General features: G+C 70.3%; 39 protein-coding genes and 2 pseudogenes (1 of these 41 running past the window's edge). 28 read left to right on the forward strand and 13 right to left on the reverse strand.

Going from position 1 to position 57,671, the window contains the following annotated elements; genetic code table 11:
- Positions 1–238: 238 nt before the first annotated feature.
- Together AB0B76_RS51690 and AB0B76_RS51695 are read right to left on the reverse strand one after the other, a co-directional pair.
- Complete coding sequence (locus tag AB0B76_RS51690) at positions 239–3,283, reverse strand: RICIN domain-containing protein (protein ID WP_360391442.1); 3,045 nt, start codon at positions 3,281–3,283, stop codon at positions 239–241.
- Between the two features lie 184 nt (positions 3,284–3,467).
- Positions 3,468–4,691: an expansin EXLX1 family cellulose-binding protein gene (locus AB0B76_RS51695; RefSeq protein ID WP_360391445.1), complete on the reverse strand. Its 1,224-nt coding sequence runs from the start codon at positions 4,689–4,691 to the stop codon at positions 3,468–3,470.
- 221 nt (positions 4,692–4,912) lie between these two features.
- Here AB0B76_RS51695 and AB0B76_RS51700 point away from each other — a divergent pair, with 221 nt between their 5' ends.
- The 3 genes from AB0B76_RS51700 (at position 4,913) to AB0B76_RS51710 (ending at position 9,308) form a co-directional block, all read left to right on the forward strand.
- Positions 4,913–6,301: a GAF domain-containing sensor histidine kinase gene (locus AB0B76_RS51700; RefSeq protein WP_360391448.1), complete on the forward strand. Its 1,389-nt coding sequence runs from the start codon at positions 4,913–4,915 to the stop codon at positions 6,299–6,301.
- Between the two features lie 339 nt (positions 6,302–6,640).
- Positions 6,641–7,306, forward strand: coding sequence for a response regulator transcription factor (locus AB0B76_RS51705; protein WP_360391451.1), 666 nt, complete (start codon positions 6,641–6,643; stop codon positions 7,304–7,306).
- A gap of 388 nt (positions 7,307–7,694) precedes the next feature.
- Complete coding sequence (locus tag AB0B76_RS51710) at positions 7,695–9,308, forward strand: copper resistance protein CopC (protein ID WP_360391454.1); 1,614 nt, start codon at positions 7,695–7,697, stop codon at positions 9,306–9,308.
- Here the strand turns inward: AB0B76_RS51710 and AB0B76_RS51715 are convergent.
- Positions 9,244–11,484 (reverse strand): S8 family serine peptidase, encoded by a 2,241-nt coding sequence (locus AB0B76_RS51715; RefSeq protein ID WP_360391456.1) that lies wholly within the window; start codon positions 11,482–11,484, stop codon positions 9,244–9,246. The genes AB0B76_RS51710 and AB0B76_RS51715 overlap by 65 nt on opposite strands.
- 256 nt (positions 11,485–11,740) lie before the next feature.
- Here AB0B76_RS51715 and AB0B76_RS51720 point away from each other — a divergent pair, with 256 nt between their 5' ends.
- The 11 genes and pseudogenes from AB0B76_RS51720 to AB0B76_RS51770 all read left to right on the forward strand — a co-directional run bounded on the left by AB0B76_RS51720 (position 11,741) and on the right by AB0B76_RS51770 (position 27,101).
- On the forward strand, positions 11,741–17,104 hold the full coding sequence (locus AB0B76_RS51720; protein WP_360391459.1) for a hypothetical protein: 5,364 nt from the start codon (positions 11,741–11,743) through the stop codon (positions 17,102–17,104).
- A gap of 28 nt (positions 17,105–17,132) precedes the next feature.
- Entirely contained in the window at positions 17,133–18,446 is a 1,314-nt protein-coding gene (locus AB0B76_RS51725) for a multicopper oxidase domain-containing protein (protein WP_360391461.1), read from the forward strand.
- Positions 18,447–18,492: 46 nt separating this feature from the next.
- The gene (locus AB0B76_RS51730) at positions 18,493–20,505 is read left to right on the forward strand and encodes a multicopper oxidase domain-containing protein (protein ID WP_360391464.1); all 2,013 of its coding nucleotides are present in this window, start codon (positions 18,493–18,495) and stop codon (positions 20,503–20,505) included.
- Positions 20,506–20,534: 29 nt separating this feature from the next.
- Complete coding sequence (locus tag AB0B76_RS51735) at positions 20,535–21,512, forward strand: multicopper oxidase domain-containing protein (RefSeq protein ID WP_360391467.1); 978 nt, start codon at positions 20,535–20,537, stop codon at positions 21,510–21,512.
- A 13-nt stretch (positions 21,513–21,525) separates the two neighbouring features.
- On the forward strand, positions 21,526–22,071 hold the full coding sequence (locus tag AB0B76_RS51740) for a hypothetical protein (RefSeq protein ID WP_360391470.1): 546 nt from the start codon (positions 21,526–21,528) through the stop codon (positions 22,069–22,071).
- Between the two features lie 775 nt (positions 22,072–22,846).
- Positions 22,847–23,118 (forward strand): annotated as a pseudogene (locus AB0B76_RS51745) (transposase); the annotation flags it as partial.
- A gap of 377 nt (positions 23,119–23,495) precedes the next feature.
- Positions 23,496–24,158 carry an adenylate kinase gene (locus tag AB0B76_RS51750; RefSeq protein WP_360391473.1) on the forward strand — a complete coding sequence of 221 codons (663 nt, stop codon included), beginning with the start codon at positions 23,496–23,498 and terminating at the stop codon, positions 24,156–24,158.
- 55 nt (positions 24,159–24,213) lie between these two features.
- The gene (locus AB0B76_RS51755; RefSeq protein WP_360391475.1) at positions 24,214–24,444 is read left to right on the forward strand and encodes a hypothetical protein; all 231 of its coding nucleotides are present in this window, start codon (positions 24,214–24,216) and stop codon (positions 24,442–24,444) included.
- Between the two features lie 241 nt (positions 24,445–24,685).
- Complete coding sequence (locus AB0B76_RS51760; RefSeq protein ID WP_360391478.1) at positions 24,686–25,243, forward strand: hypothetical protein; 558 nt, start codon at positions 24,686–24,688, stop codon at positions 25,241–25,243.
- A gap of 1 nt (position 25,244) precedes the next feature.
- Entirely contained in the window at positions 25,245–26,684 is a 1,440-nt protein-coding gene (locus tag AB0B76_RS51765) for an NAD(P)/FAD-dependent oxidoreductase (protein WP_360391481.1), read from the forward strand.
- 117 nt (positions 26,685–26,801) lie between these two features.
- A complete protein-coding gene (locus AB0B76_RS51770; protein ID WP_360391484.1) occupies positions 26,802–27,101 on the forward strand; it encodes a hypothetical protein in 300 nt (99 codons plus the stop codon).
- A gap of 454 nt (positions 27,102–27,555) precedes the next feature.
- On the opposite strand, the gene AB0B76_RS51775 is transcribed toward AB0B76_RS51770, so the two are convergent.
- Positions 27,556–28,152, reverse strand: a complete 597-nt coding sequence (locus AB0B76_RS51775; RefSeq protein WP_360391488.1) for a TetR/AcrR family transcriptional regulator — start codon at positions 28,150–28,152, stop codon at positions 27,556–27,558.
- Between the two features lie 197 nt (positions 28,153–28,349).
- Positions 28,350–31,265, reverse strand: coding sequence for an AAA family ATPase (locus tag AB0B76_RS51780; RefSeq protein ID WP_360391491.1), 2,916 nt, complete (start codon positions 31,263–31,265; stop codon positions 28,350–28,352).
- Positions 31,266–31,498: 233 nt separating this feature from the next.
- Between AB0B76_RS51780 and AB0B76_RS51785 the strand changes: the two genes are divergently transcribed.
- The 3 genes from AB0B76_RS51785 to AB0B76_RS51795 all read left to right on the forward strand — a co-directional run bounded on the left by AB0B76_RS51785 (position 31,499) and on the right by AB0B76_RS51795 (position 34,812).
- Positions 31,499–32,104 carry a hypothetical protein gene (locus AB0B76_RS51785; protein ID WP_360391493.1) on the forward strand — a complete coding sequence of 202 codons (606 nt, stop codon included), beginning with the start codon at positions 31,499–31,501 and terminating at the stop codon, positions 32,102–32,104.
- A gap of 275 nt (positions 32,105–32,379) precedes the next feature.
- Positions 32,380–33,153, forward strand: coding sequence for a polysaccharide deacetylase family protein (locus tag AB0B76_RS51790; RefSeq protein ID WP_360391551.1), 774 nt, complete (start codon positions 32,380–32,382; stop codon positions 33,151–33,153).
- 522 nt (positions 33,154–33,675) lie between these two features.
- Entirely contained in the window at positions 33,676–34,812 is a 1,137-nt protein-coding gene (locus tag AB0B76_RS51795) for an alpha/beta hydrolase-fold protein (RefSeq protein WP_360391495.1), read from the forward strand.
- 259 nt (positions 34,813–35,071) lie between these two features.
- On the opposite strand, the pseudogene AB0B76_RS51800 reads toward AB0B76_RS51795, so the two are convergent.
- A pseudogene (locus tag AB0B76_RS51800) lies at positions 35,072–35,239 on the reverse strand (hypothetical protein); the annotation flags it as partial.
- Here AB0B76_RS51800 and AB0B76_RS51805 point away from each other — a divergent pair.
- The 4 genes from AB0B76_RS51805 (at position 35,184) to AB0B76_RS51820 (ending at position 36,862) form a co-directional block, all read left to right on the forward strand.
- Positions 35,184–35,327, forward strand: a complete 144-nt coding sequence (locus AB0B76_RS51805) for a hypothetical protein (protein ID WP_360391556.1) — start codon at positions 35,184–35,186, stop codon at positions 35,325–35,327. The pseudogene AB0B76_RS51800 and the gene AB0B76_RS51805 overlap by 56 nt on opposite strands.
- A gap of 388 nt (positions 35,328–35,715) precedes the next feature.
- Positions 35,716–36,057, forward strand: a complete 342-nt coding sequence (locus AB0B76_RS51810; RefSeq protein WP_360391497.1) for a hypothetical protein — start codon at positions 35,716–35,718, stop codon at positions 36,055–36,057.
- Positions 36,054–36,560 (forward strand): hypothetical protein, encoded by a 507-nt coding sequence (locus AB0B76_RS51815; protein WP_360391500.1) that lies wholly within the window; start codon positions 36,054–36,056, stop codon positions 36,558–36,560. Before AB0B76_RS51810 ends, AB0B76_RS51815 begins: the two co-directional genes overlap by 4 nt.
- Positions 36,561–36,574: 14 nt before the next feature.
- Positions 36,575–36,862 carry a hypothetical protein gene (locus AB0B76_RS51820; protein ID WP_360391503.1) on the forward strand — a complete coding sequence of 96 codons (288 nt, stop codon included), beginning with the start codon at positions 36,575–36,577 and terminating at the stop codon, positions 36,860–36,862.
- Between the two features lie 10 nt (positions 36,863–36,872).
- On the opposite strand, the gene AB0B76_RS51825 is transcribed toward AB0B76_RS51820, so the two are convergent.
- Together AB0B76_RS51825 and AB0B76_RS51830 are read right to left on the reverse strand one after the other, a co-directional pair.
- Complete coding sequence (locus AB0B76_RS51825; protein ID WP_360391505.1) at positions 36,873–39,464, reverse strand: CHAT domain-containing protein; 2,592 nt, start codon at positions 39,462–39,464, stop codon at positions 36,873–36,875.
- Between the two features lie 445 nt (positions 39,465–39,909).
- On the reverse strand, positions 39,910–42,342 hold the full coding sequence (locus AB0B76_RS51830; protein WP_360391508.1) for a X2-like carbohydrate binding domain-containing protein: 2,433 nt from the start codon (positions 42,340–42,342) through the stop codon (positions 39,910–39,912).
- Between the two features lie 142 nt (positions 42,343–42,484).
- Between AB0B76_RS51830 and AB0B76_RS51835 the strand changes: the two genes are divergently transcribed.
- A complete protein-coding gene (locus AB0B76_RS51835) occupies positions 42,485–42,847 on the forward strand; it encodes a DeoR family transcriptional regulator (RefSeq protein WP_360391510.1) in 363 nt (120 codons plus the stop codon).
- Here the strand turns inward: AB0B76_RS51835 and AB0B76_RS51840 are convergent.
- The 4 genes from AB0B76_RS51840 to AB0B76_RS51855 are packed head-to-tail and all read right to left on the reverse strand — an operon-like array spanning position 42,844 to position 49,571.
- Complete coding sequence (locus tag AB0B76_RS51840) at positions 42,844–44,133, reverse strand: transposase (protein WP_360391513.1); 1,290 nt, start codon at positions 44,131–44,133, stop codon at positions 42,844–42,846. The genes AB0B76_RS51835 and AB0B76_RS51840 overlap by 4 nt on opposite strands.
- Positions 44,130–46,514, reverse strand: coding sequence for a glycoside hydrolase N-terminal domain-containing protein (locus AB0B76_RS51845; RefSeq protein ID WP_360391516.1), 2,385 nt, complete (start codon positions 46,512–46,514; stop codon positions 44,130–44,132). Before AB0B76_RS51845 ends, AB0B76_RS51840 begins: the two co-directional genes overlap by 4 nt.
- Positions 46,511–47,476, reverse strand: coding sequence for an acetylxylan esterase (locus tag AB0B76_RS51850; protein WP_360391519.1), 966 nt, complete (start codon positions 47,474–47,476; stop codon positions 46,511–46,513). The genes AB0B76_RS51845 and AB0B76_RS51850 overlap by 4 nt, the downstream gene beginning before the upstream one ends.
- Positions 47,477–47,486: 10 nt before the next feature.
- Positions 47,487–49,571, reverse strand: coding sequence for an alpha-galactosidase (locus AB0B76_RS51855; protein WP_360391521.1), 2,085 nt, complete (start codon positions 49,569–49,571; stop codon positions 47,487–47,489).
- Positions 49,572–49,696: 125 nt separating this feature from the next.
- On the opposite strand from AB0B76_RS51855, the gene AB0B76_RS51860 reads away from it, so the two are divergent.
- Genes AB0B76_RS51860 through AB0B76_RS51885 form a run of 6 tightly spaced genes read left to right on the forward strand, consistent with a single transcriptional unit; the run spans position 49,697 to position 57,176 of the window.
- Complete coding sequence (locus tag AB0B76_RS51860; protein WP_360391523.1) at positions 49,697–50,863, forward strand: ROK family transcriptional regulator; 1,167 nt, start codon at positions 49,697–49,699, stop codon at positions 50,861–50,863.
- A 15-nt stretch (positions 50,864–50,878) separates the two neighbouring features.
- On the forward strand, positions 50,879–51,817 hold the full coding sequence (locus tag AB0B76_RS51865; protein ID WP_360391524.1) for an ABC transporter permease subunit: 939 nt from the start codon (positions 50,879–50,881) through the stop codon (positions 51,815–51,817).
- A complete protein-coding gene (locus AB0B76_RS51870; RefSeq protein ID WP_360391526.1) occupies positions 51,814–52,701 on the forward strand; it encodes a carbohydrate ABC transporter permease in 888 nt (295 codons plus the stop codon). Before AB0B76_RS51865 ends, AB0B76_RS51870 begins: the two co-directional genes overlap by 4 nt.
- A 34-nt stretch (positions 52,702–52,735) precedes the next feature.
- Positions 52,736–54,400 (forward strand): ABC transporter substrate-binding protein, encoded by a 1,665-nt coding sequence (locus AB0B76_RS51875; RefSeq protein ID WP_360391529.1) that lies wholly within the window; start codon positions 52,736–52,738, stop codon positions 54,398–54,400.
- Positions 54,397–55,500, forward strand: a complete 1,104-nt coding sequence (locus tag AB0B76_RS51880) for a mandelate racemase/muconate lactonizing enzyme family protein (RefSeq protein ID WP_360391531.1) — start codon at positions 54,397–54,399, stop codon at positions 55,498–55,500. The genes AB0B76_RS51875 and AB0B76_RS51880 overlap by 4 nt, the downstream gene beginning before the upstream one ends.
- Positions 55,497–57,176: a right-handed parallel beta-helix repeat-containing protein gene (locus AB0B76_RS51885; RefSeq protein ID WP_360391533.1), complete on the forward strand. Its 1,680-nt coding sequence runs from the start codon at positions 55,497–55,499 to the stop codon at positions 57,174–57,176. The genes AB0B76_RS51880 and AB0B76_RS51885 overlap by 4 nt, the downstream gene beginning before the upstream one ends.
- Before the next feature lie 314 nt (positions 57,177–57,490).
- Here the strand turns inward: AB0B76_RS51885 and AB0B76_RS51890 are convergent, their stop codons facing one another.
- Positions 57,491–57,671, reverse strand: the end of a protein-coding gene (locus AB0B76_RS51890) for a LysR family transcriptional regulator (RefSeq protein ID WP_360391536.1). It continues 725 nt past the right edge of the window; the window shows 181 of its 906 coding nt (coding positions 726–906); its start codon lies beyond the right edge, outside the window; it ends in the stop codon at positions 57,491–57,493.

Consider the following 57,671-nt stretch of genomic DNA (forward strand, 5'->3'; position numbering starts at 1 on the left):
CTCGCGCCGGGTTCGTACGTCTTCGCCGTGCAGTACGGCCATGCCGTGGGCGGCCGGGATCCGAGCCGGGACACCTACCACGCAACTGCCACCGCAGGCGGCAACCGGGCCGAGGTGGACGGCCACTTCTGAAGTCGATCAACGTGCTACGGAAACGCGCGGCGGGTGTTCCCTGTGGGAACACCCGCCGCTTTGTCGCCCGGGTGCGGCGCTCAGCCGCCGCGTGTGGCGTGCCGGATCAGGCGGGCACCAGCTGCCATTGCTGGTTGGCGCCGCTGTTGGCGGTGTACTGCACGACCTTGGCGTTCTCACTGGTGTCCCAGTTGAAATCGTCGGCCGCCAGCCCGCTGTCGTGGCTGACGATGGTGAAGTAGCCGTCGCTGGTGGGTCGCAGGTACCACTGTTGGTTGGTGCCGCTGTTGGCGGTCCATTGTTGCAGTTGCAGCCCGAGGGTGGTGCTCCCGCCGTTGACGTCGAGCACCTTGCCGGTAGCGACGTAGCTGAGCGTGTACGCGCCGCCGGGGGTGGCGTTGATGGTCCAAGCGCCGCCACCTGCTTGCTGGACGACCAACGCGCCGTCCGCGGGCGACCCGCTGGCCACGGCGAGTGCCTTGCCGCTGTTGCGGTTGACGATGCGGTAGTTCGTGCCCGCTACCGGTCCGGTCGCGATCTCGAATCGGTCGATGGTGCCCCAGTTGTGCGTCGCTGCGGCCCGTTGGGTGCCGGTGACGCGCACGCGGATCGTGTGTGTGCCGGAGGTGAGCCGGGGGCTGGTCCACACCGCGACGTCGCCGGTGCGCGCCGTCGAGTACTCGTCGATCAGTGTCTCGGCGCCGCCGTCCACCGAGACGCCGATGATGCCGTGGCTCGGCGCGGTTATGCCGTGCAGCGTGACGCCGGTACCGACGAAGCTCAGCGTAGCCGTGTTGCCCGCGACGTCACTGTAGGAGTTGGTGCCAGCGTAGGGGCCGGACTCGCCGGAGGCGTGACCCCAACTGCCGGCGTACGCCACGCTCGTGCCGGCGTCGTCGATGTTGGTTGACGAGGCTGAGCCGAGGGTGAAGTACTCGATCGTGTCGGTGAACGTCGTGGCGCCGCCCTTGGTGGTCGACAGGACCAGGTACACCCGCGTGCCGCTGGACGGGGTGGTGAACGTGACCGGTGTGGTGACCCGTGAACCGAGCGGGATGTTCAGCGTGGGGTTGCCGGACGCGATGACGGCGCCGGTGGGGCTGTCGAGCCGGGCGGTCCAGTTGAGGCCGACGCCGGTGCCGCTGAGGTCGTCGTTGAAGACGGTGATGTTGCGGGTGACGCTGGTGTTGAAGGCGTAGTTGTCGACGGCCTGCGGCAGCGGGAAGGCGCCGCCGGCGTCCGAGACACCGGAGGCCGACCAGTACGGCAGGTCGATCGCGGCGACCGGGTTGAATGCGGCCTGGATGCGCTGGATCTGCGGGTTGCTCCAGGGATCGGTCAGGTTGTCCGCGCCGTAGACGGGGTGGCCACCCTCTTCCGGGGTGAAGTCGGTGGTCCGCACGCCGGGCACGAAGCCGGCCCAGCCCGACAGCAGGGTATAGGGGCGCAGGTCGCTGGCGTCCTTGCCGCGCTTGGCCGCCGTCGCGGTGGCGAACCACTCGAAGCCCTGCGTGGTGTTGGACTTGTTCCAGATGTACTCGCCCTCACCGTCGGGCCGGCCGGCCAAGGAGGTGCGCGCCTCGCCGTACTTGCCGAGGCCGTCAATGTAGTGCGAGAAGACGGCGAAGTTGCCGTTGAGCATGTTGGGGTACGGGTTGGTGTTCCAGGCGGTGTCGATGCTGATCGGCCGGGTGCCGTCGTTGCCGTTCATCGCGGCGTACAGGTCCATCCCAAACTGCTCGGAGTCGAGGGTGCTGATGTCTGTCTCGTTGCTCTGGCTCCAGCGGATGATCGCGGGGTGGTTGCGGTCACGCAGGGTCAGGGCCCGGGCGTGGTTGACCATGTTGTCGTGCCCGGCGACGAAGTCCTGGCAGCTGCAGGTGCCGCGGATGGCGGTCTCGTCGATGATCATCAGGCCCATCTCGTCGGCCACGTCGAGCATGTACGGGCTGGCCGGCTCCTGGTGGATGCGCACCACGTTGTAGTTGAGCCGCTGGTAGTTGTCCACCGCCTGCGGCCAGCCGCCGTCACCCGCCGACGGCGGCAGGAAGCCGGGCAGCGTGTCGTATGCGTCGCCCTTGCCGCCGTTGTCGACCCGGTCGTAATCCGCACCCTGCAGGCTGTCACCGCGGAAGTTCACGCGGACGCCGTTGAGGTTGTAGTACTCGCCGTTCTGGGTGGTCTCCCGGAACCCGAACCGGTACGTGGCGTCGCTAGCGCCGCCGTTGTCGGTCGACGCGTGCACCGCCAGACGGTGCAACTGGGCGCGATATCCGGACCGGTATGGCACGTTCGGCCACCAGTACGAGGCGGATCCGAGGTTCCACGCGATCGGACCGACGGTGACCTTGGTGGTCGAGTGGGCGGCCACGGTGACCGTCCGGCTGGGCAGCGCCGGGTAGCTGAACGAAGCGCCGGTATCGGAGCCGAGCGACCCGCTCAGCGTCACGGTCCGGCTGTTGGCCGAGGTGTTCGTCACGGTCACGTCATAGGTGAGATTCTGGTTCGCCACCGACGTGCGCACGAACGTGTCGCTGACATACACGGCCGGATACACACGCAGGAACGCCGAACGGTAGATGCCCTGCGGGATCGCCTCGGACCAGTCGGCGGCGTCGGGAACGAGTACCCGATTGTTCGACGGGTTTTTCAACGCGTACCGGCCCTTCACGGTCACGCTGATCGTGTGGGTCGTGCCGGGGGCGGCGAAGGCGCTGATATCGAAGTTCTGTGGCGTGAACGAGGTGGTCTGCGTGGCGACCACATTGCCGTCCACCGAGAGTGTCGCCTGGTGGTTCACCGCGCCGAACTCGATCCACGCCGACTGGGCCTGACCCGTGTCGGGCACCGTGATGGTGCGTGAATACGTCGCCTCGTTCACGTCGGTGAAGCCCTGCTTGTACCAGCCGCCTCCCGGCACCGTGATCGACGTCGTCGCCCGGCCGGCCGGGGTGAAGCTCCACGTGCCGCTCAGGTCGACGGAGCTGATCGCCCCGTTTCCCGCGGTGACACCGTTGATGTCCGTGCTCGTCGATGCCGCGGCAGGCCGCAGTGCGACGGCGGAGCCGGCGACGGCCAGGGTGGCCGCCGCGGCGGCCAGTGCAGCGCGGGTCGCGCGTCGATGCCGCGGCGGCGGCAGAGATTCATGCATTGCGGTTCCTTTCCGCGTGGGCCGCGGCGCGGCGGTGCGCCGGCGGCCAGGGGTGTGAGCGCTAACAATTGCGATCTGCGCAATCCATGGGCAAGGCGGTTCGGGTCAGCCGGCACGGCGGGCCGGGCTTGATGGCCTCGGCTTGATCGAGGTGCGATCAGACCGGACGAGCACGAACTGCTTTTCAGTGCTGGGCGAATTGGACCCGCGTCGGCTGCGCGACGCCCGCTGACAGCGCAATCCCGTTGATGGTCAGCTGTTCCCCGTAGATATCGGTGATCCTGATCGCGCCGCCACATCCGTCGCCGTGGGGGGAGAGGAAGTAGTTGTAGTTGGCGCGGGTCAGTTGGCGCCAGCCGTTGCCGCTGCGGATCTCGAGCAGCGCTACCGGATTGCGGTGGTTGACCACCTGGATCCCGCACCACCATTGCGTGGACCCGACCTTGTACCGGATCGAGATCGGATCGGAGGTGGCGGGGCTCAACAACTTCCACGTGATCGGTATCTCGCCGAGCTTGGGGTCGGCGAGTTTGGCGAACGCCTGTGGGGCCAGGTCGATCTGCCCGGGTGCGCAGGGGAGCGGGCACAGGTTGGTGATCCGGATCGTGATCGAGGCTCCGTTGGCCGCGCGCACCTGCACGTACGCCCCGCACGCCTTGGACGACTCGTAGTCGGTCTCGTTCATCGCCCCGATCATGAGGTCACCGGCCGGGCCGAACAGGCATGCGCCGTCGCCGTCCGCGGCATCGTAGAAGGTGGCTTTTCCGTGGTACGTGACGTTGGGCCGGATCCGTCCCGCCAGCATCGTCGCGCCCGGCTTCGGCGACCCGGCGCCCGTGGCCGACGGCCGTGCCGCCGCGGTGGTGGCGCTCGGGGGCGCCGCCCCGCTCGGGGACTCCGACCTGGGCGAAGCGCTCACCTGGACGCCCGCGACGGGCGTGGCCGCGGCATGCCCGTCGCGGGACGGCTCACCGCAGCCGGCAACCGCCGCCAGGACAGCCGCCGACACGGCGCTCACGAACGCGAAGCGCCATCGGCGGCGCGGATGCAGAGGCGGCATGTCGGTACTCTCCTTGCCGATGCCAGTCGACCCGATGATCCTCAGTGGTCCGGAAGACCGGAAAAGGTTGCTCGCCACACCGAGAAATCTCGGCGCCGGTCGCCGGCCAGCCGCGGTCGCTGCCGGCGCTGCGCTCGTCGGCGGGGCCGGCGCGGTGGTCGCCGGCCGGCGAATCGCGCCCGGTACGCCTCGGCGATCTCGGCCTCCGAGAGCCAGACCTTTGTCGGTCCACTGCACCACGGAAGCGCCGTCGGCGGTGGACGCGCCGTAGACGTCGGCGACCTTGCATTGGGCGCACCAGCCGCAGACCCCGGCGACACCGTCGCACGTCGCCAGGCGTGCCTGCATGACGGGGCCTCCGCTCCGCATGGCCGCCGGCCTGGTGTCGCGGATGGACCTATTGGGCTACGCCCCAGGCGGCAGTTCGTGACGCTGGCTCAGCTGGCCATTGGGGTATTATGTTCATTTAAACCGGATATCAACCATCTGTGCAGGTGCCTTCGGGTCGTGCCATCGCCTTTGGAACCGCAGTCGTGGGCTTCGGCGTACTCACGTTCATGGTCATCCTCATGACCGCCGCAACCGACCGCTGGGCGATCACGGCGACCGTCACAGCCGTCGCCGGCTTGCTCATCATCAACGCGTTCGTCGTCGTATACCTGAAGCGGGCCATCGTCTGGCCCGTCCGGCGGGCTACCGGCGTGGTTGGCCAGCTCGCGCACAGCGAGCCGGGCAGCCGACTCAGGGCGGAGGTTGGCGAGGCCGGCAAGCCCCCCCGCCCGCGCAGGATGATGGGTGGCTCGGTCCGGCACAACGTCGAGGAACTCGTGCGGTTCGGCAAGGCGCAGGCCGCGCTGCGGCGCATCGCCACCTGCGTCGCTCGCGGCGCGGCACCGGCTGAGGTCCTGGACGCCGTCGCCACGGAACTGGGCTGGCTCATCCGCACCGACGGCGCGCACATCGTCCGCTACGAGCACGACGGCACGGCGACCGTGGTCGCGGCCTGGGGTGCGTCCAGCATCGGCATGCCGGTCGGCGCGCGGTTCTCGTTGGAGGGTCGCAGCGTCTCGGCCCAGGTGTTCCGCACCGGCCGGACGGCCCGGATGGACGGCTACGCCGACGTCCCCGGCCCGCTCGCCGCCCACCTGCGCCAGCACGCTGTCCGCAGTGCGGCCGGCGCCCCGATCGTCGTCGACGGCCGCCTCTGGGGCGCCGTGATCGCCACCGTGACACAGGGACCGCCGCTGGCCCTGGACTCCGAGGTGCAGCTGGCCGACTACACCGACCTGATCGCCACCGCCATCGCCAACACCCAGACCCGCGCCGACCTCGCGGCCTCCCGGGCCCGGGTGGTGGTCGCGGCGGACCAGGCCCGCAGGCAGATCGAACGCAATCTGCACGACGGCATTCAGCAGCACCTCATCGCGCTCGCCATCGAGGCCGGCGACGTCGCGGCGAGCATCCCCGGTGAGACCCCCGAGCTGCGTCGCAGGCTGGCCACGGTGGCGGGCGGGCTCAACGGCGTGCTGGACGACCTGCGGGAGATCTCACGCGGCATCCACCCGACGATGCTGTCCGACCGGGGCCTGCGCCCGGCGCTCAGGGGACTCGCCCGGCGTTGCAACATCCCGGTCGAGCTCGACACGCGGCTCGAGGGCCGGCTCCCAGAGCCGGTCGAGGTGGCCGCCTACCACATCGTCGCGGAGGCAGTGACCAACGCCGCCAAGCACGCACACGCCTCACACGTCAGCGTCGACGCGGCGATCCGAGCCGGCCGGTTCCACCTCATCGTCCGGGACGACGGCATCGGCGGCGCTGACCCAGCGTGCGGCTCCGGCCTCCTCGGCCTGCTCGATCGCGTCGATGCGCTTGGGGGATCGTTCACGATCTCCAGCCCACCCGGGAGAGGCACCTCCCTGCAGGCCGAGCTGCCCGTCGATCTGGCCCGCCTCGCCTGACGTATACCGATACCGGGTCTGCGCCGCACGGCGAGCCTCGTTGCGGGTTCGCCAGTTGGTGCGGTAGACGAGTTCGATCTTCAGCGTCGACCAGAGGTTCTCCATCAGGCCGAGATGGCGACCGTGACCAAGGGTTGCGTCGCGGGCGTCCCGCGCGGGACCGGCCACGTCTGGCCTGGTCCACCCGGGGAGGTCGGCCGAGTGGAGGAACGGCTTGGCCGTTCGGCCGAAAATGGCCACAACCCGGGACGGGAGTATTTGTTTGATCACGGATTGTGGATACGGTCCGCGTGAATAGTCCGATCACGGGAGAATTCATGTCGCTGACGGAGGTTCTCGGTGGGACGCGTCCTGGTCGTGGAGGACGACAGGAGGATCGCACGCCTCGTCTCGCGAGCGCTGGAGACCGAGGGCCACGCGGTCGACCTTGCGTACACCGGCCCGGATGCGCTCACGATCGCACTCGGCCGGCAGTTTGATCTTCTGCTGCTGGACCTGATGCTGCCCGGGCTGGACGGCACGGAAGTCCTGAGCCGGGTCGTGGAGGAACGTCCGGGTCAACGCGTGATCGTGGTCTCCGCGATCATGGAGATCGGCCTGCGGGTGGCCTGCCTCGATGCCGGAGCCGTCGACTTCGTGTCGAAGCCGTTCGTCCTCGCCGAGTTGATGGCGAGGGTCCGCGCCCACATGCGCGAGCCGAACCACGCCGAAGCCCAGTGGCTCGTCGTCGGGGCCCTCAGGCTCGACGTGCGTCAACGCCGGGTGCTGGCCGCGGGGCGGCAGGTCGACCTGTCGATGCGCGAGTTCCTCCTGCTGCGGCACCTGATGCAGCGAGCCGGGCGGGCGTGCAGCCGGTCGGAGCTGCTGGCCGACGTGTGGCACCTGTCGTTCGACCCGGGCAGCAACGTCGTCGACGTCTGCGTCCGCCGGCTGCGCGGCAAGCTCGGCGCCGCGGCGCGAGTGGAGACGGTGCGCAGTGTCGGCTACCGACTACTGGCCGGCTGACGGCTCGCGGCACGGCCGGCGCCTGCTGCTCGTCTGGGCGTGATGGTCTGGCACGTGCACCTGCGCCAGCGGGCGTCGCCCGGCTGATGCGCGGCGTATGAGCGGGCCGCGTGTCGCCGAGGACGCGGCTCGTCCTCGACGAGTTGGACAAGCTGTCGCGGATCACGCATCGGCTGGTGACGGCTCGAAACGCTCAACGGATGACGGCTCCGTGACAAAAACATGACCGACCTGTCATGAACTTTCCCGCGGCGATCAAACCCGACCTATGGTCCGCTCGGTGGCACCTCCTTGACGGGTGCCGCTGGGAGGTCGACCAGTGCGCAGGTGGAACCGGTCGTGGCCAGGTAGGCGCCTAGCGTGGGGCAGCGTTCTGGGACTGCTGGCGGTGCTCGTGCTCGGCCGCCCGGCGGCCGCGCATGCCGTCCTGATCGGCTCCGACCCGCAACCCGGGGCAGTGCTGCCGCGGGCGCCGAGTGCGGTGACGCTCCGGTTCGAGGAGGAACTCGCCGCGCCGGCGTGCACCGCGCAGGTCTTCGATGCGCACGCTGCTGCCGTGGCCGGGGTGGTGGTGCGGGTCGTGGGCCGGGAGCTGCGGCTGGCGCTGCCGCCGCTGGGAGACGGCACCTACACTGTCCTGTGGCAGGCCCGTACCGCCGCCGACGCCCATCCGGCGAGCGGGCAGCTCGTCTTCAGCGTCGACACGGCCGCGCAGGCCGGCGCGGTCACGCCGGAGGGCCTGATGGCTCGGTGGGTAGCTCTCGCCCTGCTCGCCGGAACGCTCGGCGGCATCGTCCTCGCCGCGGTGGTACGGCCAAAACCCGCCGCCGACCCGCGGCTGGCGTCCGTGTACCGGCGGGGCCTGACCCTCGCCGCCCGATGCGCCGCCGCCGGGGCGCTGTTCGGCCTGGTGCGGCTCAACGACGAGCGCCTGCGCGCGACCGCCGGGCTCTGGCGACTCGTTGCCGCAACCGCGTGGGGATGGCGCTGGATCGGCGTCGAAGCGGCCTTCGTCGCCCTCCTGCTGCTCGCCCGAAAGCTGCGCCGGGACGGCCGTCGCCGATGGTGGGCCGGCGTCACCGGCGCCGCACTCGTCGCCGGAACGTGCCTCGCGCTCGCGACCCATGCGTCCGGCCCAGCGGACCCGCGCGGGTTCGCGGTCGCCGTCGCGACGGCGCACATCCTTGCCGGCACGCTCTGGCTGGGCGTCGCGCTCGCGCTCGGCTGGGTGGCCGGCGCCGCTGGAACCCGGGCGCTGCCCGGGCTGACGACCTCGCTCGTGCGCCTGACGGCCGTCAGTTTCGGGCTGGTCGTGGCGAGCGGACTGATCCAGGCGGGGCTGCAGATGACCGTGGCCGGCGAGCTGTTCGGCACCCGGTACGGCCAGCTGGTCCTGCTCAAGTGGACGCTGACGCTGGCCGTGGTTGCGCTCGCGCTTCGGCTGCGGCGGCCGATCGGCCGGGAGACGTCGGCCGGCCTGACGGTCGTGCTGCTGCTCGCCGGGGTGCTCGGGCTCACCCCGCCGCCGGCCGCCCAGCGCGTTGCGGCCACCACCACGGCGACGGCTTCGGCCAGGGATCTGCTGGCAGCCGTGTCGGTGACCCCGGCCGGCTCGGGCACCGCCGCGTTCGACGTGACCGTCACCAGCAGCCGGCGTCCCCCGCCGGCGCCGGTCGACGCGGTCACACTGCGGGTCGCCGGCCGGGCGGTGGCGCTGCGGCCCGTTGACGGCGACCGGTTCGTCGGCGTCGGATTCGTGGGAGCCGGATTCGCCGGTGGTCCGGTCAGCGTGGAGCTGATGCGCGCCGGCGAGCTGCTGCGGGTACCGCTGCAACTGCCCGCCGCCGGTCCGCGGCCTGGCCGGCCGCTCGCGCCGCTGCTGGACGTCCTGGCCGTGCTGGTGCTGGTCGTCGCCGCCCGGGCGAGCGCGGGAACCGTCAACGGACCGTCAAGGTTACTGGGACCTGGTGTACCAATGCTCCGGCGGTCCCGGTCACGCTGATGGTGAAGGTGGCACGTGGGGTCGATGACGTGGTACGCACCTGCAGCGTCGAGCTACCCGGTGGACCGACCGGGTTCGGGCTGAAGGTCGCGGACGCGCCGGTCGGCAGACCCGTTGCCGACAACGACACGCTGCCGGCGAAGCCACCCACAGACTCGACGGACACGGTGTACGTGGCGGTCTGGCCGCGCCTGACCTCGACGGTGGACGGGCTCGCGCTGAGCGTGAAGTCCCGCGGGGTGACGGTGAGCGTGACCGTGGCGGTGTGACTGACCGAACCGCTCGTGCCGGTGACCGCGACCGAATAGGTGCCCGGCGGCGCCGTCGCCAGCGTCGTGATGGTCAGCTGGGAACTGCCCGCGCCGGCGATGGACGCCGGGCTGAACGCCGACGAGCCCACGGCGCCCGGCAGACCGGCGAGGGACAGCGCGACGTTGCCGGTGAAGCCGTTGAGGCTGCCGACCGCCACGGTGTACGTGGTGGTATCGCCGGCCGGCACTGACCTGGAAGCGGGGGTGGCGGCCACGGTGAAGCCCGGCGCCGGGACCACGAGGGTGGCATACACCCGGCGGATGGTCGAGCCGTTCGTGCCGGTCAGCGTGAGCAGGTACGAACCCGGTGCGAGGCCGGCCGTCGTGGTCACGTCGAGCCGGCTGCTGCCGCTGCCACCGTAGACGACCGGCGGGGTGAAGCTCCAGCTCGCCTGCGCCGCGGAGAGCCCGGCCAGGCTCAGTGCGACGGCACCGGTGAAGCCGTTCACACCCGCGACGGAAACGGTGTACGTGGCGGTTCCGCCGGCCGTCGTCGTCGCCGTCGAGGGGGATGCCGACATCGTGAAGTCGGGCACCGTGCTCAGCCATCGGTATGCGGCCAAGGCGTCCAGCCGGCCGAAGCCATAGGCGTTGTCCGGGCCGCTCGGGCCGAGGTCCACCGCGCCGCCCTCCAGCGCGGCGGCCTGCCGGTCGGCGGGAAGGTCCGGAAACGCGCCCAGCAAAAGAGCCAGCGCCCCGGCGACGTGCGGCGCGGCCAGCGACGTGCCGGATGCCGTGGTGTACAGGCCGTAGAGGTCGGTGGTGCGCACGTTGACGCCGGGCGCGACCGCGCGCGGCACGGTCGGCTGGCCGCACGCCGACGGCCCGCGGCTGCTCGACGGGTCGATGACGTCCGTGTTGTCGGTGGCGCCGACCGCGAACGCGTCCGGGTTGTTGGCCGGGCTGAACACCGTGCCCGTGGCGGGGCCGTAGTTGCCGGCGGAGAACACCGGCAGGATCCCGGCTGCGCGCAGCATGGCCAGGTCGGGCTGGAAGTCGAGGTTGCAGCCGCCGGCGGACAGCGTCCATGAATCGTTGACCACATCGGCCGCGTCGGCGGTGTCCGGGTTGCCATCGGGGTCCAGCAGCCACTGGAAGCCGCGGTGAATGGCGGTCGAGGTGGCGCTGCCGCGGTCGTTGAACACCTTCACGGCGATCCACCGGGCGTCCGGCGCGATGCCGATCGAGGTACCCCCGGCGTCGCCGCCGACCATGACGCCCATCGTTGCGGTGCCGTGGCCGTTGACGTCGGTGGGCACCGTCGGGTGCTGACCGTATGGGTCGTACCAGCTGTTGCTGCCGCCCCGCCAGCGGCCGGCCAGGTCGGGATGGGTGCCGTCGACCCCGGTGTCCATGTTCGCCACCACGACCCCCTGGCCGCGGAAGCCGAGGTTCCACAGCGCCGGAGCGTTGACCAGCGTGACGTTGGACTCGGGGGTCGCCGGGCCGGGCGCGGTCGTGGCCGTCGGACCGGGCATCGCGGGTGCCTGGATGGTGAGGTCGGGATCGATCCTGCGGACGTCGGCACGGGCGGCCAGTTCCCGGATGACAGACGGGGCCGCCGTCACGCTTATGCCATTGAAGATCCACAATGGATCGGCCGTGGTGACGAGTCCCTGCGCCTGGCGTTTGCGCAGCAGCGCGAGGACGCCCTCCTGCGCGGTGCCCGCCGTGGCGCGCAGTGCCCGTTCCAGGGCGGCGCTGCGCTGCCGGCGGTTCGGGGCTTTGATGGTGCTCGGGTCGACCTGCGCCGTGAGTACCACGACCGCCTGCACGAGCTGCCGCGGCCGCGCGGCAAAGGCCGTCCCCGAACTGTTGACCAGAATCATCGCGAGCGCGACGGCGACGACGATTGCACGCTTCATCAGACACACCCTCCAGTGGGTGGCCGCAACGTAGGACGAACGCGTCGCGGGATCCAGCTAGATGACGGGGCCGTCATGTGACTGTCATGTGGCCGTCATCCGCCGTCGCCAGCCGGTCCGCCGCGAAGATGACCGCACCATGACACACACATGACAGACCTGTCATGAACGGCTGCGCGGAGACCCTTCCGGTCGAATACTCCCCCTGATGCAGGGCGCACCTGCCAAGGCATCGTGTGTGGAAAGGGTGGAGCCGATGCGCAAGGACCGGTCGAGCCACACGATCATGGATGCGCTGCGCACGGCACGGGCAGCGTGGACTGCGGGACGGCGCCGGCTGCGCCTTCTGCATCCGCTGCCCGGACGGCTCGACCTTCCGGCCAAGCTGCGACTCGACAGCATCCGCCGCAGCGTCTCCGTCCGCACGACGGTCCTCGTCCTCGTCGGCGGTCTGCTCCCGCCCCTCGTGGTCCTCGGCGTGCGCGTGCCCCAGGCACAAGCGGCCACCTCATGCCCGGCCGCCGGCTGCGCGGTCACGGTGAACGCGCGCGACTTCGCGTCGCACGCCGCACTGCCACACTTCAACTACATCATCAACGTCGACAACACGCGCTTTGTCGACCCTGCGACACGCCAGCCCAAGGACCCGTTCCCGAAGTACGTGACGACCGAGAGCAACAGCCCGATCGTGCGCGAAGGCAACGAGGGGCGTGCGACCGTCAATCTGCCGCCCGGACGGTACCTGATCTCGGTCCGTGCGCCGGATCACAAGATGTGGGGCAAGCACATCACCCTGCCCGACGACGCCGCGGCTGACGGCAGCCTCAACGCGCTGATCGAGCTCACCGAGCAGAGCGACGCCCACCCGCTGCCGCTGGGCAAGATCCGGGTCTTCGTGTTCCAGGACAACGCCTGGACCAACGGCGCCCCGGACACCGAAGAGAACGCGTTGCAGGGGTTCAGAGTCGGCCTGGAGGAGCAGACCCACAGCGAGGTATCGGTCGACTACAACAACAACCCGCTGTGCGGCGGTCAGTGCCTGACAGCCGCCGACGGGCTGGTCACCATCAACAACCTCGGACCGGCAACGTACTTCATCGACGTGCATCCGCCGGAGGGGCCCTGCAACAGCGACCCCGGCAGCCAGTGGTACCAGACCACGACCATCGACGGTGGCCTGCAGCTGCAGGCCGGTGTCGAGGAAGGCAGCGACGGTACGGGCGCACCCGGCGAGCAGTTGTGGGAGCCGCCGACCAACCGCACCGCGTACTGGTTCGGCTTCGTCTGCGCGCCGACGCCGTTCGCCGGCACGGGAACGGGCGAGATCACCGGTACGGCCCGCAACTGGCAGGGCTGGCCGCCGTTCGACGTGCTCACCCTGGGCGAGCCCGTGGCGAACCCGCTCGTCGCGCTGAGCGACAGCACGACCGATCGCACCGTCTTCATCGGTCGGGGCGACGAGCAGGGCAACTTCGACATCCAGCACGTCCCGGCCGGCACGTACAACATGGCCATCTGGGACGAGCAGCTCAGTTACATCATGCGCACCCTGCCGGTCACCGTGGCCGCCGGCCAGAGCGTCGAGGTCCGCGACGCGGATCCCAACGGCGAGGTCGGCGTGGGCGTGTCGCGCTGGTTCGGCTGGCTGGACGGCACCGTCTACAAGGACCTGAACAACAACGGGAAGATGGATCCCGGCGAGCCGGTCCTGGCCAACACCGACATGGACCAGCGGTGGCGGGACGGTTCGATCAAGGAGAGCACCTTCACCAACGCCGCCGGGCATTACGAGTACCCGACCGCCGAGGGCGGCCCGCTCGGAAAGTGGATCATCAATGAGCAGGGCTTCGCCCGTTTCTCGGCCTACCCCGGCCCGTCGGTACATGACGAGCACACCGGCGCGGTGACGCCGTCCTGCGCGGTTGTTCCGCCCGCCGTTCCGGCCAATCCGTGCGTTCCGACCGACCAGGGTGGCGGCCTGCTGAGCAACCAGCTGGTGACCGAGGGCCACCGCGCCACCGTCGACTTCGGCAAGCACGACTATCCCACCGGAACGCTGGGCCAGATCGTCGGCATCACCTACTTCGCGACGACGCGCAACGAGTTCGACGCGCGGTTCCAGGCGCACGAGGACTACGAGCCGGCCATCCCCGATGTCACGGTGTACCTGGAGACTGCCGGCTTCGACGGGGTGCCGAACACCGCCGATGACGTCATCGTGAACAAGTACGTGACCGACCACTGGCAGCACCCGAACGCCACCCAGAACCCACCGCAGGGATGCGCGGTGACCGACCGTACGGGCGCGCCCATCACCACGCTCAACCCCCAGGTCGGGCCGAACTGCCTGGAGACGCCGATCGTGGGGGAGCAGACCAAGGACGGTGCGTTCGACGGCGGCTACGCCTTCGCCGACTACTGCCCGAACGGCTACGACCTCGCCACGGACGACGGGACGTGCACCGGTGGAACGGACCCGGTGGCGCTCGTCGCCGGGACCTACATCACGCACGTGGTCATGCCGAAAGACACGACCGACACACGCGACTGCAACCCGGCGAACACCTCCGGCTACAAGAACGTCAGCTCCGCGAAGGGCGCCATCCCCGGCGGCGGGCAGGGATGCCTGTACCGTCCGGTCAAGGAGGAGGACGTCAACGTCGACCTCGGCAACACGTTCACGCCCGCCATCCCTCCGCCGCCGTGCGCCGGGGACGACCACGTCATCGACCAGTCGACGCTGGTGCAGCGCAGCAACTACTTCGGTGCTGCCGGCGCGCACGCGCCCCTCTGCGACAAGCGACAGGTGGTGCTGAACACCACCGCCGGCGGCCAGAACAACGCCAACGCCGACTTCCACCTGATGACGAACTTCAACACCGACCCCAACGGCACCAACGCCACCGACACCAGGGCCGGCGACGTCGCGGAGCCCGGCCGGATCATCGGCCTGGTCTCCAACGACATCTACTTCGAACGCGACCCGAAGTCGATGTGGTACGGCGAGCCGCGGCCGATCGGCGGCATCCCGGTCGGGATCTACGCCCGCGTGGACACGGTACCGAATGTCAACGCCCCGTTCAGTCCCGACAACTGGCGCCTGCTCACCACGGTGTGGACCACCCCGGAAGGCACATACGAGGCGCTGCTGCCGTCGACCGAGACGTTCAACTGCCCGATCCCGCAGGGACCCTGCCCGGGCATGTACCTGGTCAAGGTGGACGACCCGGGCACGAAGGCCGCTCCCAACCCCGGTTACAACCCCAACCTGCTGACCGCCACGTCGGCCTGGGACGTCTGGCCGGGCCTGACCGACCAGCTCGACACGCCGCTCGACCCGATCTCCGGCACCGGCTGCGAGGACCCGGCCGTCCCGGCGCGCCCCGAGGCGCTGCAGGTCTCGACCCCGGTAGTGCCGGCGAGCGGCAGCCGGCAGGTAACGATCCAGGGCGATTTCATCGGTACCACCGGCACCGCCACCGACGCCACCGGTGTGCGGGCGACCCTGACCGACGATCGTAACGGCCAGGTCCAGACGCTGACCCGGGGCAACGGCGGCATCGTCAGCTGGACACCCGGAAACGCGACCACGCCGGACACCATTGTGCTGAACGTGCCCGCGCTGTCCTCGACCTTCCGGCCGGGTCCGAAACAGCTCACGATCACCACGGCGAACGTCAACGGCGGCGTGTCCAGCGTCAACGGGATCACCCTGCACGTGATGGGCACCAACGGCACCGGCCAGGACACGATCGCCTACAACCCGCCGGTGGTCAACGTGCCGCCGCCGTCGATCACCGGGACCAACGCTCACGCCCTGCAGAACGCGATCGACGGCGCCGTGGCCGGCAGCCTGCTCGTGCTGTCGCCCGGTGTCTACAACGAGAACGTGGTCGTCTGGAAGCCGCTGAAGATCCAGGGCCGCGGCGCGGGCGGGATCATCGGCGCCCACGAACTGCAGGCGCGTGACCCCGAGGACCCACGCTTCCATGTGGTCGGCTCGGTCATCGACGGCCGCTACTTCGCCGAGAACGCCCCGGCCTTCGATGCCACGGTGACCGCCCACGGGCCGTACGCCGGCGTCGATGGCAGCCACCCGGTGCTGCGGGGCGCCGACCTGACCATGCTCGCCCAGTCCACCGGCGCCTACGACCTCGGCACCGGCATCACCTCCGCCTTCGCCCAGGCCCGCGTCGACGGCCTCGCGCTGATGACCGGGCAGGGCGAGGGGGCGGGCGGCATCCAGCTGCAGGCATACGCCAACAACACCCAGATCACCAACAACGTGCTGGAGAACAACGCGGGCATCTTCGCCGGCGGCATCGGCATCGGAGCGCCGTACAGCGACACCAACCCGGCCACCGGCGTCAGCAACCACGTAGGCGCCCACAACTACAACGTCAAGGTGGCCAACGACCGCCTGATCGGCAACGGCGGCCTGACCCGCTCCGGCGGCCTCGGCATCTTCTACGGCTCCAACGCCTACGAGGTCGCGAACAGTATCGTGTGCTCGAACTTCGGCGTGGAGTACGGCGCCGGCATCTCCCACTGGGGCCTGAGCCCCGGTGGCAGCATCCACGACAACCAGATCTACTACAACGACGCGGTCGACTCGGGCGCCGGGATCTCGATCCAGACTCAGCTGCCCGTCGGCGGTGGCAGCCTCGGCGACGGCTCCGGCAACGTCAATGTCGACCGCAACGTGCTGGCCGGAAACTACAGCGGCGACGACGGCGGCGCGATCTTCGTGCTCGACGCGCTCGACCAGCCCGTCAACATCCGTAACAACATCATCGCCGACAACGGGGCGGCCGACCTCGGCGGAGCCATCGCGCTCGACGACTCGTCCAAGGTGGCTATCGTCAACAACACCATCGCCAACAACGTCTCCACCAGTTCGTCGGAGACCTCGGACGGCAAGCCGCACTCGGCCGCCCTGGCCTCGGAGGCCAACGACCTGGCGCTGTGGCAGAACGACCCGCGCTATGCGGCGCAGTACCCGAACGCGGCCACCCGCCCGGACTTCTCCAACCCGGTGGCGCTGTTCAACAACATCTTCTGGACCAACACCGCGTACACCCTGAGCCAGCCCGGCCCGGGCGCAACGCTGGTCTCGCATGGCGCCATCGACTTCGAGGTCCACGGGACCGCGAACAACGCGGACACCTTCACCCCGCGCTACTCCGACCTGACGGCCGGAAGCACCGTGCTCGGTCCGAATGGCGTGCTGCATGCCCCGCCGGCGAACCAGGGCAACATCAGCGCTGACCCGCTGTTCCTGAACCCGATCGGGGTGACTGCGGAGCTCACGGTGTCCGGGTCGCGGCTCGACCCGCAGACGGCGGCGGTCACCATCACCGGCGGCGACCCGCCGGTCGGGCTCACCAGCAACTACCACATCCTGCCCGTCTCGCCGGCGCTCGACAACGGGGTGCGCTGTTCGAACACGCCGGTCCCGGCGAACCTCACCGCGTGCGGCGCGGCCGCGGTCGCGGCACCGGTCGGGACTCCCGGGGACATCGACGGGAACACCCGTCCAATGTCGCGAACGAGCCGTTCCAACACGCCGTGGGATCTGGGCGCGGACGAAATACCTGGTTTGTCGGTGACTCTGCCGTGACCGGCGCAAGATCATTGAGGAGGCCAGTGTGAGCGCCAAGGCGCGAAGCTCGACGCGCAGAGATTTCCTCAGAGCGGTCGGCTGGGGCGCGGCGGGAACCGTCGCGGCCGGTGGACTGGTCGGCTCGGACCTGGGTGGGCGAGGCTTCCTCGGCGCGGGACGCGTCGAGGCGGCCACCCCTCCGACGCTCTCGATGATCGCCACCGACGGGTACATCACGATGCCGAACCGGGCCGCACCGGTGTACATCTTCGGCTTCGTCCAGGTCGATCCCGCCAAGACGATCAGCGAACTGTCAGCGGCCTACAAGGGCCACGCTCAGCACACCGCGCCGATGCTCGACTTCAAGCAGGGAGACGACATCAGGATCACGCTGACCAACCTCGGCCTTGTCCAGCGGCCCGACCTGACCGACGGGCACACGATCCACTGGCACGGCTTCGACATCCCGTCGCCGCTCAACGACGGTGTCCCCGAGCTGTCGGTGGCCGTGCCCATCGGCAAGCAGTTCACGTACTTCTACCGGCCGCACCGCGAGGGCACCTACATGTACCACTGCCACTTCGAGGACGTCGAGCACGTCCAGATGGGCATGACCGGCGTCGTGGTGGTGCGGCCGAGCCAGGACGGCACCGCCAAGACATTCGGCGGCAAGACCTTCACGACGTTCGCCTACAACGACGGTGACGGTTCGACGGGCTACGACCGCCACTTCGCGATCCTGCTCAACGAGATCGAGGAACGGCAGCACGACGCGGACCGGGACATCCAAGAGTTCATCATGACGGACTACGACCCGCAGTTCTTCACCCTCAACGGCCGGTGCTACCCGCAGACCGTGCAGCCGAACGACGGCAACGGCACCACATCGGGCATCGTCACCGCCAACCCGAACTACGGCGGCGGCCCCGACGCGTCCCAGCCGAACTCGGCGCTCATCCAGGTCAACCCGGGCGACCGGGCCCTGCTGCGGCTGGCCAACCTGGGCTATCAGCAGCACGCCATGCAGCTGCCGGGGATCCCGATGCACGTCGTCGGCCAGGACGCCTCGTTGCTGCGCAACGGCGGCATCGGCGGGGTGGACACGTCGTACTGGACCAACACTCTCTACCTCGGGCCCGGCGAGGCGCGCGACGTGCTCTTCGACGCGCCCGGGTACGACGCGGCCCGCCCGTCCGGCTCGGACGCCCGCGGCAGCTACAACGTCTACTACTTCAAGAACCGGGACTACCGGAAGCTGTCGAACCACGGCGGCCCAGGGGCCGGCGGGATGATGACCGAGGTCCGGGTGTACCAGAGCCCGCTTCCGGCCCAGACCGTGGTGGGGCAGACCTATGCCTGAGCGTGCCGAGCGAGCATCGACCCCGCGCCGCGGCAGGGAGGCCACGATGAGGCGGAGAACTGGGCGGCTGGCGGCCGTAGTGCTTCTGGCCGCCGGCTCGGCTCTACTGGTTCCGGCACGCGCCGACGCGCTGCCCGTGGGGGCGCCCAGGATCGGCATGGTCTGCACCCCGGGCACCGTCTCCGGCACGACCCGCACGTTCAACCTGGTGGCGAAGACCGGCTACATCGATACGCCGGACGGCAACAGCGTCTTCATGTGGAGCTACGCCAACGCCGACGCGCCGGACAGCGGTCATTTCCAGAGCCCCGGGCCGGTGCTGTGCGCAACCCAGGGCGAGACCGTCGTCGTGCACCTCACCAACAACCTCACCGAGCCGACGTCCATCCTGTTCCCGGGCCAGGACGCCCAGGTGAGCGCCGCCGGTGGCGCCGCCGGGCTGCTGACGACCGAGGCCGCGGCGACAAGCGGGACCGTGACGTACACGTTCACGGCCGCCGGCCCCGGCACGTACCTCTATGAGAGCGGCTCCGACGTTGCAAAGCAGCTTGAGATGGGGCTGTACGGCGCTCTGATCGTCCGCCCGAGCACCGGCGCCAACTACGCCTACGGCACGACGACGCAGTTCGACCCGGCCCGGGAGTACCTGCTGCTGCTCAGCGAGATCGACCCGGACCTGCACCACGCGGTCGAGACGGGTGGCACCTACGACGTCAACAGTCGGCGTGAGCGGTACTTCGCCGTCAACGGCCGGGAGTTCCCCGACACCATCCAGGACAACGGCTCGGGGTTGCTGCCGAACCAGCCGTACGGCTCGCTCGTGCGAATTCAGCCGAACTCCGCGGCGAACCCGCAGCCGGCGCTCATCCGGATGATCAATGCCGGCGCGCTGAACCACCCCTTCCACCCGCACGGCAACCATACGACCCAGATCGCCCAGGACGGCCGGTTGCTGCTGAGCCCCAGCGGCGCCTCCGCCGCCACCGAGCACTTCGGGGAGACGATCGCGTCCGGTCAGACGCAGGACTTCCTACTGCGGTGGGACGACCAGGACAACTGGAACCCGACCACCAACCAGCTGCCGGTGGCCCCGCCGAACTACCGCAACGTGCTGTTCAAGGACAGCAACACCTGGTACGGCGGTAGCCCGTACCTGGGTTACAAGGGCACCCTGCCCACTGGGGTCACTTCACAGAACATCTGCGGCGAGTGGTACTTCCCGTGGCACAGCCACGCCCTCAACGAGTTCGCCAACTTCGACGTCGGGTTCGGCGGCATGGCCACCCTGCTGCGGGTGGACCCGCCCGGCGGCTGCTTCGCCTCAGCGACCTCGACCACCCTCGTGGGCGGCGTGCTGAAGGGCGGAGCCGCCTCCGACCTCGGCGTAGACGACACCAAGTACTTCATGGTGAACCCGAAGACGACCACCCAGACGTCGGCAACCACCGCCGGGCAGACCACCGTCGCGGTCGCCTCCGCCGCCGGCTTCCCGGCATCCGGCCCCTACTACGTCCGGGTGGACAACGAGGTGCTGCAGGTCACGGGTGGGCAGGGCACGACCACCTGGACCGTGGCCCGCGGGCAGCTCGGCACCACGGCGGCGGCCCACGCGAGCGGCGCGACCATCACCGCTCTGGCAACCGACTGGTTCGCGGGCTTCACGGGCCTCCCGGCAGGCGCGCAGAACCTCAAGGTGACCTACAAGGGCGAGAACTGCGGCACCACCACGGCCGCCACCTGTACGGCCATTGCCAGCAACCTGCCACAGCAGACGGTGAAGATCTGCGACTGGACGATCGCGGGCGCGGCGGGCTGCTCGAGCGCGACGTCGAACGGGTGGGTGATGCTGCCGCCTCCGCCGCTGCAGCCGCAGAGCGTCGGCTCGGCCGACGTGAGCTCGACGTGGACGTTGCCGGGTTCAGCCGACGCCTACGTCGGCACCGGAGCGAACAGTGGTCAGGTCCGTGTCCTCGTGCACACCCAGCGCTGGACGGGCTCCGGCCCAGCCACGTTCTCGACGTGGGGCAACCTCATGGCACTCGTTTATGACGCGCCATGACCAGCGGCAAGGCTAAGGAGAGACTGGCGATGCGCGCACCCGCACTCAACCAGGCGATCAGGGCGCTGACTGTACTGGTCCTGGCCGTGGCCGGGCTCGGACTCGGCAGCTCCACCGCCTCGGCCGCATCGGTGTCCATCAACCTGTGTGCCAAGGCCGGCACGCTGACGTTGCCAGGCCCGGTCAGCGTCCCGGTCTGGGGATTCGGCGTGCCGGCGACGCCGGGTGACTGCACGACCGCAACGGCGGGCGCGCCGGGACCTGTCCTGAGCGTGAACGAGGGGGACACCGTGACGATCAGCGTCACGAACGCGTTGCCGGCCGGGCACACGCTCGCGTTCGAGATACCGGGCGTGGACTTCACCGCCGGTCCGAGCGACGCCGCAGCCGGGGCGACGGTGACGCGTTCCTTCAACGCCACCAGGCCCGGGACGTATCTCTACCGGAGCGGCGGTGACGCCGGACGCCAAGCGGCCATGGGACTGTACGGCGCGCTGATCGTCCGTCCGCCGACGCCGAACCAGGCATACGACACCGCGACTACGGCGTACAACGTCGAGGCCCTGCTCATCCTCAGCGCCATCGACCCGGGCTTCAACGCCGCACCCGACACCTTCGACATGCACAGCTACCGGGCGACCTACTGGCTCATCAACGGCCGGGCCTACCCGGACACCACGCAGATCACGGCGTCGCCCGGACAGCGGGTGCTGCTGCGCTATGCCAACGCCGGCTACGACAACACGACGATGTCATTGCTCGGCATGCACGAGCGGGTCGTTGCGCAGGACGCGCGGCTGCTGAACAACCCGTTCGACGCCAACGCGGAGACGATCCCGGCCGGCGCCACAGCCGACGCGATCGCGACCGTTCCATCGGGTACGGCACCGAGCATCCACGGCTTCCCGCTGTACAACCGGCAGCAGCACCTCACCAACGGACCGCAGAGCGGGCCAAGCCCGGCCCCGGCGACGGGCGGCGGCATGCTGACCTTCATTCACCCCTGATGCGAGGCGACCCATGACCGTCCGCCCCGGCCGCAAACCCACGCCGGCCTCCCCGGCGCCGCGCCCGCGGCGCTGGGGAAGCGGTCGGACACGCTGGTTCGGCGTCCTCGCCGGCGTCCTCGTGACGATCCTGGTCGTGGGGCTCGTGCTGTGGCTGTCGCATGCGTTCGGCAGTGGCGCGAACCAGACGGCGAGCAATGTTCCGGCGTCCTGGCAACGCCCCGTCGTCACCGCCGACGCTCTGATGGAGCGCAGCGGCGTGAAGATCACGCAGGTGGCGGTGACCGGCGACGGCGGTCTGGTGGATCTGCGCTACAAGGTCGTCGACGCGGCGCGGGCGAACACCCTGCACGACCCGAGCACACCACCGGCCGTGGTGGACGAGGAGTCCGGTCTGGTAGTGCACCAGCTCCTCATGGATCACTCGCACACCGGCCCGTACAAGACCGGCGTCACGTACTACCTCGTCTTCAACAACCCCGGCAACTGGGTGCACCACGGCAGCAGGGTCAGCATCATGCTCGGCAACGCCCAGGTCGAGCACGTGCCGGTGCCGTGAGCCGGTGCGGCGTTCAGATCACGCCCACGCCGCGCCGGAATTCGCGGCCCGCGACATCAGTCGCGAACTCTGAGCCGCACCGTCTGCTGGACGGGAATCGTCCGGCCGCAGACGGCGCCACCGCAGTAGTCGATCTCCGATGGTGCGGCGGCCGGGAAGATCGTCGCCGTGCCATCGGTGAACCTGCCCCGTTGCGGCTCGACTCCGCGCAGGCCGGTCCTCCACGTATGTGCGCGGCCGTCGCATCGTGGCGCCGGGTGGTCACTGGATGGGGCCGTGTAGTCGAAAATACCGCTGACGGTACTCTTCCTCCTTATCGATTGCTCAATGCTGCCGAACATAGAAATAAGATTGACGTTGGTGCACGTGTACGTACCGGTGATCCTGACGTCGCCCCGTCCTCCCGCCGGGAGCCGGACCTCCGGGAGAACACTGAACGTCCGGTCTACGGTCCACGTGAGCTGCGGTGCCTCCTGAGCGTGGGCGGCCGGGGCTGACACTCCTAGCGTCAACGCGGTCGCGGGTAATCCGGCAAGCATAAGCGTGGCAAGTCGTTTAGCGAATCTCATCCGGACCTCTATCCTTGGTCGGCGACAGCTCGGCGATATCGTAACCAACATCGCACGCCAGACATCTCAAACGTCGACGAAGCGTGAAGATACCCTGGATTCAAAGGGTGAAGTCTGCCCGCGCTCCTCGCCCTGCCGGGCGTGTAGAGCTCGTAAATCAGGTTCCGGTCTATGCGGCCTGCGTTTATTTGTTGATCAGTCCGCCGGAACACCGGCGCGGTCACCGCGCCATGTACGACGGGCTCAATGAGGGCCGCATCGATATCGAACGCTTCCGGACGACGCAGGCCGGGCTCGTGTTGCCGAGGGCGGCTGACGGCAGGCTGATGCTCGCGGTCGATGTCAGCCCGTGGCTGCGACCGGACGCGGCGACCAGTCCAGACCGGTTGTTTCTGTCACGTCTACGGCCGTGGCCGTAGCGCTGACCGGTACATTCCCGGGCGGGCCGTACTCGTTCATCGCCGCGCTGGAACCCGGGCGGCTATGGTTCCGCCGCACCGGAGCGGCACCGTCGCATGTGGACAGACTTTGGCCGGCGTACCTCCGCCGCTTCGACCTCGAACACACCGAGAGGTTCTCGAAGGAGGCGTGTCCATGGCGATGAGGGATCGGTATCCGGTGCGGCCGAGCGGGCCGCTGGCCGGGTGAGTACACCCCCTTCCGGGAAGCGTTGATTCGTCAAGGGTTCGCGGCGCGGACGGCTCAGGACCGGACGAGTTGCCGGCCGGCGTCGGGGGTGCTGCGGGCTGCGATCCGCGTCGGAGCAGTCATCTGACACATGTGGGGTGGCGCGGGCCGCAGCAGGATTCAAAAGGCACCGCATCCGGTGCACGTCACTGAAGAAGGAGACCGACTATGCGGCTGGTGTTGATCGCGCCACCTGGGGCCGGGAAGGGCACCCAGGCCGCCCGGATCGCCGCGCATTTCGGCGTACTGCACATTGCCACTGGCAACCTGCTGAGGAGTCACGTCCAGCGGGGCACGCCGCTCGGGCGGGCCGTGCGCGCCAGCATGGACGCGGGAGCGCTGGTGCCGGACCGGATCGTGCGGGACATTGTGAGCGAGGCGATGGCCGGCGCGAAGGCCGCCGGCGTCGGGTATGTGCTCGACGGCTATCCACGCACGCGGGCGCAGGCTCGCGCGGTACACCGGACCGCGGCCAGGATCGGCATGACCGCCCACGCCGCGCTGCACCTGCGCGTCGATGACGAGGAAGCGGTACGCCGGATGCTCGCCCGGGCCGCCGACGAGCACCGCCCCGACGACACCGAGCCGGTGATCCGCCGGCGCCTGAAGCTTTACCACGAGGTGACCCGGCCCGTCGTGGACGGCTACGCCGCGCGGGGCATCCTGGTCAGCGTCGACGGTACGGGCACGGCCGACCAGGTCACCGCCCGTGTCCTCGAGCGGCTCGAGGAGCCGGCATGGCCGGCAATCTGTATACCGGCACTGCTATCTCGACCGGCAACGCTCGAGCCGCGGGCCACGCCCGTGCTGATGACGGGCTGCTCGACGTGACGATGGCGATCCCGAACGAGCTGGGTGGCCCGGGTGGGATTTCTGCTTCGGTTCGGTGCTCAAACTCGTTCCCGGGCAGCGCAAGGCGCGGATCGGCGACTCCTCGGTGGTCGCCGAGGTGCACGTGCGGGCCGCCCCCGGGCTGCGGCTTCGGGTTCCGGTGGCGACCGAGGTGCGTGAGGCCGGAATGCCGCCATTGGTAGAGGTCCCAGCCGGTGCTGCTCTCGCCGCCGAGGGGCCCTTGAGCAGGCGGGACAACAGCCGAGCGGTGCCCGTGTCCCAGTAGACCGTCTCCAGGACGAAGTCCTCTCGGACAGTGCCACGGCGACGGGTACGCGGGCGGCCTGCGCTCGGCACGGTCCAGATCCTCGCGTGGACATCGGGGCGGATAGAACGTTCCGTCTTGACAACTTGCGTCGAGCGCGGCATCGTGATGAGAGACAGAACGTTCTCTCTTTAAAGTGGTGTTTCCCCAAGACGGCACCCGCGGGCCGCAGCCTCTGTTAGTAACCACCGAAAGGATCGCCATGACTACCGTGGCCGCCCCCGGCTTTTCGACGACGGCGTCCGCCTTGCGGCGCCTGTACTTCGTCCGCTTCGCGTTCGCGATCGTCTGGGCCCTGGTGATGATTCCGCTCTCCAAGGACCTCAATCCGCTCACCGCCACGCTGCTCGTGCTTTACCCGCTGTTCGACGTGGCCGCTGCCATCGTTGACGCCCGCGCGTCGCGGGCTACCGGATCGCCAACCCTGCTCTACGTGAACATCGCGATCAGCCTGCTCGCCGCGGTCGGCCTGGCCGTTGCGGGCGCGTCCGGCATCCCGGCGGTCCTGCGCGTGTGGGGCGCCTGGGCGGTCGTGGCCGGCCTGGTTCAGCTGGCCGTGGCTATTCCCCGACGCAAGATGGGCGGCCAGTGGCCGATGATCATCAGTGGTGGCCTCTCGGTGATCGCCGGTGGATCGTTCATCGCGACTGCGTCCGCGGACAACCCGGCGCTGACCAACGCGGTCGGCTACGCCATCCCCGGCGCCATCTTCTTCCTCATCGCGGCCATCCGTCTCGGCCGTGCGGTGAAGGGAAACTGACATGGAGGACACCACGTACGACGTCATCGTCATCGGCGCCGGGCCGGTCGGGGAGAACGTCGCCGATCGGGTCGTGCAGGGCGGGCTGAGTGCCGCCGTCGTCGAGCGGGAGCTGGTCGGTGGTGAGTGCTCCTACTGGGCCTGCATGCCGACCAAGGCGTTGCTGCGGAGCGCGAACGCGCTCCGGGCGGCCCGCCAGCTATCCGGCGCACGTGAGGCCGTGACGGGCGACCTGGACGCGGACGCCGTGCTGCGCCGCCGCGACGCCTTCGCCTCGAACTGGAAGGACGACGGACAGGTGTCCTGGCTGGACTCGGCCGGGATCAAGCTCTACCGCGGCCAGGGACGGATCAGCGCCGACCGGGTCGTCGAGGTGACCGGCGAGGACGGCGCCACGATCTCACTCACGGCCCGGCATGCGGTCGTCGTCGCGGCCGGAAGTAGTGCTCTGATCCCGGATGTCACCGGCCTGCGTGAAGCGGCACCCTGGACCAGCCGGGAGGCGGCCGCGGCGAGCAAGGTTCCCGGCCGGCTCGCGATCATCGGCGGTGGCGTGGTGGCCTCGGAGGTGGCGACCGCGTTCGCAAGTCTCGGAGCCGTGGTGACGGTGCTTGCTCGTGACGGTGTGTTGCCGCTGGCGGAGCCGTTCGCCGGTGAGCGCGTCGCAAAGTCGTTGCAGGAGGCCGGTGTGTCGGTGCGCATCGGTGCCCAGGCCGTGTCGGTGACGCGGAACGGCGACGGTACGGTGCACGTCGCGCTCACCGACGGCGAGCAGGTCGAAGCCGACGAACTCCTCGTCGCGACCGGCCGTACGCCGAACACGCAGGACATCGGCCTGGACAAGATCGGCCTGAAACCTGGTGCCTGGCTTGTCGTCGACGACACGTTGCGGGTCGTCGGCGAGGACGGGGCGCTGGTCGGCGACGGCTGGCTGTACGCGGCCGGTGACGTCAACCGGCGCGTGCTGCTGACCCACCAGGGCAAGTACCAGGCTCGCGCGGTAGGCGACGTCATCGTGGCGCGGGCCAAGGGCGAAGCGATCGACGACGGCCGGTGGGGCCGGCACGTCGCCACGGCCGACGAGCGTGCTGTGCCGCAGGTCGTCTTTACCGACCCGGAGGTCGCGTCGGTCGGGCTGACCGCAGCCGCCGCCGAGGCCGCCGGGCTGCGGGTCCGGGTCGTCGACTACGACCTGGCCGCTGTCGCGGGAGCCGCCCTGCACGCCGATGGCTACCAAGGACACGCCCGGATGGTCGTCGACGAGGTCCGGCAGGTGATCGTCGGCTGCACCCTCGTCGGTCCGGACGTCGCAGAGCTGCTGCACGCCGCGACGATCGCGGTCGTCGGCGAGGTTCCGCTGGACCGATTGTGGCATGCCGTTCCCGCATTCCCGACCGTCAGCGAGGTCTGGCTGCGCCTGCTGGAGGCGTACGGACGCTGACGGCGTGCCGAGCACGCCTCGTCCCATCGCGGCTCGTTGCGGGACATGGCGCATTGCCGGCGCCTGTCAGCGACGTGCTGATCGCGGCCCGCACGAAAATCATGTAAGGAGAGCACCATGCCCACCAAGATCACGTTGATCATCGGCAATCCCGCGAACCCCGACGAGTTCGAGAAGGTCTACGCTGACGTGCGGCAGGCCGCGGAAACTTTCCCGAAGCTGCGGCGGGTTGAATCGGCCAAGGTGTGGCCGAAGGAGGACGGTACCGCTACCCCCGCGTACCGGACGCTCGACCTGTACTTCGACAGTTACGAGGACGCCTCCGCCGCGGTCGCGACGCCCGTTGCCGGCGCCGTCTTCGGCGGACTCGCGGGGACGCAGGTAACGCTCACGGGACTGTTCTCGGACATCGAGTAGCTACGAGCGAACCGGCTGCGTCCCGAAGTTCGCGGCCGGGCGGTTGTCGCCGATCACACCGGGCCGAGACCCGAAGTCGAGGACCGCGCGGAATCGGGCCGCCTGTGACGGCCCGGTTCCGGTCCCTCGTCTATCCGCTCGTGGGGATGTACCTCGACGAGCGGCCTGATGCGAGGGCGGGCCGCGAAGCCGAACACAGTGATTGGGCCGGTGACCCGCCGGACACGGCTCGTTCTCCCGGCGGGAGGCTCAGCGGGCTCATCACGATCGGATGCACTGCCAGCCGACCGTACGCGTCTACGGGCAGCGCACGGGTGGCCGGCCGTAGGCGGCGCGGTAGTCGCGGGAGAAGTGCGATGCGCTGATGTAGCCGACGGCGGTTGCCGCCTGGCCGGCAGGCTGGCCGAGCACGACGCGGCACCCGCCAACGTCCTGTAATCCGGCGACCGACCAGTCAGGATGGCTGGCGTGCGGCATGAGTCCGGACGAGTCCGTCGACGCCGCGCAGGAAGGTCTCGCAGATCAGCACCGGGTCGAAGAGGCAACCGGCTGCCATGGCGCCGTCGCGGAGCATGACGAAGTGTTGCGCGGCGGCCTCGGCCTGGGTCTTCTGGATGTGCGCCAGCAAGGTGATGATCGTGTCGAGGAACCACTGCCGATGGGCGAGGACGGCTTTGTGTATGGGGTGGTCGGGATCGGGATACTCGGCCACGGCGTTCAAGAAGGCGCATCCGCGGAAGCCGGGGGACTGGATGCCCTGGGCGATCCCCGCTGCAACGGCCCGCACGGCGTCCGTCGCTGGTAGGCCGGAGGCGATGGCTTCGTCCACCTGGTTGCGGATGGCTTGGTCGGCTGCCTGCAGATACGCGAGGACGAGATCTTCCTTGCCTGGAAAGTGCCGGTAGAACGTGGCCCGAGTCACCTTCGCCTCGGCGATGATCCGGTCGACGCCGACGGAGTGGATCCCCTCCGCGTAGAAGGTCTTGATCGCCGTGGTGAGCAGCCGTCGTCGTGCCTCCGACGGCCGAGTCTCGGTTTCGCTGGGAGCCATAGGTCCATGGTAGCGACAGAACGTTCGGTCTTGACAGACCGCCACACGATTGGGTCCGCACAGACCAGTCGTTCAATTCCTCGACTACCGTGTCGCAGATCTAGGAACTGACCGTCTCCTCGTGCCCCGGCGATGGCTGGCCGCTCGGGACCCGGTTCATTGTGCGTCGCGAGTGACCGCGCCCGGCGGCGCTGCCGTCACTGTCGGGATGCCGGCTGTGGTGGGTGCTCTTCGCCGCCTGGAGTGATCGTTTCCAGTGCGTCGCGTAGGGCGGCGCGTGAGGTGATGCCGAGCTTCGGGAAGATCCGGTGCAGGTGGGCGCCGACGGTGCGGTGGGACAGGTGCAGCTGTTGGCCGATTTGCTTGTTGGTCAGGCCGGTGGCGGCCAACGCGGCGATCTGTCGTTCCTGCGCGGTGAGTACGGCGCTGGTATTCGGTCCGGTGATGGTGGCGATCCCGGTGGCGCGGAGTTCGTTGTGGGCCCGTGTTGCCCAGGGTCGGGCGCCCAGTCGGTCGAGGGTGCCGGCGGCTGCGCGTAGGTGCGAGCGGGCGCGGGTGGTGTCCCGGGTGCGGCGGAGCTGTTGTCCGTAGGCGAGTTGGATGCGGGCCTGTTCGAAGGGCCACCGGTCGGCTTCGGGCAGGGACAGTGCGGCCTCGAACAGCGGGCCGGCCCGGTCCTCGTCGGCGGCCAGGGCCGCGGCCCCGGCAGTGATCAATGCGGTTCGGGTGGAGATGCGGTCGATGCCGGCCTGTTGGGCGGCGGCAACGTGCGCGCGGGCCTGGTCCGTCCGCCCGGTGCGGACGGCCGCCTCAACCAGATCCAGCAGCGTCCAGCGGCCCGGGACGCCGGAGTTGGGCGCGCGGGGCGGGTTGACCCGCGACGCATGCTCGTAGGCCGTTTCGTAGTCACCCTGTCCCAACGCCATGAGGATGCGGGTGTGCCCGGCGGACTCCAGCGTCATCCCGACGCGGCGCGGTGCCGCCCAGGTCGTGATCTCGTCGAGGGTCTTGGCGAGCTCCACGTTCCCGCGACAGGCTGCGATGTATGCCAGATGAACTCGATGCTGACCCTCAAGAAGGTGGTAGCCGTGGGCCGCTGCCAGGTTCAGCCCCTCGCGTGCGAGGGCCTCGGCCTCGTCCCATTGCCCGCGGTTGTAGGAGTCGAGGCAGAGCAGCAGCAACCCGGCAACGACCATGGTGACGGCGCCACTGACGCGTTCGTGTTCGACCATGCGCCGGACCTGGTACCGGTAGTCGGACAGGGCATCCACCCCCACGGCCGCGTAGGCCAGGGGAATGATCTGCCAGGGCGCAGCGTCGGCGGGCGGCGCCGCGAAGGCGCGGGCGAGGCCCTCCCGGACCGTGTCGGCGGTGCGGGCGGGGTCCACGAACGCGTCGTAGCACAGACGGAACGGGGTTACGGTCTCAGGGGCGAACCGTTCCAACGCGTCGTTGAGCAGGTCCCACGGCTCGGATCGGGCGCCGTAGACGCCCACGAGCAGCAGCGTGAACAGGATCCCGTAGGAGTCCCAGTCGTTGGCTCGGGGGGCGTCGCCGACGTAATCCAGTGCCTGAGCCAGCAACTGGTGGGCGGCATCGACGTCGCCCTCAACAGCCGTCAGTAGGTAGGCCGTGACGGAGAAGACGAGTCCGGTCGGCGAGTCCGGTGCCTGCCCGGCGGCTGCCAACAACCGGGGCACCTGGTCGAACTGACCCGTCATGTTGGCGAGGAAAGCGGCCTCGACCAGCCGGCGGCACCGATCGGCTGGATACGGGCTGAGTTCACCGGCGCGGACCAGCGTGGCCACCGCGGAGAAAGCGCCGCGCCTCCGGTCGGAAACGGTCGCATCGTCCAACGCTCGAGTCGCCGCGCCGGACACGGCGCCGCGCCGCCAGGCGGTCAGAGCAGCCTCGTCCAGCGCGCGGGCCACGGCCTCGTCCGGTCCGGTCGCGGCCTCTGCCAGATGCCACGCCCGACGGGACGGGTCGTCGGTCAGGGCCGCGGCCAGGGCTTGGTGCGCCGCCCGGCGCTCACGCTGCGACGACAGTTGCACGATCGCCGATTGGATCAGCGGATAGCGATACGACACGAGATCCACGTCCATGTCCACGTGGACCAGGCCCGCCTGCTGCGCCAGGGCGAGGTCGTCGAGGTCCACGCGGCCCTGCGTGGCGGTGCGGACGGTGGCCAGGCTGACGTCGGGTTCCAGCGCGGCCAGTACCAGCAGCTCTCGGGTCGGTGCGTGGAGTGCTCGCAGCTGGGCGGCGAAGAATGCCTTCAGCCGTCTGTTCAGGGGCAGGAGCGCGGGCAGCCGGTCTTGGCCGCGGCGCTGCCGGTCGGTCAGCGAGGCGGGCAGTTCCCGCAGCGCGAGCGGGATGCCGGCCGCCTCGGCCAGCAACCGCCGGCGTACCAGAGGCGCCAGGTCCGGATACCGCGCGTCCAACAGCGTGGCCGCCGGCTGCGCTGCCAGCGGCCGGATCTCCCGCTCGGGCAGCCCGACCTGGTCGAACATGCTGTCGGCGCCGGTACGGGCGGCGGCGACCAACGTGATCGGATCATCGCCGATGCGGCGGACGCCGAACCCCAGGACCGTGGCGCTGGCGCGGTCGATCCACGGCACGTCGTCGATCAGCACCAGCAGCGGGCGCTCGGCAGCCGCTTCGCGCAGCAAGGCGCGCACGGCCGTCGAGATGACCAACGGGTCCTGCGGCGATCCCGCCGCGAGACCGAGGATCTGGTCAAGGACCTCGCGGTGATGGCCGGCGAGCCGATCGACGCGGTCACTCAGCGGGTAGATCAGCTGATGTAACGCCGAGAAGCTGATCTCGGTCTCGAACTCCACCCCGGAGGCGCGCAGCACCCGCATCCCGGCCGCCTCCGCCCGCGCCGCGGCGACATCGAGCAGCGCGGTCTTACCTACCCCTGGATCCCCGCGCAACAGCAGGCTTGGACCGACGTGGCTGCGCCCGGCGAGCAACGAGTCGATCAGCTCCAGCTCGTCTGTGCGGTCTAGCAGGTCGACTACAGGCCGTGATCCTGCCGGATGTCCGTCCTGGTGATGTTCGTCGAAGGGGCTCTGATCGATTGGCCAGGAAGAGTCTGCACCGATCACCGCGCGAGGATCCCATGCTCTGAGGCACCTGGCGTCCCTGAGCAGCTGATGCTCTACCTGTCGGCGCCTTCGATCGTCATACCGCGTCCCTGCAGGGCAAGCGAGACCAGAGACACGTCCAGATCAAGTTTGCCACTCTCCGTATCCGGGCGAGCTCGGCAGGGTCCATGGCACGAACGTCAGATGAGCGACTCCGATATGGAACTTGAGTGCCATTTTGGCATCATGATGCCATGAGGATTCGTCGTACCTCCGCCGTGCTCATGGTCGTCGCGGCGCTGCTGTCCACCGCCGTCGCCGTCGTCCTCCCGGCCCGCCCGGCGCGGGCGGACACCATGCACTTCCTGATCCAGCTCGAGAACGCGTACAGCCGCAAGTGCCTGGACCTGGAGCAGTGGACCGACGACGACGGCCTGCCCGCGGTGCAGCGGGAATGCCTGCCCCACTACTTCGACAACTCCGGCGTCTACACCCGGCAGTGGTTCCACGAGGGCGCGAACTACAGCGTGCCGTGGCCCCTGCTCTACGACTGGTTCGGCCACTACGGCCCGAAGTGCCTCGAGGTGGCCGCGTTCGACACCGCCGACACCGCGCTCATCAGCCAGCACGACTGCAACGACGGCCCACACCAGAACTGGCAGTTCATCCCGTCGCGGATCAGCGGCCCGCCGGCCCTGGCGGTGCTGTACGCCGACGCGTTCCTGATCCGCAACGAGTACACCGGCAAGTGCCTGACGCTGGCCGCCGCCCAGACCTACAACGACGTCGCCATCGTGCAGCGGCCGTGCTACACCGCCGGCTCGCTGCAGCTGTGGTGGCTGCACGACCAGGGCTACTGAGAGGCCATCCGATGCGCATCCGTCGCACCTTCGCCGCCGCCGCACTGGCACGGTTACTGAGCCATGCAGGGCATCCAGCATCACGCCGCTGGCGGCCGGGCGGCGTGGGGATGAACTCGCGCCGCGTGGGTGCCCGGGTGCCGCGCATTGCGGCTTTGCCGCATGCACATGCGGGTGACGCCTGATGCCTGCGGGGCCGGCGTCGTGCAGAATGGTGCGGACGTCGTCATGCTCGTCCGGGGGCGCTGATGGTGCTATCACGCCGTGCCGTGCTGATGCTTGGGGCGGCCTCGCTGCTGTCCGGCTGCGCCGGCGGGTCCGGGTCCAGTTGGCACGCCGGTGCAGCCGGCGCCGTCCCGGCTCCCACGCCGAGCGTCGACCCGTCGTGGGTGATTCCGGCGGTCAAACCACCCGTGCCGGACACGTGCCCGGTCACCTCCGCCGGCGCGCAACACGCGGGCGGACCCCAGTTGTACCTGCCCTGCCACGGCACTGACGTCGCCCTCACCATTGACGATGGCCCGGATCCGCAGTACACGCCGAAGATCCTGGCGCTTCTGGCAAAGCACCGTGTCACCGCCACGTTCTGCATGATCGGTCGGCAGGCGGCGCGGTACCCCAAGCTTGTCGCGGCCGTGCACGACGGGGGGCATCAGCTCGCCAACCACACCCAAAGCCACCCGGCGGACCTGGCGAAGCTGCCGGCCGGCAAGGTACGCGACGAGATCGCCAAGGCCGGCGACGCGATTGCCAAGGGGAGCGGCGGCACCCGGCCGGCGCTGTTCCGCGCACCGGGCGGCGCATGGTCGCAAACGGTGCTGGCGGAATGCAGCGCCCAGCAGATCCGCCCGCTGGATTGGTCGGTCGACCCCCGGGACTGGAGCCAGCCCGGAGTGGAGCAGATCGTCAAGGTCATCCTCACCAAGACCGTGCCGGGCGCGATCATCCTCGAGCACGACGGTGGCGGAAGCCGCGACCAAACGGTGGACGCCCTCGCGATCGCACTGCCGCGGCTCCTCGACGCCGGCTACCGCTTCGCCAACCCCTGAACCCGGGCTGAGGCCAGGGTACTGAAGAGCGACCGGCAGTAGGTAGGAGATCAGCCCGGTCGGCCGCACCCGGCCGGGCGCGAAGCACCACATCCGCACGGCAACCATCTCAGCCGTCTTTGCGGACTTGCCGCAGGTCCTTGTGCGGGTTTCCGGCGAGTGCAGACCGATGCCGGCGACCCATCATGAATGTGGATCGAGCGGTCGGCGTGCGGCGTGCTCCGAGCCCGCAGGAGACGCGCTGTGGTTATTGATCAAGTCGGTGAGCTCGAGCTGTTGCCCGTACCGCGGTGGCGGCACCGACGACCCCGAGCTCGAGTTGCCCCGGTACTCGCCGCCTGCCTGCTGACGGGACTGGCCGTCGCCGGCTGGCTGCGCGCCTTCGATCATGTGCCGCTGCTCAACCCGTGGGCGTCGGCCGCGTTCGAGACGCTCGGCGGCGGCCTGCTGGTCTCGTCGTGGCTACGTCCCGGCCGGCGATGGCGGCGCCGGACGCTCCCGGTACTGCTGGTGGCTGTCGCCGTGACGGTCGGCGCCATCGCGCTGCTGCTGCGGGTGACGGGGACAGTGACCGATGCGTATCCGCCGTCGTTCGCGGTGTGGGTGTTCGCGGGTTTCACCGCCGTGGCCGGGCTGCCGTTCACGATGCGCGGCGTGGTGGACGGCTCGGCCCGATGGCGGCGCGCCGCGGCGATCGCCGCCGTGCCGCTGACCTTGGCCGGTGGGTTCATGCTCATCGACCAGCAGTACGGCATCTGGCCCACCGTCGGCGACGTGCTTGCCCACAACGGCGTCATCGGTACCGACCAGGCGACGGCCATGTTGAACAATCCGAACGCACGCCCTGCCGCGGCTACGGCCGGAGTGACCGTCGCCCTCGATGCGCCGGCGACCCGCTCACACTTCCATCACCGTCCGGGCATGGTGTTTCTGCCCCCGGCGTACTTCGGTCCGGACGGTGCAAAGTTGCCGGTGCTGGTGATGCTGGTCGGGGCGCCGGGCACCCCGGTGAACTGGCTGACGTCAGGTGGCGGCCGCCCGGCCGACAACGCGATCGCCGCCGCGCATCACGGGGTTGCGCCGGTCCTGGTGATCGTCGACCACAACGGCTCAGCGACCGGAGACACGGAGTGCGTCGACGGGCCGCAAGGCAACGCCGAGACGTACCTGACGCAGGACGTGCCCGCATTCATCAGCGGCACGCTGCACATCCAACATGACGCCGGCCGGTGGGGCATCGTGGGCTTCTCCGAGGGCGGGACCTGTTCGCTGGACCTGGTCCTCGGACATCCGGGCATCTACCAGCATCTCGTCGACCTCGGTGGCGACGCCAAACCGAACTTGGGCAATCCCCAGCACACCCTCATGGCGTTGTACGGCGGCTCGACCGCGGCCGAACGTGCTCACGACCCGAGCCTGCTGCTGGCCGCGCGCCGTTTCCCGGGCGTCACCGCCTGGTTCGGCGCGGGCGCTGACGATCCCGCCAAGATCGTGGTAGCGCAACACATGACCGCCGCGGCCACCCGGGATGGTATTCCCGCTGCCACGTACGTGGGCGTCGGCGGTCACAACTGGCAGTTTGCCGCGGACGCGTTCGCCCACATCCTGCCGCGACTGTGCACCCAACTCGGCATGGCGGAGTACGACCCACCGCATTGACGTGCGGCGGCCAGACCGCTCGGTCACCGACACGGCGAGCCTCAGCCTGTCCTTGTCGCCGTTGTTCGTGGTCGTCAGCCAGAGGCCGCCGTCGGGGCCGGCTCGACGGTGCGCAGCCGGCCGTAGGTGCCATTGAAGTAGATCTGCACGTTGGTGAGGCTGCTTTGCCGTCGGGGCCGAAGCGCAGCCGGCCGCCGTTGTGGTCCGACGCGTAGCTGGAGGAGATCGCCAGGCCCAGCACGCCGCCCTCGCCGTCGGTGTTGTCGACGTTGGGCACGGTGCCGACGCTCGTCTTCGCTCCCGTGGCCGGGTTGAGGTGCACGATGTCGTGTGCGTCCCGGCGGTTGTAGAGGATGGTGCCGTCGGGCAGGGTGACCAGGCCCCACGGGATGTCGGTGTCGGTGGCGATCTGGGTCACCGGACACACTGAGCTGCCGCACGCCGCGCCGGTGGTGACGGTGGCGGCATTGCTGTGCGGGGAGACGTTGGCCTGGGCGTCGCGGGCCACGACGTAGTACTGGTAGGCGGTGCTGGCGGCCAGGGCGCTGTCGACGAACGCGGTCGCGGGGGCGGAGGTGGCGGTGCCGGTGACGGCGCCGACCTTGGCGTTGTCGCGGTAGATGTCGTACGCGCGGACGCCCACGTTCATGCGCCACTGCTGGTTGGCCCGGCCGTTGCACGTCCACAACGCCACCGCGGTGCTGTTTTCCGCATCAGTCCTCCAAGTGCATGTGGTCGACGTGCTGGCGGGCTCCAGCGACGCGACGACGTCACTGCTTCGGCGTGACCTCGGATGGCTGGCCTCGCCGGCCTCGGCCGGCTGTCTTGATTCGCCATTGATTTCGCCATGATCCGACTGGTCCAATGGATATCGGCAGGTGTCGCATATCGCAGGAGTCGATCGTGAGTGACGGCGAGATGGGTTCGGGACTGCTGGCGTACACGGAGACGACCGCCTCGGAGTTCTCGGAGGTCGCCGCCTCGTCCTTCGCGGCGGAGCGGATGCGGACCGGCATCGTCATGCTGCATGGACGCTGTCCCCGGTGCGCATCGGCCATCGCAGTGCCGATCTTCGAAGCGGTGTTCCGTCAGGGGACGAAGCGCTCGCGGCGCCGGACGGCGCCGGCTGAGCCGATGTACCACACCGTCGTGTGCACCTGCGACGAAGACCATCCCGGACGCCCGGCGGGACAACTGGGATGCGGAGCGTACTGGACCGTCGAACTGCACGAGGACGGGCAATGATTCGTCTTGCGGCCGGACCGGATGCGTCACTGGCGGACCTTCGCCGGGCGAAGACCCGGCGGCAGCTGATCAGGACAGAGCTGGTCCGAGTTCGGGCGGCCGCGCGGGCGTGGCGCAACGGGCTCGGCGGCCTGCTCGCCGCCCTGGCCGGTTTCTCGCTGGTGAAGGGGCGTTCCGATCTGGGTGAGCTGACCCGAGGCTGGGCGGTTGCCGTCGGGTGGGTGCTGCTGGGTGCGGCGGTCGCCGGCACGCTCAGCGCGCTGACGCTGCTGCGGGCGGCGCACGGCCGGCCGAGCGTGGTGCGCGTCGCCGAGGTTCCGTCACGGGAGGCGCTGGATCATGACGAGGCGCTGCGGACCGCGGTGGCGCTGCGGACCGGCATCGTACTGGCGCTGGTGTGCCTGGTGCTGCTGGTGGCCGCGGTAGGGATGACGTGGTACGGGCCCGCCGACCCCGGCCAGGCGCACGCCGTGGGGCTGCTCGCCGGTCCGGCGGAGCGGTGACGGCCACGGCGCCGATGACGACCGACGAGCTCGCGGACATCGTCATCGCCGTCGTCCACTGCTCGGGCCCGGACGAGCTGCGGGAGATCCTGATCCGCGAACCCCGCCTGCTCGATCCGCGGATGGATGATCTCTTCGACTGGTTCATCCAGGCCGGGATCTCCATGAGTCAGCAGGCGCCTGAGCAGCGTGAGGCACACCTGCGATCGGTCGAAGCGGTGGTGTTGGTGCGCAAGGTGCTCATCGACGCCCGCGACGTCGGGATCGCGGCGGCGATCGAGCGCCTCCAGCCGTTTGGTTGACGGTGCCCGGTCATGCGCCGATGTGGATGAACCCGGCCCAGAACGCGGGGTGACGAAACGGCATCTGCGAGCCGGCGGCGGTCGCGGCGTTCGGGGATCCCCCGCGAGCGGACGAGATTGCCAGCACGGCGGGGAGGCGCATCGACATCATGTCGATCTGGGCGGCCCGGAGGGCGGCGACCGGAGTCTGACCATCGGCGAGGTGGCGGTAGAAGCAGTCCATGAGCACGCAGGTGGCGAGATCGTCGACCGGCCACAGGGTAGCGATCGCGCCGGCGGCCCCGGCGGTGAGGAATCCGGTCGGGAGGATGAAGGCCTCGTCGGGGCGGGTGACGACGACCGCGGTCTGGCAGGCGGACAGCACGACCAACCGGCATCGCATCGCCTCGCCCTCGTAGTCGAGGACCTGGGTCAGATGTAGCCGGCGACCGCCGGGAAGCTCGACCGAGGACAGCAGCGGCTCGTCGAGATTGACCTGCCCGTGGCAGGCGAAGTGCACGTGTGTCGCATCCGCGATGGCGGCCAGCATCTGCGGCGCGGAGACGGGCTCGTCGGACATCATCGTCGACTGCCCGAAGCGGCCGGCCGCCTGCTGCGCCTCCAGCCGGGCATACGGCAGCGGCGGGTCGGCGTCCGGCGTCGCAACGGCGAGCAGCCGCGGGGGTACCGCAGCGGTGGCCTCGGCCGTCGCGGCCGCCGCCGCCCACATCTGGGCCGACGGCGCGAACGACACGGTCGCGCGCTCGATCAGCAGCGCGTGCAGCGGCAGGAGGACGGCGAAGCGGGTCGGTACCAGCACCACCTCGCGAACGCCCAGCGCGTCGAGGGCCGCCGCGAGCGGCTCGACCAGGACGCGCAGCTGCTCCAAGACCGCATCGAGGACGTCGGTGAAGCGGTCCATGTCACCGAACGAAGCCGCCGCCAGCCGGCCTCGGCCATCGTCGCCGACGAGCAGCAGACGCAGGCTTTCCTGGTCGAACCCGTCCACGATGACCGACGTGGCCACCGTCCGGCCGGCGGCGTCGCGGGCCAGGACGATCCACGAACTGCCGTACTCGGCAACGGCCAGGTACACCATGGCCTTGCCGGCCGGGACCCACCGCTGCAGGTCGCTCCAGCCGGGCGGGCGCAGAAAGTCGGGCAGGACCGCCCGCAGCCGTTGCAGCGTGCCGGTGTACCCCTGCTCGGCCAACGCATCGCGATCCATCTCGCGGTAGGCCTTCCACGCGGCCGCCGTGATCTCGGGGTCGTCCTGGCGCCCGGCGAGCTGCCGGACGCCGACCAGGTTCCGCAGGGTACGCCCACGCCCTTGCTCCAATGCCACGGCCGCATCCTCGGGCCGGCCGAGCCGCGCATAGGCGTAGGCGAGCAGGCTGACGGTCTCACCGCCGCCGCGGGTCGAGAGCCGTTGGTGCCGACGCTCCGGCGACAGGTCGAGCAGGGCCTCCTGCGCATCCGCCGCCTCCTGCCAGGCGGCCGCCGCGCCGGGCCAGTCGTCGAGCGCGACGAGCATGTGCCCCAGCAGCCCCGCCGCGCCGCGGCACTCCATGGCCGCGCTGTGCGGCCGCCAGACGGTGAGCGCCTGCTGTAGCCGTTCGGCGGAGCGCTGGGCGTCGGCGCGGTTGCCGACCAGGTCGTGGCGGGCCAGGTGGGCGGTCGCCAGGTCGAACGACACCCGCGCATACTCGTCGGCCAGGCCGAGGTCCGCCAGGACCGCCCGCGCCCGGTCCATCCAGCCGAGACCGGCCTCGAAGTCAGGATCGTCCGCGTCGGCGGCGCCCATCGCCATCGCCTTGCCGAGCACGTGGTGCAGCTGCGCCCACGCCAGCGGATCGGTCTCGACCTCGACGTGCTCCAGTGCGGCCGCGGCCGCGGCCAGCGCCGCCTCGACGTGCTCGCGGGTCGGTTCGCCGCGATGGTCCAGGTAGGCCAGCCCGAGCTTGTGCAGACAGGAGATGACCGGCGGGGTGGCCGTCGGCTCGTGCAGCTCAAACGCCTGCTCCAGCCACTGCTGAGCCTTACCGACGTTGCGCAGCGGCTCGCCCTCGATCCGGACGAGATAGACCTCGCCGAGTCCCTGGGTCGCGGTGACGGCCAGGTCGCGCAGCCCGCCCGCGGACGCCAGCCGCAGCGCGATCTTGAACGCGGACTTCGCTTTTTCGAGGTTCTTCCACCGAAGTCCCGCGCCGCGGTGGAGGTAGCAGAATCCGATCATGAGGTAGATGCGGGCGGTGACCGTGCGGTCGGCGGTCCTGGTGTACGTGATGGCTCGCCGGGCCAGCCCGAGCACGGTCTCCAGATCGGTGGTACCCGACTGTTCGAGCAGGGCTTCGGCCTGGGCGGCCAGGATTTCCCCGACCAGCATCCGGTCGTCGGCCATCGTGGCGACGACGGCCGCGAAGTCCAGATCGATGGCCGCGGCCAGCTGGTTCGCCTCCGGATCACCGCTGTCGTCGCCGCGTAGCAGTTCGGCGCGCAGCAGGCTCACCCGGGCCCAGGTCGCGGCGTCCCGGGTCGGCGAAATGTTGGAGCGTCCGGCGTCCAGGAAGTCGATCTTCTCCGCCGTCGAAGCGGCGTTCCACTCCGGCCCACCGATGAGCACGTGGTCACCCTCCGATGCGCAGCAGGGAGCAGGCACCCGACGCCAGGAGAATACCCAACCCCATCAATCGTGTCGCCGAGTCCACCGACGATGCCCAGCTCGAACCGTTCGGGCACGTCGTCGGTGGCCGGTAGCAGCTTGTCGGGGCGCAGCGTCTCCAGCAGCGCCGGGGCCGCCCCGATTCCTGCGCCGTCTCGGTCGGCACATCGAGGCCTCGCCCGCGGCCGCCGAGTACGCTGCGCACGCGGTGCTGATGGCCCTGCGCGAAGCGGCCGCCGGCGACGCGTACCGGCAGCTGCGCGCCGACCAGCATTGCCCGGACAGGAGCGTCGCCGTCTCACGATCAGCGCTCGCGATCAACTCGAGCACTTCGAAGGTCGGTCGTACGTCGCCGAAGGTGCGGTGGACGGCCGGACGCCGCGGTGGCGTCCGGCCCTCCTGCGGATCATCGGGTCGTATAGCGGATGACGTCGGTGCGCATCACATCGCCCGACGCCTTCACGGCCCGGAAGGTGTGCTGCCCGTTGCCGAGACCGGCGACGCTGTACACCTGCTGCTGTGTTGCCCGTGCATCGCCGTGGGTGTCCACGCGCTTGGCGAGCTTGCCGTCGATGTAGATGTCGACGAGGCCCTGTTCGGGGGCGGTGGCGGTGATCCAGTCGACGCCGGTGCCCCGGAAGGTGTACGAGACGGCGTCGCCGTTGTGCGTGGTGGCGTGCACGTCGTCGAGGTAGTCGCCGCGGAACGCGAAGTCCAGCTGCGCCGCGCCGAGCGGGAGCCCGGCGAGGTACGCCGAGCGCAGGGTCACGGTCGAACCCGACAGGGTGTAGTCGGTGCCCTGCCTGAGGGCGGTGCCGCCGCGCGAGACGCCGGTGAGCTCGCTGCCGCTGCGCAGGAGCCGCACCTGCACGTCCGCCGGGGCCTTCGTGTCGAACGACGCCGTCGGCGGGTCGATGAGGCTCGGCTGGAGCACGTCGATCCGGTCGAGCAGCATGAAGGCGCCGGACTTCTTGACGGCCTTGAGCGTGTGGCTGCCGTTGGGCAGGTCGTTCACGGTGTACACGGTCTGCTGGGCGAGGCGGGGCTGGCCCGGGTCGCGGCCGGTGTTCACGGTCTTCATGAGCTGGTTGTCGATGTAGATGTCGACGTTGCCCTGCGAGGTGTCCAGCTCGGTGAGATAGGAGACGCCGGTGCCCTGGAAGGTGTACAGGAACGAGTCGCCGTCGCGCTCGGTGTAGTGCACGCCGTCGCTGTAGTCGCCGAGCCCGCGGCCGGTGCTCTGCGACCACGATCCCACGTAGGCGATGCCCGGGTCGGTGTCGTCGTGGGTGATCGTGCGGACCGGGCCGGTCGTCGACGGCGGGGCGGGGGTGCCGGTGTCGGTCACGGTCAGGGTGAGCGGCTGCGCGGTGGCGGCGACGCCGTCGCGGGTCCATTCGCCGCTGTAGCCGACCCGCAGGGCGTCGTCGTTGACGGCGACGGTGGCGCCGGGCTGCGGGGTCACCCTGAGCAGCCGTACGCCGTGGATCGGTACCCCTGCGGCGGTGAACCGGCCGGTGAAGCGGCCGAGGTCCTGGTGCGCCCACAGGTCGCGCACGGTGGCGGCGCCGGTGAGGCCCAGGTCCGTCCAGTTCGCCGTGACGTCCTTCTCGGTGCGGCCGAGGTTGAACAGCGCGACGGTGTAGCTGCCGTCGGCGTTGAGCGCGTACCAGACCTGCTGCTGCGTCGCCGTCGAGACCGGCCGCGCCGGGGTCCCGGCCTGGTCGACGCCGATCACCTCCGGGTTGGTGAGCAGGCTCAGCCCGTAGGAGTCGAGGTTCGTCAGGTCGTTGCCGATGTACATCGGCGCGGCGGAGATCGCCCACAGCGTTGTCGCGGTCTGCCGCTCGTCGCGGGTCAGGCCGTCCATGGTGCCGTTGCCGACGTCGAGCGAGTCGAGGTCGTTCCACCCGCCGTTGCCGCCGTTGCGCCACCAGGCTGCCACGTCGGGGAAGAGCCGGGCGATGTTCTCCCACTTCGTGAGCGCGTCGTTGGCGCAGTAGCACTCGACGTCCCACTCGACCCGCCAGCCGTTGGCCTTGGACCGCCAGTAGTCGGCGTACTTCGGGTCGACCGCCCACGACAGCTCGAACCAGATCTTGCGGGCCTTGAGCGCCGAGGACCAGGCGGCGACGTCGTCGCGGGCGTCGAGCGACAGGTCGCTCACCCCGGAGCCGGGGGTGACGCTGTCGAACTTGACGAAGTTGACGCCCCACTGGCCGAAGAGCTCGACGATCGAGTCGATGTACCGCTGCGAGCACGGGTTCGAGAAGTCAATCTTGTAGCCGATGTGCCAGTAGTCGGAGGGGCGCGGCGGCTGCGCGACGATGTCGTGCGTCGTGCAGCCGGACGCGCCGGCGATCGGCAGGTTCGCGTTGTAGACGTCCGGTGAGATGCCGGGGATCATGTACAGCCCGAACTTCTGGCCGTTCGCGTGGACGTGGTCGATGACCTTCTGCAGACCCTGTGGGTAGAGCGTGGCGCTGGGCTTCGGCCGGCCGTTGGCGTCGACCCCGTCGTTCCAACCGGCATCGACGTTGATGTAGTCGTAGCCGTACCGCTGCAGCTTGGCGTGCATCGCGTCGGACTGCCGGACGAGCTGGTCGCCGGTGATCCACTTCGAGTTCCCGGAGTACACCTGCATGCTGTAGCTGCTCCAGCCCATGTACGGCCGGGTGGCCCACGGGTCGGCGGTCGCCGGCGCCTGGCTCGTCGGATCAGATGGCGGCGCGGCCTGCGCCGGGCGGGCGCTCGCGCCGGTCAGCGCGAGCAGCGCGGCGGCCAGGACGGCGGCCGCGGAACGGGTTCGTAACGGTGACCTCACGGCGTCCGGAAACATAGCGGGAACGTAGAAGCAATAATTAACTTCGTCAAGTATTGATTTCCGTGAACCGGCGGACCTACGCTCGGCGGCACCATCAGCATCAGCAGGCACCCGGCGGCTCAGGCCGGTACTGCCGCAACGCCAAGCGAGGACGACGATGCCCGCCGCGCTGTTCGACCCTGACGAACCGGTCCTGGCCGCGAGCCGCCACCGGCAGATCCTGGGGCTGCTCGCCGAACAGGAGTACGTGACCACCCGCGAGATCCGCGACGCCACCGGCGCGTCGAACTCCACGGTCAACCGCGACCTGGGCCTCCTGGCCGGCGCCGGCGCCCTGCAGCGCATCCGGGGCGGCGCGACCCGGCCGGTCGCGCCGCGCGATGCACTGGTCGAGGTCCGCGCGCACCTCGCGGGACTGTCCCGCCAGCTCAGCTACGGGGACCTCGACTCGGTCCAGGCGATTCTCCGGCAGGCGCTCGCGGCTTGTAACCGGTCAAGCCTTCGTCGCGGATCGCCCTAGTGCTGTGACCGCAAACGTTCGCCGGGTTGTGGCGTTGTTTGTGGTTCCTCGCCCGCGGGTGCGGTCGAGCGACTTCCTACTACCGCTGTGTGTGGTGGTGGGGCGGGCCTCAGCCGGCCGAGGGACCCGTGCGCGCGACGTGGTCGGCGTGGGTCACGCCGGGACGGTCCGGCACCGGGCAGGTGCCGTCCCGCTCGACGGTGCGTGAGCACGCACGGCAGCACCGCGGCCGCCGTGGTGGTGTTGGTGCCGCCGCCCGCCCCGGTCGGGGTGCGGGTGGCGATGGTGGCGGCCGCGAGCAGGTCACGGTGCCCGGAGATGTTGCAGTGGTGGCAGATCATGGTCCGGCCGGCGGGTTTGCGGACACGTTGCCGGCAGGCGGGGCAGGTGGAGGAGGTGCCGCGCTCGTCGACGAGGTGCAGGGTGATCCCGGCGAGGTCGGCCTTGTCCCGCAGGACCGCAATCGCCCGGCCGATCTGCCACTGCCGCAGCCGCAGGTTGTGCCGCCGCCCGCCGTCGAGGGTGAGGACTCCGCGCGGGTCACCGACGGTCAACGTCCCGACCCGCTGCTGCACCGCCCACGCGATGACCGTCTTCGCGGCTTCGTGCTGCGCCTGCCGGACTCGGCGGCGGTGCCGGGCCTCGACCAGCCGAGCCCGGCGCCGCTGTTTGCGCCACCGCCGCGACCCCCGCTGGCCAGGTGCCGGGGCGTGGCCTGCGCAGGCCCGGCGGCGGGCTTTGGTGTCGGCCAGGTGCATGCGGTGCTCGGCGCGGAACGCCCGACCGGACACCAGCAACCCGTGCCCGTCCGGCCCGGCCACCGCGTAGGGGTGGATCACGCCCAGGTCCACCCCGGCAACCCGGCCCGGGTCGGGTGCGGCGTCGTCAGGGTAGGCGGTGACCGGGATCTCAGCGGTGACCTCCAGCCACAACCGGCCACCCTCCGCCAGCAACGTCACCGACCGGACCTGCCCGGCCGGATAGGGCACCGCCCGGTCCAGGCGCACCCGCAACGGCCGGCGACCGGCGGCGGTCGGCAGCCGCAGGTGCCGCCCGTCCAGGGTGAACGTGCCGTGATACCAGCGCACCGGCACCAACGCACGCCGACGCCGCGGAAACCGGGCCGTGTCATCACCCGCACGGCGGCGCTTCGCCGCGGCGAACCACGCATCCGAGAAGCGGCGCAGCACCGACCGGGCACCAGCGGAGTCGAGGTCGCCGAACGTGCCCGGACCGGACACCGCCAACTCCCGGCACAACGCAACCCGGCCAACGTTCGCGGTCACAGCACTAGCTCGGCCAGCTCCGCTCCGAGGTGGACCTCCTCGCCCGCGTGGACGGCCAGCTCGACGGTTCGCCCGCCGTGGCGGATCACGGCCGTCCGGGTGCCGGTCGGGTGGCCGCCGCGGACCGTCAGCGAGGCGAGCCGGCCCCCCTGCCACGCGAGGTCGACGCTCCACCCGCCGCGGCACCGCACGCCCCGGGCCGAGCCGTCGGGCCACTGCGCCGGGAGGGCCGGGAGCAGGCGGATCACGCCGCCGTGGCTCTGCACGACCAGCTCCAGGATCGCGGCCATGAGCCCGTAGTTGCCGTCGATCTGGAACGGCGGGTGGGTGCTGAGGAGGTTGGGCAGCAGGCCGCCCCAGCGCGAGCCGTCGACCGGCGCGTCGGTCGACGAGTCGCCGTCGAACGGGCGGGTCGCCTCCAGGAGGAGCTCCCTGGCCGTCCGGGCGTCGCCGAGCCGGGCCCGCAGCGCGATCTTCCAGGCCCACGACCATCCCATCGCGCCGGGCCCGCGGGAGTCGAGCAGCCGTGCGGCGGCCGCGGCGAGGTCCGGTGTGAGCTCCGGGTCGATCTGGGCGAGGGGGTAGACCGTCACCATCTGGGACATGTGCCGGTGGACGGGGTCCTGCTCCGGATGGTCGTGGACCCATTCCTGCAGCCGGCCGTCGGCGGTGATCGCCGGTGGGCGCAGCCGTGGCAGCGCGTCGCGGATCTCCCGGCAGACCGGGTCGTCGGCCTGTCCCAGGCGTTCGGCCGCGTCGAGGCAGCGCGTGAACAGGGCATGGATGAGCGCGATGTCCATCGTGGTGGAGTACGACAGGGACTCGGCAGTGCCTTGGCGGGAGATGAAGGCGTTCTCCGGCGACGTGGAGGGGATGGTGTCCAGCCGGCCGGCTCCGTCGTCGACCAGCCAGTCCAGGCAGAACTCCGCGCAGCCGCGCATCAGCGGCCAGGCCCGCTCGCGCAGGAAGCCGGTGTCCTGGGTGAAGTCGAAGTGGTCCCAGAGGTGCTGGGTCAGCCAGACGCCACCCATCATCCAGATCGCCCAGGAGGGGTTGCCGTGCCCCATCCCGACGGGCAGGGCCCAGCCCCACATGTCGGTGTTGTGGTGGGCCACCCAGCCCCGGGCGCCGTAAAGGTGCCGGCTCACCTCGCGCCCGGTTACCGCGAGACGGTCGATGAGCTCGAACAGGGGCTGGTGGCATTCGCTCAGGCCGGCGGGCTCGGCGCCCCAGTAGTTCATCTCCGTGTTGATGTTGAGCGTGTAGTTCGACGACCAGGCGGGGCGAAGCTCGGCGTTCCACAGGCCCTGCAGGTTGGCCGGCGGGCCGCCGCCCGGGCGGGACGCCGACGCGAGCAGGTAGCGGCCCAGCTGGAACATGACCGTCGCGACGAGGGCGTCGTCGGTGCCGCCCAGGACGTCCCGGGCGACGTCGAGCGTACCGCCGCGGCGAGGCCCGACCGTGAGGCGCGTGCCGCCGAGCAGGTCACGCAGGTCGCAATCGTGGGTCCGGAGGGCCGCCGCGGCCCGCCGCGTCGCGTCGTCGAGGTGCTGTCTGCGGCCGGCGGGTGGCGAGTTCGTCCAGAAGTCGCCCGCGGCGGTGGCGCTCGACAGGGTCACGAGGGCGCGCGTCATGCCGCGCACGGACCAGGTGCCGCCGGTCACGTCCACGGTGCCGTCGGTGTCGATGCGGACGGCGGCCGCGGCGAACGGGTCGTAGCCGCCGGTGCCGGGCTCGGCGTACCGCAGCGGATCCTTGACGCTCTCCTCGTGCCGCGGCGCGCCGTCGACGGGCACCTTGACGCCCACGACGATGCCCGCGGGGGTCGTTGCGCGGTACACGACGCGCAGGGGCGAGGACAGCTCGAGGCTCAGGTCCGCGGTACCGCCGTCGACCGTGACCGAGACGCACAGCGCCTGCGCCGGCCGGCTCGCCCAGGTGCGCCGTTCGACGGTGCGCCCGTCGCCGAGGTCGATCGTCTCGGCGACGACGCCGGTGTCGAGGTTCAGCGTCCGGCCCCGGTAGGTCGCGTCCGGCCCGGCGGCCAGCGACATCCACAGGTCCACGAACGGCAGGTACTCCTGGCTGTAGCGGCCCTCGAACGACATGAGCAGCGCCTCGGCCCGGCGGTGGTCCTCCTCGCGGATGGCCTGGCGCACCTCGGCGAGCCGCCGCGGACCTGCGCCCGCCGCGAGGACCTCGGCCAGCCCGATCGCGGGGCCGGCCGGCGTCCCGGACCAGACTGTCGAGTCGTTGACCTGGAACCGGCTGCGCTGCACGCCGCCGAAGACCATGGCCCCGAGGCGGCCGTTGCCGACGGGGATCGCCTCGAACCAGCTCGCCGCCGGCCGCGGCCAGGCCAGTACGAGGTCGCCGGTCATGCCCCACCTGCCAGTAGGTCGCGCAGCCAGCGCAGCTGGATCGGCGCCTGGAACGTGGCGCCGCCCTCGTGCCCGTTGTAGGGCCAGATCGTGATGTCCTTCGGGCCGGCGTAGTGGTTGTACGCGGCGAAGACGGTGGACGGCGGGCAGACCGCGTCCATCAGCGCCACCGAGTACAGCGCCGGCGCGGTGGCCCGGGCGGCGAGGTGTACGCCGTCGAAGTACGCCAGCGTGTCGAAGACCTGCTCGGTCCGGTCCCGGTTCGTCGCGCAGAAGTCGGCCAGTTCCCGGTAGGGGTAGGCGTCGGTGATCTCGGTGGCGCGCCGGAAGTGGGTGAGGAACGGCACGTCGATGAGGGCGGCCCGGACCCGGGGGTGCAGGCCGGCGACGGCCTGGGCGATGCCGCCGCCCTGGCTGGCGCCGGCGACGATGATCTGGTCGGTGTCCACGTCCGGGCGGGTGGCAGCCGCGTCCACCGCCCGGACCGCGTCGGTGAACAGCCTGCGGTAGTAGTACTGCTCGGGGCTCAGCACGCCGCGGGTGAGCAGGCCGATGTGGTGGGGGGTGTCGCCGCCCGGCAGGTCCGGGGTGTCCCCGTCGCCCTGACCGCGGGAGTCCACGACGAGGACCGCGTAGCCGGCCGCGGGCCACAGCAGCCACTCGTGCGGCCGGCCCCGGCCGCCGCCGTAGCCGATGAACTGCACGACGCAGGGCAGCGGCCCGGAGAAGGTCGCGGGCGTGAGGAACCAGCCCGCCACCCGCTGTCCGTCGTGGCCGGCGAACCGGACATCGTGCACGTGTACCCCGGGCAACAGGGCGTCGTAGGGCGTGAACTGCGGCGCCAGGTCGTGCTTGGCCGCGGCGGACAGCGTCGCGTGCCAGAACGCGTCGAAGTCGTCCGGCTCGGCGCGGTGCGGGCGGTACGCGCGCAGCTGCTCGAGGGGCAGGTCGAAGTGGGCCACGGTGTTCTTCCTAACTCAGTCGTTGCAGGCGTACGAGGGCGCTGGCGTGATCGCCCGGGGGCAGGTCGAGGGGGAGCCCGGAGTACAGCAGCAGGGCGCCGGGATGGGTGGCTCCGGTGTCCCGGTTGCGGTAGACGGCGTCGGCCTGGACGGCGGCCAGATGCAGGGGTGCGGGCTGGTGGCCGAACCGGCGGCTGGGGCACCAGGCGAGGACGACGTGCTCGTTCTCGTGGCGGTACTCGACCGCGGTGAGCGTGCCGTCGCCGCGCAGCCGGAAGGGCGTGCCGTGCTGGATCACCGTTCGGGCCTCCTTGTACGCGGCGACCAGCTCGGCGGCCTCCTTCAGCTCGTCCGCGGTCCAGGCGGTGAGGTCGCCGCCGATGCCCAGGGCGCCGGCCATGGCGACGTGGAAGCGGAACCGCAGCGGGGTGCGCCGCGCGGTGGCCGGGTTTGGGCTGTCGGTGACCCACGCGCCCATGACCTGGGCCGGGTAGAGCTGGCTGAACCCGTGCTGGATGCCGATGCGGTCGACCGGGTCGGTGTTGTCCGAGGCCCACACCTGGTCGGTGCGGGCCAGGATGCCCAGGTCCGCCCGGCCGCCACCGCCGGCGCACGCCTCGATGCGCAACCCCGGGTGGTCGGCCCGCAGTCGGTCCATGATCCGGTAGACGGCGCGGGTGTGCCCGATCCACAGCCGGTCGGGGTCGGCGTGGCCGGGCCATCCGGCCTCGGTGAACGGGCGGTTGGCGTCCCACTTGAGGAAGTCGATCTGGTGCTCGCGCACCAGCCGGTCGAGCCACGCGTGGGCCCACTCGGCCGCGTCCGGGCGGGCCAGGTTGAGCACGAGCTGGTGACGCATCTCGGTGCGGTCGCGGTTGGCCATGTGCAGCACCCAGTCCGGGTGCGCCCGGTAGAGGTCGCTGTCGGGGTTGACCATCTCCGGCTCGACCCACAGCCCGAAGCGCATGCCGAGCCGGCGCACCTGCGCGGCGAGCGGGCCCAGCCCGGCGGGGAAGCGGACCCGGTTGGGCACCCAGTCCCCGAGGCCGGCCCGTTCGCTGTTGCGGTCGCCGAACCAGCCGTCGTCGGTCACGAAGAGCTCGACGCCGAGGGCGGCGGCACGGGCCGCGAGGGCCAGCTGGCCGGCCTCGTCGACGTTGAAGCCGGTCGCCTCCCACGAGTTGTAGAGCACGGGCCGGGTCTCGCCGGGATGGGGCAGCACGTGCCCACGGACGTAGCCGTGCCAGGCGCGGCTGGCCGAGCCGAACCCGCCCGCCGTATAGAGGCCGGCGAACACGGGGGTCTGCAGCGTCTCGCCGGGCGCGAGTGACCAGCTGAGCCCCTCGTGGCCGAAGCCGCCCGTCCACGTGGTGCGGCCGAACGGGTCGCGGTGCAAGGTGATCCGCCAGCTGCCGCTCCAGGCCAGCGCGGTGCTCCAGACCTCGCCGTGCTCCTCCCCGGCGGTGCCGTCGTCGACGGCCAGCCACGGGTTGGCGTGGTGGCTGGTGATGCCGCGCCGGCTGGTCAGGACGGTCTCGGCGACGGGCACCTCGGTGCGCCGGAGCTGGAACTCGCTGTTCCAGCCGCCGGTGAGGTGGCTCATCCGGTACGCCGGGCGATGCGGAACCGCCCAGGCGGCCGAGTCGCAGCGCAGGATCGTGATCGCGGCCCCGTCGTCGGGGTTCTCGACAGTCGTCCACCGCTCGATCACGTCGGTGCCGGCGGGCATCCGGTAGTGCAGGGTCACCCGCAGCGGATAGTGCCGGTCGCGCAGGTGGATGCGCAGCTGCTCGCCGTCGGCGTCGTGGCCCGCGTAGCGCCATTCGACGGCCCGGGTGCCGTCGGCGAAGCGCACGAGCAGGCTGGGCGGGCCGAACCGGGCGCCGCCCTCCACCGCCAGCTCGTCGACCCCGGCCACCGCCTCGAAGCTGCTCGCCGCCGGTGCGGCGCGCTCGGCCACCTGGGTGGCCTGGGCTAGTGTCAGTGGGGCACCCCAGTGGACGTGGCGCACGCTGTCGTCCTCGGCGAGCCGGACGGCGTACGACGTGGTCGGGCCGCGCAGCAGCCACAGGCGGTGAGCGGGGTCGAACAGCACGGGAGCATCAGGTCCTCGGTTCGGCGCGCGCGGCCCCGGGGCCGCTGAGTGCCGCCGAGCGTAGGTCGGCGTGCCGGGCGAAATCAATACTTGACGAAGTTAATTATTGCTTCTACGTTTCGCCTATGTTTCCCGAGACCGGTACCACCTCGCTGGCGGCGGCCCCGGCCGCAACCGCGGTATTCACGGCAGTGCTGACCGAGGGTCCGCTGAGCCGGGTCACCCTGGCGCGCCGGCTCGGGCTGTCCTCCGCCGCCGTCACCAAGGCCGCGCGCCCGCTCATCGACATGGGCTACCTGTACGAGCTGCCCGCGACCGAGCGGACGGGGGAGGGCGCCGGACGCCCGGCCAGCCCCCTCGCGGTCCAGGCGGACCGCGAGTTCTTCGTCGGCGTGAAGATCACCGCGGACGAGCTCATCGGCGTGGTCTGCGACCTCCGCGCGGACGTGCGGGCCGCGGCCCACCTGCCGCTGAGCGACCCGAGCGTCGAGGGGGTCCTGGCCGACGTCGGCCGGCTCGTCGACGGGCTGCTCGACGAACACGGCGACTACCGCTCGCGCACCCGCCGGATGGGCCTGGCCATCTCCGGCGACGTGGACCGCACCACCGGCCAGGTCCGCTACTCGCCGTTCCTGCACTGGTACAACGTGCCGCTGGGCGAGCAGGCGGCCCGCCTCACCGGCCTCGCCGTCACGGTAGAGAACGACGTCAAGGCGCTGACCGCCGCCGAGCACTGGTTCGGCGAGGGCGTCGGGGCCGAGTCCTTCGCCCTGGTCACCGTCGGCACCGGCATCGGCTGCGGCCTTGTCGTGCACGGCCGGCTGGTCTCCGGCTCGTTCGGGGTGGCCGGCGAGGTCGGCCACATCGCCGTCGACGCCGGCGGCCCCGACTGTCACTGCGGCGGCCGCGGCTGCGTCGAGGCCATCGCCGGCACGGAGGCCATCGTCCGGCAGGCCCGGGAGTCTACCGGCCTTCCCGAGCTCACCATCGACGACGCGGTGGCCCTGGCCCGCGCCGGCGACGAGCGGGTCGGCGCGGTCTTCGCCCGCGCCGGCAGCGCGATCGGCTCCGGGATCGCGGCCGTTGCGAACCTCGTCGGTCCCGCCCACATCGTCGTGTCGGGCGAGGGGCTGGCCGCCTACGACCTGTTCGAGGCACACATCCGCGCCGGCTTCGAGCGCCAGGCGTTCGGCGCCGCCGTCAACTGTCCACTGTCCATCCGTCCGCTGCCCTTCGAGGAATGGGCCCGCGGCGCGGCCGCGGTGAGCATCCAGTCCCTCGTCGTCGCCTGAGCGGGAGGGGTGACCATGAGCTCGCCGCTTCGCAGGCGCAGCCGCTGGGCCGAGGCGCAGCGGTCCTGGCGGCGGCACTGGCAGCTGTACCTGCTGATGACCGTGCCGCTGGCGTACTTCATCATCTTCAAGTACATCCCGATCAGCAACGCCGTGATCGCGTTCAAGGACTACAACGTCATCCAGGGCCCGTGGGGCAGCGACTGGGTCGGGTTCAAGAACTTCGAGCTCTTCTTCAGCAACCCGGTCTTCGGCACGCTGCTGAAGAACACCTTCGTTCTGGCGTTCTACCTGGTGCTGGCGAGCTTCCCGATCCCGATCCTGCTGGCGATCGGGCTCAACGAGGTCGGCGACGGCTGGTTCAAGCGCACGGTGCAGATGGCCACCTACGCCCCCTACTTCATCTCGACCGTTGTGGTGGTCTCGATGACGATCCTCGTGCTGTCGCCGCGGATCGGCGTCGTGAACGACGGGCTCGGGCTGTTCGGGATCGCGCCGATCGACTTCCTCGGCGACCCGGCGTACTTCCGGCACATCTACGTCTGGTCCGACGTGTGGCAGACGGCGGGCTACTCGGCCGTCATCTACATGGCCGCGCTGGCCGGCATCGATCCGGCGCTGCACGAGGCGGCCAAGATCGACGGTGCCGGCCGCCTGCAACGGATCTGGAACGTCGACCTGCCGGGCATCATGCCCACCGCGGTGGTCGTCCTGGTGCTCGGTGTCGGCAACACGATGGCGATCGGGTTCGAGAAGGCTTACCTGCTGCAGAACTCGCTGAACCTGGAGCAGTCGGAGATCATCCCGACGTACGTCTACAAGACCGGCCTGCTCAACGCGGACTTCAGCATGGCCACCGCCGTCGGGCTGTTCAACTCGATGGTCAACCTCTGCCTGCTGCTGTTTGTGAACGTCGCCGCCAAGCGGATCACCGGCAAGGGGTTGTGGGGATGAAGACGATTCGCGAGCCGTTCCGGGACCGCGTGTTCCTGGTCGTCGTCACGATCATGCTGGCGGTACTGCTGGCGCTGGTCCTGCTGCCGATGATCTATATCCTCGCCAGCTCGTTCAGCAGCGCCAGTGCCGTCTCCGCGGGCCGGGTGTCCTTCTGGCCGGTCGAGTTCTCGCTGCGGGCCTACCGGGAGGCCCTGACCAACCCGCAGCTGCTGCGCGGCTACGCCAACTCGCTGATCTACGCCACCGCCGGCACGCTGATCAGCGTCACGCTGACCGTGGCCACCGCCTACCCGTTGTCGCGCCGGACGTTCTTCGGGCGCAACGTGCTGATGACCGGCCTCATCTTCACGATGCTGTTCTCGGGCGGTCTGATCCCGACGTACCTGGTCGTCCACGACCTCGGCCTGCTCAACACCCGCTGGGCGCTGCTGCTGCCCAACGCGATCGGCGTCTGGCAGGTCATCATCGCCCGCACCTTCTTCGCGAACTCGATTCCGGACGACCTCCACGAGGCGGCGATGATCGACGGGGCGAGCGAGCTGCGGTACCTGTGGTCGGTCGTGCTGCCGCTGTCCAAGCCACTGCTGGCGGTGCTCGCGCTGATGTACGCGATCTTCCAGTGGAACACCTACTTCGACGCGCTGATCTACCTCAAGGACCCCGATCTCTATCCGCTGCAGATCGTGCTCCGCAACCTGCTCATCCTCAACCAGCGCGGCGTCGGCGCGACGGACGCGGCGCAGCTGCTCGAACAGCAGCAGCTCGCCAACGTGCTCAAGTACGCCCTCATCGTCGTGTCGAGCCTGCCCGTGCTGCTCATCTACCCGTTCATCGCCCGCCACTTCACCAAGGGCGTGATGGTCGGCGCCGTCAAGGGCTAGCAAAACAACCCTCACGTTTGAAGGGAACTCCCGCATGCACCCCCTCAGGAAAACGCTTGCCACAGTCACGATCGCCTCGGCGCTGCTCGCCGCGGGCTGCACGTCCGACGCCAAGAACGACGCCGCCAAGGCCGAGTACGGCGCCGACGGCAAGATCGTCATCGACACGTTCGCGCCCGCCAACGCGGACCTGAACCTCGACACCAACCCCGTCACGAAGGTGATGAGCGACAAGTTCAAGATCCAGTTCCGCTGGCAGACGACGACGTTCGACGCCGGGCCGGCCAAGGAGAAGCGCCAGATCGCGCTGGCCAGCGGCGACTATCCGGACCTGTTCATGCTGATCCCGTGGGTGGACGGCTTCTCCCAGGCCGACGTGCTCAAGCTCGGCAAGCAGGGCGTCGCCGTGCCGCTGGAGACCCTGATCAAGGAGAACGCGCCGAACATCCAGAAGGCGCTGGACACCAACCAGACGCTCAAGGCGATGTCGACGGCGCCCGACGGGCACATCTACGCGCTGCCGCAGTGGTCGGACTGCTTCCACTGCAGCTACCCGAACAAGCTGTGGATCAACAGCGCCTGGCTGAAGAAGCTCAACCTGCCCGTGCCGAAGACCACCGAGGAACTGCGCACGGTCCTGCGGGCGTTCAAGACGCAGGACCCCAACGGCAACGGCAAGGCCGACGAGATCCCGATGACCGCCGACGTGCAGGACGGCCACCTGATCGACTACCTGATGGGCGCGTTCGCCTACCCGCCGGCCGGCGCCAACAACGGCGGACTGGGGCTGCTCACGCTCAACGGCGACAAGGTGACCACGCCGGTGAACACGGCGGACTGGCGGGAGGGACTGAAGTACATCCGCTCCCTCTTCGCGGAAGGTCTCATCGACCAGGCCGCGTTCACCCAGAACGCCGAGGCGCTGCAGGCGATCGGCAACAACAAGGACGCCGTCATGATCGGCTCGGCGCCGCTGCTGCACCCGGCCATCTTTGTGACCCTCGGCTCCAAGGACGGCCGCGACAAGCAGTACGACGCCGCGCCGCCGCTGACCGGGCCGGGCGGGAAGAACTACAGCGGGCTGAACTACCCAAGCTCCAGCACCTTCACCTTCCTGCTGACCAACAAGGCCAGCAAGGAGGCACAGGTCGCGGCGATCAAGATGCTCGACTACATCTACACGACCGAGGGCACCGACACCGCGGTGATGGGCCCGGAGGGCGTGGGCTGGACCAAGCCCGGCACCGGGGACGTCGCGCTCGACAACAGCGTGCAGCCGCAGTACAAGCGCACGCCGGGCTCGGAGGCACCCAAGAACCTCTCGTGGGACTCGATGGCGCAGTACAACCTGACGCTGGCCTACCGCAACGCCGCCGTCGTGCCGATGGACATCTACGCCGAGGCCGGCTACGAGCGGCGGCTGTTCCAGGCGACCAAGCTCTACGAGGGACACGACGACAAGGCGCAGTTCTTCCCGACCGTCTCGGTCTGGACCGACCCGGCCGTCAGCGCCGAGATCGCGACGCTGAAGACCAACCTGGACAACTACGTCTCCCAGGGGGAGCTGGCCTTCATCACCGGGTCGAAGAACATCGACACCGACTGGGACGCCTACGTCAAGGGCCTCGACGGCGTCGGCCTGAAGCGGTACCTCGAGCTGAACCAGAAGGACTACGACCGGTACAAGGCCCAGAAGTGACCCGGAGCCCGGCCGACACCGTGACGCACGCCGAGGCGTACCTGATCGACATCGCCGTCGAGACCGTCCGCACCGACGCGGTGCAGGCGTTCGTCAAGCAGGAGACGGTCTTCGTCGAGGTCCGCACCGGCGACGGGCGGCTGGGCACCGGCTACTCGTACACCATCGGCAGCGGCGGCACCGCCGTGCTCGCGCTCCTGCGCGACCACCTGGTGCCCCGCCTGATCGGCCAGGACGCGGCCCGGGTGGAGGCGGTCTGGCGGGAGCTCTACGCCGGCACCCGGGCCACCGCCGTCGGCGCGATCACGTCGCTGGCCCTGGCCGCCGTCGACACCGCGCTGTGGGACCTGCGCGCCCGGGCCGCCGGCCTGCCCCTGTGGGTGCTGGCCGGCGGGACCAGGGACCGCGTTCCGCTCTACGACACCGACGGCGGCTGGCTGCACCTGAGCACCGACGAGCTGGTCGCCGGGGCCACGGCGGCCCGGGCGGCCGGCTGGCGGGGCGTGAAGCTGAAGGTCGGCAAGCCCGACCCGGCCGAGGACGCCGAGCGGATCGCCGCGGTCCGCGCCGCCGTCGGCGACCGGCTCGACGTGATGGTCGACGCCAACCAGTCGCTCACCGCGGCGGAGGCGATCCGCCGGGCGCGGCTGCTGGAACCGTACGGGCCCGCGTGGTTCGAGGAGCCGCTGCCCGCCGACGACGTCGCCGGGCACGAGCTGCTCGCCCGCTCGACCAGCATCCCGATCGCGGTCGGCGAGTCGATGTACTCGATCGGGCAGTTCGCCGAGTACGTGCGCCGCCAGGCGGCGGGGATCGTCCAGGTCGACGTCGCCCGGATCGGCGGGATCACCCCCTGGCTGAAGGTCGCCCACCTCGCCGAGGCGTGCAACGTCGCGGTGTGCCCGCACTTCCTCATGGAGCTGCACGTGAGCCTGTGCGCCGCCGTGCCCAACGGCCGCTACGTCGAGCACATCCCGCAGCTGCGGGCGGTGACCCGGTCCGAGGTCACCGTCGTCGACGGCCATGCGCTCGCGCCGGGCGTCGCCGGGCTCGGCATCGACTGGGACCGGGACGCGATCGACGACCGGCGCGTCGCGTGACGGCTCTGCTCGACGTCACCGACTTCGGCGCGCACCCCGGCCAGCACCACGCCGACGCCACGCCCGCGGTCCGGGCCGCGCTGCGCGCGGCGGCGGCCGAGGCGGGCCCGGTGGTGCTGCGCTTCCCGCCGGGTGACTACCATCTGTGGCCGGACGACGCGCAGCGCCGCGAGCTCTACGTCTCCAACACGGTGGGAGACGACCCGCGGCACCGCGTCAAGACGATCGCGCTGCTCGTCGAGGACACGGACGACCTCGTCATCGCGGGGGAGGGCGCCCGCCTCGTCCTGCACGGGCTGCAGACGGCCTTCGCCGTCATCGACTCGCGGCGGGTGCGCATCGAGGGGCTCGAGTTCGACGCCGCCGTGCCGACGGTCGTCGACGCCACCGTGGTCGGCGCGGGCCCCGCCCACCGGGTGATCCGCATCCCACCAGCCACGCTGTTCCGCATCGACGGTACCTCGATCCGCTGGCACGGGGAGACGCTCCGCTCGGGCGCGCTCGCCTGGTCCGGGCGCGATGCGCTGGAGTACACCCAGATCCACGATCCGGCCCGGCAGCGGACCTGGCGCGGCCCGAATCCCCTCTTCGAGCGTGTCCGGTCGATCCGGTCGGTGGGCGAGCGCGACCTGCGCATCGACTACGAGCACGACGATGAGCCGGCCGACCTGGGACTCGTCTACTCGATGCGGCCCACGACCCGCGACCACCCAGGCGGCATCGTGCTCGACAGCTCCGGCGTGACGCTGTTGCGGCTGCGGTTTCGCTTCCTGCACGGATTCGGCGTGGTCGCCCAGACGAGCCGGGACGTCACCCTCGAGGGCTGCCAGTTCCAGCCCCCGCCGGGCAGCGGCCGGCACAGCGCCGGCTTCGCCGACTTCGTGCAGTTCTGCGGCTGCTCGGGCCGCGCGGTCGTGCGCGACTGCCGCTTCGACGGGCCGCACGACGACGCGATAAACGTCCACGGCAGCTACCTGCGGGTCACCGGGCAGCCGGACCCCCGCACGATCGAGCTGGAGTACCCACACGCCGAGACGGCCGGCTTCGCGCAATTCTCGCCCGCCGACCGGATCGAGCTCGTGGACCGCGCCACGCTGCAGCCGGTCGGCTCCGCCACGGTCAGCGCCGTGCGCCAGCCGAGCGGCCGCGCCCACGACCGGCCGCTGCGCACCATGGTCGTGACCGTCGACGCGGACCTTCCGGGCGACCTGGCCGGGTGGACCGCGGTGGAGAACGTCACCCGGACGCCGAGCGTGCTGATCGCCGGCAACACGTTTCGCAACATCCCCACGCGCGGGGTGCTCGTGACCACCCGGCGCGCCGTGCTCATCGAGGGCAACCGCTTCGAGCGCACCGGCATGGCCGCCATCTACGTCTCCGGCGATGCCGACGAATGGTGGGAGTCCGGGCCGGTGCACGACCTGACGATCCGCGGCAACGAGTTCATCGAACCGGGCGGCCCGGCGATCCTCCTCGACCCGCGCAACACCCGGTGCGACGGCGAGCATCCGGTCCATAGCGGCGTCGTCGTGACGGACAACCGGTTCGTGCTCAACGGTTCGCCCGCCCTCGACGCGAAATGCACGCGCGGCATCCACTTCCGCGACAACGCCGTCGCGCGGCGCGGCGCGCAGGGCCCCGATGTCGTACTGCGGACCTGCTCCGACCTCACCTGACGAGATCGGCGAGCCGGTCGATCACGTTGTCAAGGGCGGCGTCGGTGGCGGTGACGGCGATGCGGATGATTCGGCGGGGCGGCGGTGATGTATTCGTCGGGGCTGAGGTAACCGAGTTGGAGTGTTCGCCATTGCGACGGGCCGGAGCGCGTGAAGGTGACGCGCCGGGCCGGCGTGGGTACAACCCTCGCCGCTGCCCGGACGGGGATCAACGCCGAAGCCCGTATGGGTGCGATAACGCCGGGCTTATGACGGGTCGTCGGTCGGTTGCGGGGCAGGCGTGGCCGGTCGGGCGTGGCCCGGTGGGCGCCAGGTCAGCGGGCATCGTGGAGTTCGCGGGCGACCTGGGCGAAGGCTCGGATGAGGGGGCTCTCGTCGGGGGTGCGCCACACGAGCGCCCACTCGACGGGAGGTGCGTCGCGGATCGGCAGGTACAGCAGGTTGGGCCATGGGTAGAAGCGGGCGGCCTCGGCCGTGGTGGCCATGACGGCCTGT

The sequence above is a fragment of the Dactylosporangium sp. NPDC049140 genome (genome assembly GCF_040648435.1).

Excerpts from the sequence above, each read along its gene's own strand:
- AB0B76_RS51765 (WP_360391481.1), top strand. The coding sequence starts at position 25,245 with ATGGAGGACACCACGTACGACGTCATCGTCATCGGCGCCGGGCCGGTC.
- AB0B76_RS51700 (WP_360391448.1), top strand. The coding sequence starts at position 4,913 with ATGACCGCCGCAACCGACCGCTGGGCGATCACGGCGACCGTCACAGCC.
- AB0B76_RS51715 (WP_360391456.1), bottom strand. The coding sequence starts at position 11,484 with ATGAAGCGTGCAATCGTCGTCGCCGTCGCGCTCGCGATGATTCTGGTC.
- AB0B76_RS51870 (WP_360391526.1), top strand. The coding sequence starts at position 51,814 with ATGAAGACGATTCGCGAGCCGTTCCGGGACCGCGTGTTCCTGGTCGTC.
- AB0B76_RS51790 (WP_360391551.1), top strand. The coding sequence starts at position 32,380 with ATGCTTGGGGCGGCCTCGCTGCTGTCCGGCTGCGCCGGCGGGTCCGGG.
- AB0B76_RS51875 (WP_360391529.1), top strand. The coding sequence starts at position 52,736 with ATGCACCCCCTCAGGAAAACGCTTGCCACAGTCACGATCGCCTCGGCG.
- AB0B76_RS51735 (WP_360391467.1), top strand. The coding sequence starts at position 20,535 with ATGCGCGCACCCGCACTCAACCAGGCGATCAGGGCGCTGACTGTACTG.
- AB0B76_RS51720 (WP_360391459.1), top strand. The coding sequence starts at position 11,741 with ATGCGCAAGGACCGGTCGAGCCACACGATCATGGATGCGCTGCGCACG.
- AB0B76_RS51775 (WP_360391488.1), bottom strand. The coding sequence starts at position 28,152 with ATGGCTCCCAGCGAAACCGAGACTCGGCCGTCGGAGGCACGACGACGG.
- AB0B76_RS51695 (WP_360391445.1), bottom strand. The coding sequence starts at position 4,691 with ATGCAGGCACGCCTGGCGACGTGCGACGGTGTCGCCGGGGTCTGCGGC.
- AB0B76_RS51740 (WP_360391470.1), top strand. The coding sequence starts at position 21,526 with ATGACCGTCCGCCCCGGCCGCAAACCCACGCCGGCCTCCCCGGCGCCG.
- AB0B76_RS51690 (WP_360391442.1), bottom strand. The coding sequence starts at position 3,283 with ATGCATGAATCTCTGCCGCCGCCGCGGCATCGACGCGCGACCCGCGCT.
- AB0B76_RS51865 (WP_360391524.1), top strand. The coding sequence starts at position 50,879 with ATGAGCTCGCCGCTTCGCAGGCGCAGCCGCTGGGCCGAGGCGCAGCGG.
- AB0B76_RS51835 (WP_360391510.1), top strand. The coding sequence starts at position 42,485 with ATGCCCGCCGCGCTGTTCGACCCTGACGAACCGGTCCTGGCCGCGAGC.
- AB0B76_RS51830 (WP_360391508.1), bottom strand. The coding sequence starts at position 42,342 with ATGTTTCCGGACGCCGTGAGGTCACCGTTACGAACCCGTTCCGCGGCC.
- AB0B76_RS51860 (WP_360391523.1), top strand. The coding sequence starts at position 49,697 with ATGTTTCCCGAGACCGGTACCACCTCGCTGGCGGCGGCCCCGGCCGCA.
- AB0B76_RS51730 (WP_360391464.1), top strand. The coding sequence starts at position 18,493 with ATGAGGCGGAGAACTGGGCGGCTGGCGGCCGTAGTGCTTCTGGCCGCC.
- AB0B76_RS51815 (WP_360391500.1), top strand. The coding sequence starts at position 36,054 with ATGATTCGTCTTGCGGCCGGACCGGATGCGTCACTGGCGGACCTTCGC.
- AB0B76_RS51785 (WP_360391493.1), top strand. The coding sequence starts at position 31,499 with ATGAGGATTCGTCGTACCTCCGCCGTGCTCATGGTCGTCGCGGCGCTG.
- AB0B76_RS51750 (WP_360391473.1), top strand. The coding sequence starts at position 23,496 with ATGCGGCTGGTGTTGATCGCGCCACCTGGGGCCGGGAAGGGCACCCAG.
- AB0B76_RS51845 (WP_360391516.1), bottom strand. The coding sequence starts at position 46,514 with ATGACCGGCGACCTCGTACTGGCCTGGCCGCGGCCGGCGGCGAGCTGG.
- AB0B76_RS51760 (WP_360391478.1), top strand. The coding sequence starts at position 24,686 with ATGACTACCGTGGCCGCCCCCGGCTTTTCGACGACGGCGTCCGCCTTG.
- AB0B76_RS51770 (WP_360391484.1), top strand. The coding sequence starts at position 26,802 with ATGCCCACCAAGATCACGTTGATCATCGGCAATCCCGCGAACCCCGAC.
- AB0B76_RS51820 (WP_360391503.1), top strand. The coding sequence starts at position 36,575 with ATGACGACCGACGAGCTCGCGGACATCGTCATCGCCGTCGTCCACTGC.